Raw genomic sequence first — 55,516 nt, 5'->3', positions numbered from 1 at the left:
CGGCATCGCCCGCGGCCTGGCCCTCAACCCCGAGGTGATCGTCGCCGACGAGCCGGTCTCCGCCCTGGACGTCTCCGTCCAGGCACAGGTCATCAACCTGATGGACCGGCTCCAGAAGGACCTCGACCTCTCGTACATCTTCATCGCCCACGACCTGTCCATCGTGCGGCACATCTCCGACCGGGTCGGCGTCATGTACCTGGGCCGCATCGTCGAGACCGGCACCGACCGGGAGATCTACGACCACCCGACGCACCCCTACACCCAGGCGCTGCTGTCGGCGGTCCCGGTGCCCGACCCGGAGGCCCGCGAGTACCGCGAGCGCATCCTGCTCGCGGGCGACGTGCCGTCCCCGACGAACATCCCCTCCGGCTGCCGCTTCCGCACCCGCTGCTGGAAGGCGCGCGAGCGGTGCGCCGTGGAGGTGCCGCTGCTCGCGGTCCCGGAGGCCTTCCAGGGCGCGTCCGGGCCCGCGGCGCACGACTCGGCGTGCCACTTCGCCGAGGAGAAGCGGGTGGTCCCGCCCGAGGCGCAGACGAACACCCCGGAGGACGACGGGAACGAGCCGGGGTGACATGGCGCACCCCGGCTCGCTTACGGCACCCGCACGGCCGTACGCTGCTCAGCGTCGCGCGTCCGTATATCGGTACCGCTTCCGCCAAGTTGCCTCCGTGTTAACGCACTTCGTGCGCATTTGTGCCGTCTGTCACGTCCGCGGCAGACCCAGCGCCCGCTTGAGGAAGTCCACCTGGAGCAGCAGCAGGTTCTCGGCGACCTGCTCCTGCGGGGTCATGTGCGTGACGCCGGACAGCGGCAGCACCTCGTGCGGCCGGCCCGCCGCCAGCAGCGCCGAGGACAGCCTGAGGGCGTGCGCGACCACCACGTTGTCGTCGGCCAGGCCGTGCACGATCATCAGCGGCCGGTGCGGCTCGGCCGGCTCGGACAGCCCCTCGTCGGTCACCAGCGAGCTCTTCGCGTACGCCGCCGCCTGCTCGACCGGGTCGCCCAGGTACCGCTCGGTGTAGTGGGTGTCGTACAGCCGCCAGTCGGTGACCGGCGCGCCCGCGATGCCCGCGCGGAAGACGTCCGGGCGGCGCAGCACGGCCAGCCCCGCCAGCCAGCCGCCGTACGACCAGCCCCGGATCGCCACCCGGGACAGGTCCAGCGGGTAGCGCTCGGCCAGCGCGTGCAGCGCCTCGACCTGGTCGTCCAGGGAGACGGTGAAGTCGTGGTGGACGCCCTTCTCCCAGGCCGGGGAGCGGCCGGGGGTGCCGCGCCCGTCGGCGACCAGCACCGCGAAGCCCTGGTCGGCGAACCACTGCGAGGTCAGATGGGCGTTGTGGGCGGCCAGCACGCGCGGGCCGTGCGGACCGCCGTAGGGGTCCAGCAGGACCGGCAGGGGGGTGTCACCCCGGGAGGTGTCACGGGGGTAGTCCGCAGGCATAAGCAGGGCGCACGGGATGCGGCGTGCGCCCCCCTCGGTGAGCGTGACCCGCGGGGTGAGGCCGGGATTCGACGCATGGGACGCCACGGTCGCCACCGGTTTCCCGTCCCGCAGCACCCGCACCCGGCTGCCCGGCCGGTCGAGCGTCGCCGACACCAGCACCGTCACCGCGCCCGAGCGCACCGCCGAGTGGACGCCGGGCTCCTCGGAGACGCGTTCGACCCCCAGCTCGTTGACCCGGTACACGTGCACTTCGCCGATCTCCGGCCGCGCCGCGTCCTGCCCCGCCGAGGCGGACACGAGGACGTCGTCGGCGGAGACGTCAAGCACCGCACGAATGTGCAACTGCGCACCCGTGAGGGGACGTTCACCCACCACCAGGACCCGCGCACCCCCTTCGTCGGCGACCCGCACCAGCTGCCCCGACGGGCTCCAGCACGGCACTCCGGCGAAAAGATCCAGCCAAATCGGATCTTCTTCGGCATGCACCATCCGGGTCGTCCCGGAGGTCGTGTCCACGGCCAGAAACAGCTGGCTCCGCTGGTCGCGCGCCTGTACGAGCAGCAGCGGCGCACCCGCCGCTGACCAGTGCACTCGCGCCAGATACGGGTACCGCTCCCGGTCCCACACGACCTCCGTGCGCTCCCCGTCGAGGCCGAAGAGGAACAGCCGGACCGCCGCGTTGGGTGTGCCGGCCGCCGGGTAGGGAACGTGTTGTGGGTCACGTTCGGGATGGGCCGGATCCGAGATCCACCAGCGCCGCACCGGCGTGTCGTCCACGCGCGCCACCAGCAGCCGGTCGGACGCCGGGGACCACCAGAAGCCCCTGGACCGCCCCATCTCCTCGGCCGCGATGAACTCGGCGATTCCATAGGAAACCGACTCACTGTCAGGTGCGGCGAGCACCCGGTCGCCCTCCCCGTCGGCCCCAACCACCCGCAGGGCACCCCCGGCGACATAGGCGACACACCCGCCGTCGGGTGACGGCCGCGGGTCGATCACCGGCCCCGGAACCCGCAGTTCCCGCACCTCCCCGGACGCCGGCCGGGCCGTGAACAGCCGCCCCGACAAGGTGAAGGAGACCAGCTCCACGGCGTCGTCGGCGGCGTACCCGACGATCCCCGCGCCGCCCTCCCGGCTGCGCTCGCGGCGCGCCCGCTCCTGCGGCGACAGGTTCTCCGTCGCTCCGCCCAGCAGGGCGTACGGGTCCGCGGCGAGGCGCTCGGAGCCGTCCGCCGGATCCAGGACCCACAGCGCGCCCGCGCGGTCCGTGCCGGAGCCGGAGCGCAGGAACACGACACGGGAGCCGTCGGGGGCGACGGTGAACGAACGCGGCGCGCCGAGGGTGAACCGCTGGGTGCGGGCGTGCAGTCGGGGGAACGAGTAGGTCTCCGACGGGGACTCTGACTCTGGCTCGGTCGTCATGCCCCGACCCTATTGGCCATGATTGGCCATGCGCCCCCTTGCGCGTCCGTGCGCCGACCGATGCGCGCGCACTCATAGTTATGATCACTAGCGCTGTGTGGGTATGAACCTGCTGGCTGCTGTATGGATTTACAACTTCACCCGCTCTGTCATCCCCCATGTACCCGGGTTCTTGGAGGTGAGCCGCCGTGGCACTCTCGATTTCGGCGGTGGTGCTGCTGGCGATCATCGTCTTCTTGTTGATCAAGAAGTCAGGCCTGAAGGGCGGGCATGCGGTCGTCTGCATGCTGCTCGGCTTCTATCTGGCCTCGTCGACGATGGCTCCGACGATCAGTGATCTGACGACGAGTGTGGCGAGCATGATCAGCAGCATCAAGTTCTGAGCAGGTCCGGCGCCGCGCCTGCCCTGACCGGGCCGGGCAGCCGGGGTCCCGCTCGGAACGCCACCGTCAAGGGCCCTGAGGGCCCCGTCGGCCGTCGCAACGCCGGGCTTCCTCCGGGGGCGGCCGACGGCGATCCGGAGGGCCTCCACGGCCCGCACGGGGCTTGCCGCGCCCGCACCCGTCACCGGCGCCCGCCGGAGCCGTTCCGCAGATGCGCGTCGAGGCTCTGGAGCGCCGTCCAGGCCCCGGGGTCGGTGCCGTCGCCGAGAGGGTAGTGGAGTGCGGGTTCGGCGGCCGGGCCGAGCCGACGCGGTGGCACCCGGACGGGCGGCCGACTGGCGTGGGCGAGGCCGGCCTTGCGCACGTCTCGCGGGCCGAGCGTCAACGAGACCGGCACCGGCGGCACTTCGAGGTGCGCGGGGACGGTGAGGTCGGCGCGGGCCGCGCGGACGGTGGCCAGCATGGTGGTCAGTCCGTGCTCCGCGACGAGGCTCGCGGCGAGGGGCTCCAGGGCGTCCAGGGGGACGTCGTCGGGCCGCTCGTAACCGATCGTGAGGCTGACCTCCTCGGCGACGCCCGCCGTGGTGCGGGTGATGCGCTGGGTGGCGACGGCCGGGCGGTCGGGGGAGCCGACGGCGACGAGGTGGGTGGCCGCGGGGGCCCGGTCGCGCGCCAGGTCGGTCAACTGACCGGTCGACCAGGGCAGGTTGACCGGCTCCGCCGTACCCCAACCGGTGGGCGGCGCGCCGGTCAGGTGACGCCAGGCGGCCTCCAGGGCCCGCCCGAGCACGAGCCGGGCGTCCGGCGCGTGCACCGTACGGAACGAGACGTTGAGCTGCCGTTCGCTCGTCGGCCCGGCCCCGGTCCCGGCCGCGAAGGCGTCGGCGACCACCCCGGCCTCCGGCACGAACGTGCCGCCCCGCCAGCTCAGCCGGACCCCGGACGAGCCGTCGTAGTAGCCGCCGTTCGGGTCCTGCACCACCCAGCGGTTGGGGACCCGGCCCAGTGCGGCGCGCAGGGGAAGAGTGAGACGGGTCTGCGGCGGGGTGACGAGGTGCAGGGCGCGGTCCGACCCGGCCGCGTCGCGCAGGAGGCCGGAGAGCCAGGTGGTGAGGGGGAGGAGCGGGCGGTCGGAGACGACGACGGCGGTCGACTCGGTCAGGACGTCGACGCGGGGAGTCCCGTCCACGTGCTCTTGAGAGCTCTGCGGGCTCTCTTGAGGCGTGTCCGGCGGGACCTTCACCGTGCGCGTGGTGGCCGCCGCTCGTGGCCACACGGTGCCGCCGAGGAAGGTCACCAGACGCCCGCACACGGATTCCGCGAGGGAGCGCGCCTCGGGCACCGCGGTGTCGGCCCGCACCTCGGTCCACCAGAACGGCAGCTCCGGAACGGCCACCCGGTCCCCCAGCAGCCGCCGGGCCTCACCGGGCACCTGAACGAGCACCGGCGCCTCCACGGACACCAGCGGACGCCCCGCAGCGGTGCACAGGTGAACGACGGCGCCCTCTTCGGCGGCGGTCAGTTGCAGCTCCGGACCGCCGGCGTGCAGGGCTGCCAGCAGCGCTTTGCTGTCGGGCATCTTCGGGGTGAGTGCGATGAACTCGCTTGTCATGCGTGGCTTTCCGTCGCTACAGAAGTGGGTTCTATCTGTTCGTTCATTCGGGTCCAGCCCACACGGTCTGCTGGTCGGGTCAGGGCTCAGGGGTCGATCTTCCCCGGCTCGATTCAGCGGTACCTTCACAGGATCGGATACCGATCGGTCTTCCTGATCGCAGAACGTCCAGAGTGCCGTAAGGGCCTAGCCCCACGGCATGGACTTCGCCTGCGTCTCAGCCTCGGTTGCCCACATGTCAGCGTATTCGGGGTTGATCGACATGACTTGGGAGCCCATCCGGTCGACCAGTACCAGCGCCACCGTGACGAAGCCCTTCAGCAATGCCTTGAGTGCCTCGTTGTTGGAGTCCTGATATGTCTTGACCAGGGCATCCACGAACTCGGGAAATGCTGCCGGGTCGATTTCGCATTCATCTTCGATGATTTCGCCCAGTCCCGGGTCCCTGCCGATGATCTGAGACAGTGCGTCGGCCTGTCCCAGGAACGCTCTGGCTAGGGAATTGGAGGGGTTCCATACGTCATCATCGCCCACCTGAAAGAAACAGCTCACTCCGCCCACCTCACCTTTACCTTGACGTCAGGGTGCTTTGCCTGCCACTCAGCTATGCCGGACTCTACTGCAGCTCTGAACTGCGGTGTGGCTCCTCGTTCTATGAAGCTTAGCCCGATCGGTGCGTCTTCGAATCCTGGCATGTACGGGCGGGCTCTGACGTAGGCATCGAGCTTCTTGAAGACGTGCTTGGCAATCCACTTCTGCACATTGAGGCGCGGATCATTCCCCGTCGCGGTCTTCTCTTCCCACAAGGTTCCGTCTTCGATTCGATCAATATCAGTGATGGTGTCCGCCCGGTTGTTTGGGTTGTCCACCACGTAGTTGGTGTCGCCTTCTCGGGGAGCACGCTCTCGATTCGAGGAGCCGTCCCCTCCTGGGACTTCGTGGACAGCCTTCGGCGGGACATCTCCATGTGCGCCTTCGAGGCCGCCATGCCCGGACGTCGCGTCGGCATGTCCAGACGCCGGGTGCTCGGATCCGGTGTCATGAATTACACCGTTGGCCGACCCTGTATGGGGACCGTCGAGGTCGCCAGACCTGTCGCTGCGGCCTCCCGAAACGTCGTGGCTCGCCTGAGGAGACCGGCCTTCCCCGGCATGGTCAGTGGCTTCGGTCCAGCGGCCTCCTCCCACCAATTCTGGTTGGCGAGTGGATGTCTCCGTAGACGCGGCGCGTTCGTCGGCCGACTTCTCGACCGGGGCTTGCTCCTTGGCCTGGTGGATGGTGCCGTCGGCGTTGAGGAGGTCGCCTTCCTTGACGAGGTAGATGGTCTTCCCGGTGGCGGCGTCGATGCCCGGGATGGCGTCGGCGGGGACCCTGGGGGAGCGCATCGCGTCGGCCTGGTCGACCAGGTGGGGGATGGCGCCGGTGTGGAGGTCCTTCAGGACGCGGAAGGTGTCGCCGATCTTGACGAAGGCGTAGCCGCCGGCCTTGCCGACGTAGGTCATGGGGTCGATGGCCCGGCCGACCTTGCCGGCCACGGACAGGGCGCGGGCCCCGGCGGAGGTCTTGCCGGCCGCGGAGGCGGCCGCGCCCGCGCCCTCGGCGCCGCCGATCGTGGTCAGGATGTTGAAGCCGACCGTGCCGGCCGCGCGGGAGGGGTTGGTCTTCCAGGTGTCCCAGGCGACGAAGCCCTTGACCGTCTGCTTGTAGGCGGTACGCGACTCCCGCAGCCAGGAGGGCAGTTTGTCCTCGGGGACCAGCCACCAGGTGCCGGCGGTCGCGGAGGTCAGGGCAGAGGCGGTGCTGACCTGGGCCAGGCTCTTCCACGCCTGCCCGGCCGCCGCCCAGCCGTCGTGCCCGAACAGGGTCGCCACCCCGTGGACCGTGGCCAGTACACCGTCCTCCCAGACACCGTTCCACGATTCCGAGACGTGGTGCTTCAGCCAGTCCCAGCCCTCGTACTCCCGCTCGGCCGGCGCACCCCACGGCGTCTCGCCCGCCAGGTCGAGATCCTCCGCCCGGTAGCCGTACATGGCCGGGCCGTGCGAGCCGTCGTCCACGGTGAACACCGTGCCGCCGACCAGCGCGGTGATCCGGTTGTGACAGGCCAGCTCGGCGGCCTGGAACGCGGCCACCGTGTGGTTGACCTCCCGCCACAACTCGTTGTTGCGGTCGACCTTGTCCTGGTCCTTGTGCCAGTCGTCGTCCCCCGCGAGCGAGGCCACGAACGCGCTCGCCTGCCCCCGCAGTGTCTCCAGCCTCCCGGCCAGCGGCCGCACCTCGCCACCGTAGTCCGCCAGCGCCTGCGCGACCTGCTCCAGATCCCCCGCGAACTCGTCCGTCTTCGCCTTCACCGGCACCGTCGTGGCGAACAGATCGGAGGCTTCCGGGGCGTGGTAGAACGCGGCCAATCCCTGGAAGAGGGTATGGATGTTCCCGCCGGAGGCACGGAACTGGGCCGCGTTCGCGCTCAGCAGCATCACCTCCGTCTCCAGCGTGGACAGATCCCCGATGAAGTGCGGTATCCCCGACGGATCGATCAGGTCCTTGCCCCCACCGCTCACTCCCGCGCCCCCGCCCGCACACCCGCAGTGCCGCCCGCGCCCGGCAGGTCCAGCCTCGGCTCCTTCGCCGCCTCCCGCTGCGCCGTCGCCGCCATCGCCACGTCACCCTGCACGTAATAACCGGTGGCCTCCGCCGCCCCGTTCAGCGACTTCGACGTCCGCTCCGCCACATACCGCAGATCCAGACTCCACCGCTGCAGGAACTCACCCAGCGCCGCCCCCACCAGTCCGGCCGTACTTGTGTACGGCCCCATCTCACTGGTGATCGTCCCCGCCGCCGAAGCCGCCTCCGCCAGGTTCCCCTGCATCGCCATCCCCGTGTCCGACAGGTTCCGCGCCTCCGTACCCGACTGCGACAGAACCCCGTACACCCCGACGACGTCTATGTCCCACCCCGTCATACCGCTTCCCCCAAGTCCCGCATGTGTCAGTGCGGCGAGGCGGTATGCGGCCTTCTCGTTCCTTCCGGCAGCCGCACGGGCCTCGCCTGTTCCTCCCGTGAGTCGTCGAACATTCTCTCGTGCACCACTGACAACTCGCAGGCGTGGCTTGGCCGACTGGCTGGATTGGCGTGGTGGAACGGAGGGAGCGGACGGCTCGGGTGACCGGCCAGGAGACCGGGCCGGCGAGGTGCCGGAAGGGCTCAGGTCAGTTGGGAGGCTGCCCGTCGGAGGGGTCGGCGTGTGGCAGAGAATCGACGACGTAGGAGCCCTTGTGCGGCAGCGTCTCGATGAGCCCGCGCTCGCGGAGATCTCGCAGAGCGCGCCGGACGGTCCGGTCGGCGACGCCGTAGGTCTCAGCCAGCCGCGTGATGCTGGAGAGCGCCCCACCCGGCGGGATGCGTCCGGATCGGATCTCTTCTTCGATGGCGCGTGCAATGCGCTGCCACTCGTACTCGGCCATGACCTCAGCTTGGCGTGGCATACCAGTAGCCGCCTTGACGGGCCGTGGTGCACCAAGGGCGCCCATGGCGTACCGTGGTACATTGCGAAGGTGCCCCCGCGACCGTTGCAGCGGTCCGGGGGCGTGGCCAGCAACTCCGTGGAGGTTGATGACGGTGAGAATTATCCACGCGCTCTTGCGCCGACTCGCGGGAACAGTTGCGTCTGTGTCCGGCAGTCGGCGAGGAACGGCACCTCCTGCCCCTGATCGGGAGGTAACCCGGACCGCCGTTCCGCCGCTCCCCGTTCAGCGTCCGACCCACCGGCACGACATGCCTCTCGCCGAGTACGACCTGGCCCCGGTCCGTCTCTACGTCCTTCAGGCCGACCACGAGCGCGAGCAGGCATGGCTGCGCCGCCGACGGCTCGCCGCCGGGCTCGGGGCTGACCTCGCGGCGGTGGCCGGGTGAGCGAGCGGAGCGAAGGGGCGGGGACCGCTCCGCGGGAGCGGCGAGCGCCCGTCCGGATGTGTGTGCGCTGCGGTGTGGTCACCGATGCGCCGGTCGTCGTGTCCGAGGTGCACCAGAACTCCGGGCCCGGGTTCACGGTGTACGCCTGCCGGGAGTGCGCCCCGGGGTTCCCGCAGGTGCCGGACGTGCTCGCCTTCCTGCCGTCCGTCGTCGACGGCGGGGGTGAGGGGCGGTGAACGCGGGAGGCGCTGTGGACGCGTCCCGGTTGTCGGCCGAGTGCGTGGTCGCCCGGGAGGACGACGGCCTGCGGGAACTGCACGCCCGGTGCCGTCGGGCCGAGGACGTTCCCGTGCCGCACGGCCGGGGCCTGATCCTGGTCCACCGCTGCCCGTGCTCCTGCCATACGCAGGCCCCAGGAGGAGGTGCGATGAACCCGTCCTGATTGACCGGCGACGGACCGGCGACGGGCCAGCAGGACGGTAGCGGTCCCGTGGTGACCGCCCGCCCCTCCGTACCCCCGGGCCCGGGAGGGGCGGGCGGCCCCGGGAGTGTGAGTCCACCCCGGCCAGGCCGCCCGCGGGGCACGCCTCCTCGTAGGGTGGAGCCATGACGGAAACCCCCGCCCGGCGTCTGCTGCTCGTGCACGCGCACCCGGACGACGAGTCGATCAACAACGGCGCGACCATGGCCCGGTACGCCGCCGAGGGCGCCCAGGTGACCCTGGTCACCTGCACGCTCGGCGAACGCGGCGAGGTCATCCCGCCGGAGCTGCGCCACCTCACCGGCGCCGCCCTCGGACAGTTCCGCCGGGGCGAACTCGCCTCGGCGATGCGGGAACTGGGCGTCACCGACGTACGGCTGCTCGGCGGCGCGGGCCGGTACGGCGACTCGGGCATGATGGGCCTTCCGGACAACGAGGACCCGGCCTGCTTCTGGCAGGCCGACCTCGACGAGGCGGCCGGACACGTCGTCCAGGTGATCCTGGAGACCCGGCCCCAGGTCCTGATCACCTACGACGACAACGGCGGCTACGGCCACCCCGACCACATCCAGGCCCACCGCGTCGCCATGCGGGCCGTGGAACTGGCCGCCGAGGCGGGCTGGAGCGTCCCCAAGGTCTACTGGAACCGCGTCCCGCGCTCGGTCGCCGAGGACGCCTTCCGGCGGCTGGGGGAGGAACTGCCCGGGCTGCCCTTCGACAAGAGCGCCGCCGTCGCCGACGTACCCGGCGTCGTCGACGACGACCGGATCACCGCCGTGATCGACGGCTCCGCGCACGCCGCCGCCAAGGCCGCCGCCATGCGCGCGCACGCCACGCAGATCGAGGTCGCCCCCGACGCCCCGTACTTCGCGCTCTCCAACGAGCTCGCCCAGCCCCTCTTCACCACCGAGTACTACGAGCTGGTGCGCGGCGAGCGGCCGGAGCGACCGGAGTCCGACCTGTTCCAGGGGGTCGCGTGATGTCAGAGCGCGGATCGCTGCTCGCTCAGCCGCTGCGCGCCCCCTCCGCCGGGCGGTTCGCCGCCGGCGTGGGCCTCTTCCTGCTCGGTGCCGTCACCGGCGCGGCCGGCGCCCTCGTCCAGGCCGGCTGGTTCCCCGGGGGGCTGCTGCTCGCCCTCGCCGGCTCGGCCGGACTGTTCCTCGGCGGGGCCCGCGCGCTCGCCGGCCGGGCCGGGGCCGTCGCGCCCGCCGCCGGCTGGATGATCGCCGTCCTGCTGCTCACCGCGTCCCGCCCCGAGGGCGACTTCCTCTTCGGCGCCGGCGCCGGCTCCTATCTGTTCCTGCTCGGCGGCATGGCCCTCGCTGTGATCTGCGCCACCCTTGCCCCGGTGCGGCAACCACCGGGCGACGACGTCCGACTTGGCAAGTGACGTACCACTTCGCCAGGACGTGGGCGTGCGTATCCCGTGTGGGTTTCCCCGGCGGTCGTGGGATACGGGCGAGAAGTGGCCAGTATGGTGGACCGCGCCGCCGAGCATCCCCGTGCCGACGACTCCGGTCGAGGCTGGGTCACCCCCCCATGTGAGGTCGTGGCGGGCGGCGGAGCCAACATGGAGAACCTGCCTTGAGTCGTGAAACTGACAGTCCGTCCTCCGGGCCCAACGGGCGCGGCGGAGCCGCGTACCCGTCGGGCACGCCGCCGTACGGCACCCCCGTGGTGTCCGACGGCGACGCGGACGCGGGCCGTTCGGCCGCCCGGCCGGAGGAACGCAAGACCGAGACCACGCTGACGACCCGGATCCGTATCAACATCCCCGGTTCCCGGCCCATTCCGCCGGTCGTCGTGCGCAAGCCCGTCGGGGACGCCGAGGGGTCCGGCGACGACACCGGTACCCACACGCGTCCGGCAGGCGCGGCCGGGACGGCCGCCGGAGCCGCGACGGCCGGGACCGCCGGGACGACGGGCACGCCCGCCGCGGCTCCGGCGCCGGCCGAGAGCGCGCCCGCGGCCGAGGAGCGGACCAGCGACTGGTTCGCGCCCCGCAAGTCCGCGGCGAACAAGGGCGGTCAGGCCGGTGGCTCCACCAATGGCGCCGGGGTGCCGGGTGCTTCGGGCGGGTCCGCTTCCTCCGCCCCCTCCGCGCCCTCGACTTCGACCGGCCCGGGTGCGGCCGGAGCGCCGCGTCCCGCGTCCGGCGCCGGGCGGCCCGGTGGGGTCGTCGGCTCCATGTCCGTGCCGGGCGGCCCCGGTTCGGGCGGCCCCGGCGGCAAGGGCGGCTCCGGCCTGCCCGGCGGCGCCACCGGCGGCCCGGTGGCTCCCGGGCACGGCGGCGGCACCGGGTCCTTCGACGTCACCGAGGCGCTGAACGCCAGTTCCCGCCCCGGCACCGGCGGCGACCCGGCCCGCGACGACCTGCCGTACTTCTCCGAACCCGGCACGCGGCAGAACCCGGGCGGGCCCTCCGGCTACGGCCCCGACGGCCGCACCCCCGCCGGGTCGACCACCCCCGCCGGCCCGGCCGCCCCGACCGGTCCCGAGGGCTACGAGGACTTCGGCGGGTTCGACGGCCCCCGGAACTACGACGGCTCCCGGAACTACGACGACACCCGCGGCTTCGACGAGGCCCGGAACTTCGCCGGACCCCAGGACCCCCTCGGCGCCGGCCCCGGCGCGACGGGCGGCCCGGCCGGTCCCGGTGCCGCCGGTGGCCGCGACCCCCTCCACGACACCCTCGGCGGCCATGCCCCCCTCGGTGGCCCGGCCGGCCCCGCCGGACCCACCACCGGCCCGGTCACCGGCAAGGGCCCGATGGTGCCGCCGGTCCCGCCCGAGGCGCGGACCGGACACCCGGGCGGCCCCACCGCCCCGGCCGGCCCCGGCTCCCAGGGGCACGCTCCCGGAGGCCCGGGGAACGCCCCCGGAGGCCCAGGGCACGCCCCCGGAGGCCCCGGGAACACCCCGGGCGCCCCCGGAGCCGTTTCCGGCGGCCCCCGCCCCGGCGGCGGTCTGAGTGACGACACCGCGATCCTCACCCCGCAGCAGCCGGCCCCCGAACCCGGCCCGAACGGCGGCTTCCCCCGCCCGGACAACGTCTCCGGGCACACCGTGACCAGCGGCATCCCGGTCGTCCCCCCGAACGCCGCCCAGGGCGGCCCCTTCGGCGCCCCCGGCGCGCGCTCCGACGCCCCCGGCCCGCAGGCCGCGCCGAAGCCGTCCCAGCCCGGCGCCCAGAGCGCGGCCCCGGCGCAGGGCAAGAAGAAAAAGAAGGGCCGCAGCAAGCTGGTCCTGCTGGGCGGTGTCCTCGTCGTCGCCGGCGTCGGTGTCTACGGCGCCGGGCTGCTGATGAACCACTCCGACGTCCCCAAGGGCACCACGGTGCTCGGCGTCGACATCGGCGGCGGCACCCGCGACGACGCGGTGAAGAAGCTCGACCAGGCCTTCGAGGAGCGGGCCGGCCAGCCGCTGAAGCTGACCGTCGACGGCCGGACCGTCACGCTCCGGCCGGACCAGGCCGGCCTGCAGTTCGACATGCAGGCCACGGTCGACGCGGCCGCCAAGAGCGACTACAACCCCCTCTCGGTCGTCGGCTCGCTGTTCGGCCAGAAGCGCGTCGTCGAGCCCGCGATGCCGGTCGACGAGGAGAAGCTGCACGCGGCCCTGGAGGCCGCGGCCGGCGGTGCCGGATCGGCCGTGGACGGCACCATCAGGTTCGAGTCCGGCAAGGCCGTCGCCGTCTACGGCAAGGCGGGCAAGGGCATCGACGCCGCCCGGGCCGCCGACGCGGTCGAGGACGCCTACCGCAGCCAGGTGGCGAACGGCCCCGGCGCCGCGGTGCCGGTCCCCACCGCCGCCAAGCAGCCGACCGTCAGCAACGCCGAGGTCGACCGCATGATGAAGGAGTTCGCCGAGCCGGCGATGTCCGCCAAGGTCGTGGTCAAGACCGACGACGGCGTCCAGCGGATCGCCTTCAGCCCGGAGAAGTCCCTGTGGAAGTTCCTCCGGGTCAAGGCCGTCGACGGCAAGCTCGTGGAGAGCTACGACCAGGCCGCGCTCAAGGAGCTCTACGGCGGCGCCTTCGACGGCGTCCTGATCACCCGGGGCACCGGTCAGAAGACCCCCGTCACCGTGCAGGACGTCATCAGCGCCCTGCGCCCGGCCCTCAAGAGCACCACCGACCGGGTCGCGGTCGTCGACACCACCCCGAACTGACGCGGCTCCGACACCGACAGGGGACGCCCGGCCATCGCCGGGCGTCCCCCGCGTCGTGCGGCCGTCCCCCCGACGCCCACGGACGGGCACGGCGCCACGTCACGGCCACCGGATGACATCTGTCATACGGCAGTCAGGACCGCCGACACTGCCGGGCGGCCGCCCCCGGCGGCCAGGATCGTGCCATGACGACGACACCTGCGGTGGTCGCCTTCGACCAGGTGACCAAGAACTACGGGGAGGTACGGGCCGTCGACGGCCTGAGCCTCGCCCTCGACGCCGGGGAGACCGTGGCGCTGCTCGGCCCCAACGGCGCCGGCAAGTCCACCACCCTCGACCTGCTGCTCGGGCTGAAGACCCCCGACAGCGGCACGGCCCGGGTCTTCGGCGCCACCCCGCGGGAGGCCATCGCCGCCGGACGGGTCGGCGCCATGCTGCAGAGCGGCGGGCTGATGGACGAGGTCACCGTCGGTGAACTGGTCCGGCTCGCCTGCGACCTGCACCCGCGGCCCCACCGGCCGTCCGAGGTGCTCTCCCGGGCAGGCGTCGACCGGATAGCCGACCGCAAGGTCGACAAGCTCTCCGGCGGCCAGGTCCAGCGGGTGCGGTTCGCGCTCGCCACCGCCGGAGACAGCGACCTGATCGTCCTCGACGAGCCGACCACCGGCATGGACGTCACCACCCGGCAGGCCTTCTGGGCCACCATGCGGGAGCAGGCCGGCCAGGGCCGCACGGTCCTGTTCGCCACCCACTACCTGGAGGAGGCCGACGCCGTCGCCGACCGGGTGCTGGTGCTGCACCGCGGACGGCTGCTGGCCGACGGCACGGCCGCCGAGATCAAGGCGAGGGCCGGGTCGCGCCGCGTCTCCTTCGACCTGGAACCGGCCGCGATCGACCGGACCGCCCTGGGCGCGCTGCCGTTCCTGACGGGCCTCGACGTCAGCGGCCCCACCGTCCGCATCCGGTCGACGGACGCGGACGCCACCGTCCACGCCCTCTACGGCCTCGGCCTGTACCCCCGCAACCTGGAGGTCGCCGGACTCGGCCTGGAACAGGCCTTCGTGGCCATCACCGCGGCCGAGGAGGCCCGCACCCGATGACGAGTGTCCTCGCCTCCAGCGGCCTGATCCGGCTCGAACTCACCCGCGCCCTGCGCAACCGCAAGTTCCTGTTCTTCTCCGTGCTCTACCCGTCCGTGCTCTTCCTGCTGATCGCGAGCAGCGCCGACGGCGACGAGAAGATCGACGGCACGGGGCTCACCCTCCCCACCTACATGATGGTCTCCATGGCCTCCTTCGGGGCGCTCACCGCCGTCCTGATGGGCAACAGCGAGCGCATCGCGAAGGAGAGGGAGAGCGGCTGGGTACGCCAGCTGCGGCTGACCCCCCTGCCCGGCCACGGCTACGTGCTCGCCAAGACCGCCAGTGCCGCCGTGGTGAGCCTGCCGTCCATCGTGGTGGTCTTCGCCGTCGCCGCCGCGATGAAGGAGGTACGCCTGGACGCCTGGCAGTGGCTCGCGCTGACCGGCACGATCTGGGCGGGCAGCCTGGTGTTCGCCGCGCTCGGCGTGGCCATCGGGTACCTGGCGAGCGGCGACTCGGTCCGCCCCCTCACCATGATCATCTACTTCGGGCTGTCCATCCTGGGCGGCCTGTGGATGCCCACCACCAACTTCCCGGACTGGCTGCGGGAGACCGCCCGCTGGGTGCCCACCCACGCGTACGCTGCCCTGGGGCAGGCCGTCGAACAGGGCCGCGCCCCGCACCTCAGGGACATCGTCATCCTCGCCGTGTCCTTCGCCCTGTTCACGGGCGGCGCGGCCTGGCTGTACCGGAAGGACACGCTGAAGGCGTGAGCGGCATCGGCCTCGGGCAGCGCCCGCAGAACCGCAGGCAACAGGCCATGAAACTGCTGTGGACCGGCATCTGGCTGGCCTACATGCAGGCACCCGTCGACGACCTGCTGCACGGCGGCCACGCCACGGGCGTCCGGATCCTCGGCTGGATCGGCCTGGTGGCCTTCGTCACCTGGTACTTCCTCCTCATCTTCCGAGCCGGGCGCCGCGACGCCGTCGCCGCGGTCGGCGCCGCGCTCGGCGTCCTCGCCGCCCAGTCCACGATCCTCTCCCTCACCCTGGGCCGGGAGTGGATGGTGCTCTACGTGTACGTGGCGGTCGCCTCCGGGGCGGCCCTGCCGATGCGGTACGCCCGCTGGGTGCTCCCCGGGGTCTCCGCCCTGCTGACGGTGGTCTCGTTCGGCGTCCCCGGTGGCACCGAGTTCCTCGCCGGGCTGCTGCTGCCGGCCCTGCTGGGCGGCTTCTCCATGGCCGGCGTGCGGGAACTGATCCGCACCACGATCGAGTTGCGCGAGGCCCGCGCCACCGTCGCCCAGCTGGCCGCCAACGAGGAGCGGCTGCGCCTCGCCCGCGACCTGCACGACCTGCTCGGCCACTCCCTGTCCCTGATCACCCTCAAGAGCGAGCTGGCGGGCCGGATGCTGCCCGCCCACCCCGACAAGGCGGCCCAGCAGGTCGCCGACATCGAACAGGTCAGCCGGCAGGCCATGGTCGACGTCCGGGAGGCCGTCACCGGCTACCGGCGCCCCCGCATCGCCGCCGAACTGGCCGGCGCCAAGGTGGCCCTGACGGCCGCCGGCGTCACCGCCGAGATACCCGCCGAGCCCGACCTCGACGGCGTCCCCGAGGTCAGCGAGAGCGCCCTCGCCTGGGCGCTGCGCGAGGCCGTCACCAACGTCGTACGGCACAGCGGCGCCCGGCGCTGCACCGTCGACCTGGTGCGCCGCCAGAGCCTGGACGGTCCGCTCCTGGAACTCTGCGTCGAGGACGACGGCTCCGGCGGCTCCGGCGGCGGCCCCGGCAACGGCCTCACCGGGCTGACCGAGCGTCTGGAGAAGGCGGGCGGCACCCTGGAGGCGGGCTCCGCCCGGCCGGGCTTCCGCCTGGTCGCGCGGGTCCCCGCCGCCCCGGCGGCCCAGGCGGCGCACGTAGGATCCGGGGCATGACCCGCATGATCAAGGTCCTGCTGGCCGAGGACCAGTCGATGGTCCGCGAGGCGCTCGCCGCCCTGCTCGGCCTGGAGGACGACATCGAGGTGGTCGCCCAGGTCGCGCGCGGTGACGAGGTGTCCGCCGCCGCCCGGGAGAACGCCGTGGACGTCGCCCTGCTGGACATCGAGATGCCGGGCGCGACGGGCATCGAGGCGGCCGCCCGCCTGCACGCGGAACTCCCGGCGGTCAAGCTGGTCGTCCTCACCACCTTCGGCCGCCCCGGCTACCTGCGCAGCGCCATGGAGGCCGGTGCGGACGCCTTCCTCGTCAAGGACGCCCCGGCGGCCCGACTCGCCGACGCCATCCGCAAGGTGCTCGCCGGCGAGCGGGTCATCGACCCCACCCTCGCTGCGGCGGCCCTCGCGGAGGGCGCCAACCCCCTCACCGACCGCGAACGGGAGATCCTGCGCGCCGCGGCCGACGGCTCCACCAACGCCGACCTCGCCGCGACCCTGCACCTCTCCCAGGGCACGGTGCGCAACTACCTGTCCACGGCCATCCAGAAGCTGGCGGCGCGCAACCGCACGGAGGCGGTGCGGATAGCCAGGGAGAAGGGCTGGCTGTAGCCGCCGGTACGACCGCGGCCCCTCAGTTCAGCAGCGCGCGGGCGGCCTGCGCCTGGGCCCGGACCTTGTCCGCCAGGGCCTCGTCGACGACCTCCACCAGGTCCGCGTACTCCTCCATCTCCTCGGCGCCCTCGACGAAGTCGCCCCGCTGCACGAGCACCTGCCCCAGCTCGTAGCGCAGCCGGGCCGGATGCGACGGCACCAGCAGCGCCAGTTCCACCGCCCACAGCGCCACGTCGGCCCGCTCGGGGCGCGCCGAGGCCCAGGCGCGGACGTTGTTGAGAATCCGCAGCACGACCTCCAGCGGATCCGCCGGCGCCAGCATCGACCGGTCCAGCGGCACCCCGGTGGCCCCGACCACGAGGGTCTGCGCGTCCGAGTCGGTCAGCACCCGCCCCCCGTCGAACGGGTCGGCGAGCACCTGCTCGTCCGGGGGCCCGAACCCGACCACGAAGTGACCCGGCAGCGCGACGCCGTGCACCGGCGCCCCGGCCCGCCGCGCGACCTCCAGCCACACCACCGACAGCAGGATCGGCAGTCCGCGCCGCCGCCGCAGCACCTCGTGCAGCAGTGACGACTCCAGCCGCTCGTAGTCGCCGGTCGAGCCGTGGAAGCGGTACCGCTCCCCGAGCAGGTCCCGCAGCGCCACCGCCCAGGCGCGGGGCCCGCCCGGCCGGAACGGCAGCTCGCCGGCCAGCCGGTCCAGCTCCATCTGGGCGGCGTCCAGCCCGGCCTCGTCCAGCGCCCCGTCCGCCGTGGCGCCCACCAGCAGGCACAGCTCGGCCAGATCGGGCCGCTCGGACCGCGCCTCCTCGGCGAACCGCCGCCGCAGATCGGCCGAGCGCTCGGGCGAAGGGGGATAGGGAGGACGCCGCATGACAGGCCCGCGCCCTCTCACGCCGACCGGTCCGGGCCGGAACCGGATGCGGAAGCGGAAGCGGAAGCGGAAGCGAAACCCGAATCGAAAGCGGAGCCCGAACCGGATGCGGAGCCCGAACCGGAAGGAAATCCGGCCCCGGACTCGGACCCCGACCCGGACCTGGACCCGGAGCCAGGACCGGAACCCGAATCCTCCGGCGCCCGGTAGTAGTGGTACGCGTGATGCGCGGCGAAACCCATGCCGGCGTACAGCGCCCGCGCCCCCGCGTTCTCCGCCTCCACCTGCAGCCAGGCCGCCGACGCGCCCTCGTCGAGCGCCCGCCGGGCCAGCGCGGCCATGACGGCCGTGGCCAGGCCCTGCCGCCGCCGCGCGGGGTCCACCTCCACCGCGGCGAACCCGGCCCACCGGCCGTCCACCACGCACCGCCCGATCGCGGACGGCGCCCCGCCCCCGCCACCCGGCACGGACGCGAACCACACCGAAGGGCCGCCGGACAGTACCTGCAACGCCACCTCGCTCATCCCCTTGCGTCGGTACCGTGCGAGCCACATCTCGTCGGCCTCCCGCGCCGACACCACACCACCAGGCTCACCCCGGTCGGCCAGCGGCGCCAGTGCCCCGACCCACACTTCGGCGGTCACCTCCCGTATCCAGCCCCGCCGCTCCAGCTCCGCGCACAGCAGCTCCTGGGTGCCCTCGGCCCCGGTGGCCGCCTGTATGTAGGCGGGCAGCCCGCGCTCGTCGTACCACCGCCGTACGGCCGCCAGGGCGTCGTCGAGAGGCATGCCGGGGTCGCCCAGCGACAGCACGGAGTTGGCGCGCCGGGTGAAGCCCTCCCGCCGCCCGACGGCCACCCCCGCCGCACGCTCCACCGGCTGGACCGCGGCCCGCAGCCGCCAGTCGCCGAGCCGCTCGTTCTCCACCGGCGGCCACGCGCGCGTGGTGACCCGCGCCAGCTCCTCGTACGAGGCCGCGGGCCCCCGGCGCCGCGCCGGGGCGGCCGGCACCACCTTGCCCGCGACCAGCGCGGCCTCGTCGATCCGGACCGTCTCCCCGTCCCGGCGTGTGATCAGCAGCACACCGTTGTCCCATGATGTGAGAACACCCACCGTGTCGGTGAATTTCCCGCCTGTCGCGCCAGGCCCGCCGAACCGCCGGACGGAGACGCGTTTGCCCACGTCAGCAGCGGTGATACGGACCTCCAGGCGCCCGGCGGCCGAGATTTCCACTGGTCGGTTCACCCCTCCTGTTCGGATCATGCCCAGGAACGGAGATACTAGGGGCGGGCATCGACGACGCCGCGCTCCCGCGCGCCAGGCGGCGGGGCCTGTGGGAGGCCCGCCAGCGCCCTATCGAGGAGGAACGACAGCGTGACCTACGTCATCGCGCAGCCTTGTGTCGACGTCAAGGACAAGGCGTGCATCGAGGAGTGTCCGGTCGACTGCATCTACGAGGGCCAGCGGTCCTTGTACATCCACCCGGACGAATGCGTCGACTGCGGTGCCTGTGAGCCGGTCTGCCCGGTCGAGGCGATCTTCTACGAGGACGACACCCCGGAGGAGTGGAAGGACTACTACAAGGCGAACGTCGAGTTCTTCGACGAGCTCGGCTCCCCGGGCGGCGCCAGCAAGCTGGGGCTGATCGAGCGTGATCACCCGTTCGTGGCCGCTCTGCCGCCGCAGGGCGAGTAACCGCGCAAGCGGCCCGCACCACTGAGCCGCGCCGCCTCGGTCCCGTACGGCCGCGATCGCCCCGATCGTGAGCGCCGCACGGGACCGAGGCGTTTCGCCGTACCCGGGCGTACAAGAAAGTGAGCGAGATTCCCGTGTCCGCAGTCTCCGACCGTCTGCCCGCCTTCCCCTGGGACAAGCTGGAGCCCTACAAGAAGACCGCCGCCGCGCACCCGGACGGCATCGTCGACCTCTCCGTCGGCACACCGGTCGACCCGGTTCCGGAACTGGTCCAGAAGGCGCTGATCGACGCCGCCGACTCCCCGGGCTACCCCACGGTCTGGGGCACCCCGGCGCTGCGGGACGCGATCACGGGCTGGCTGGAGCGCCGTCTGGGCGCTCGCGGGGTCACCCACCGGCACGTCCTGCCGATCGTCGGCTCCAAGGAACTGGTGGCCTGGCTGCCCACCCAGCTGGGCCTCGGCCCCGGCGACCGGGTCGCCTACCCGCGGCTGGCCTACCCGACGTACGAGGTCGGGGCGCGGCTCGCCCGCGCGGACCACGAGGCGTACGACGACCCGACGCGGCTGGACCCGGCGGGCCTGAAGCTGCTCTGGCTGAACTCGCCCTCCAACCCGACCGGCCGGGTGCTGACCGCGGACGAGCTGCGCCGCACGGTCGCCTGGGCCCGCGAGCACGGGGTGCTGCTGTTCTCCGACGAGTGCTACATCGAGCTGGGCTGGGAGGCCGACCCGCTGTCGGTGCTGCACCCGGACATCAACGGCGGCTCCCACGAGGGCATCGTCTCGGTCCACTCGCTGTCGAAGCGGTCCAACCTGGCCGGCTATCGGGCGGCCTTCCTGGCCGGCGACCCGGCGGTGCTGGGTCCGCTGCTGGAGATCCGCAAGCACGGCGGCATGATGACCTCCGCCCCGACCCAGGCGGCCGTGGTCGCCGCGCTCGGCGACGACAGCCACGTCCACGAGCAGCGCGAACGCTACGCCGCCCGCCGCACGGTCCTGCGCGAGGCCCTGCTCGGCCACGGCTTCCGCATCGAGCACAGCGAGGCCAGCCTGTACCTGTGGGCCACCCGGGACGAGTCCTGCTGGGACACCGTGGCCCACCTCGCGGCACGGGGCGTCCTCGTGGCCCCCGGCGACTTCTACGGCGCGGCGGGCGAGAACTTCGTCCGCGTGGCCCTCACGGCGACGGACGAGCGCGTGGCGGCGGCGGCCCGGCGCCTGGCATAGCGCACGAACTCAGCGCGCCGCCGGGCACGGTGCGGGTAAGACGCGGTGCGGGTGCGCCGCCGGGCACAGCGCGGGCACGCCGCGGCGCGGGGCACGGTGCGGGTACGACGCGCCGCCGGGCGCGGTGCGGGTACGACGCGGCGACGGGGCCCGGGGGAAGGATCCCGGGCCCCGTCGCCGTACGTGTCGCGGACTAGCCGAGCGGCAGGCTCTTCACCGGCAGGGTCTGGGCGCCCGGCAGCCCGCCACCCTGGGTGAGCGAGTCCGTCGGCAGGCCGCCCTTGGTCGCGGTGCCGGTGGCGTCCCCGAGGAGGTCGCCCGCGGACCCGGCCGCCTCACCGGCCGCCTTCTGCGCCGCCGGCGCGGCCTTCTTCACGGCCTTGCCGCCGGTCTTGCCCGACTGCTGCACGGCCTTGCCGCCGGCGTCGGTCGCGAGCCCCGTGGTGCTCTGGGTGGCCCCGTCGAGGGTGGTGCCGACGCTCGCCGCGTCCAGCGAGGTCAGCCCGCCGACGTTCGGGGCGGCGGGCAGTTCGGGGGCCGCGCTGGCGGAGCCGGCCGCACCGACCCCGGCAGCCGCTCCGGCAGCGACGAGCAGCGCGGCACGGGCGATCCGGCGGGTCAGGGGGAGGGACATGTTGCTCCTTGACGGGAGAGGTTGTGGAACACGTGCGCCGTGACTACCGCTCGACTCCCCGTGAAGTTGCGCATGCCCAACGTAAAGAGTTGGTAATGCGTCGCATTATCAGCTACGGATAAAAACGGACAAAGGTCGTTCCTCGGAAACCGCCGGGAAAGCCGTGCAGCCCTTTGTTCCCAAGGGCTTCGCGGGAAAGGCGGCAACCGTCGGAAAACCCGGGAGCACGGCGGTGCGGGCACCCTCCGCACAACCCCTGCGGGGGAAGGGCCGCACTACTGCGCGGTGACCACTCGAACGTCGCTCGCCGCGCCGGCCTCGCTGGACCGGTCCGGCCCGGTGGACCGCCACCGGCTGTCCGTGTTCCCGGCGACCCACTCCCGCCCGGCGTACGACACCCGCTCGATGCGAAGCTTCGAGGCGTTGGCCACCGCCCAGTGCGCCAGCTGCCAGCCGCGTTCCCGGGTACCGCGCCCGTCGGTCCCGGTACCGGCCGGAACCGGCAGGGTCACGGTCCGCCCGCCGCTGCTCGCGGCCGGACCGCGTGCGGTCCCCTCGGCCGGGTTCTCCCGCGCCGCCCCGACCTGCGCGCCCGCCTCCTGCAGCACCGCGCGCCCGAAGTCCCGCACCAGCGCGTCCCGCACCGCCTGCGGCCCGGTGGCCACCGTGCCCACCGAGGGCCGGCCACCGCAGGTCAGCGTGGCCGCCGACCGCCCGGTGAGCGCGGCCGCGAGCAGTGTGGCGTCCGGTTCGTGCTTGGCGTACGCGTCCGGGAACCCGCTGCGCTGCACCCGCTGCGCGGCCACCGTGAGCGGCAGCCCGGTGTAGTCGGGGACCTTCGCCAGGTGTTCGTAGAAGACGTTCGCCGCGTACGACGGGTCCATCACCTGCCGTTCGGTGCCCCAGCCCTGCGAGGGCCGCTGCTGGAACAGACCGAGGGAGTCGCGGTCGCCGTAGGAGATGTTGCGCAGCCCGGACTCCTGCAGCGCGGTCGCGAGCGCGATGGTCACGGCCCGCTCGGGCATGCCCCGGTTGGTGCCGACGGCGGCGATCGTCGCCGCGTTCACCGCCTGCTCCGGCGAGAACTCGTACGACGCCCCCTTCCCGTCGGCCGAGAAGACCCTGCACCCCGGGTCGCCGGCGCCCGCGGTGACGTACTGCACCACGAGATAGCCCGCGACGGCGAGCAGGACCACGAGACCCGCCCCGAAACGCAGGGGGCGGCGACGACGCTTGGCGGAGGGGGACGGCGCTGGCACGGGTACAAGGTACTGGAGAGTACGGAGCCGCAGGAGGCCCGTGTGAAAGCCTGTTTGAAAACGGGCGCTCGCGCTCGGCCGTCACCCACCGGGTTAGGGTCGACGCCATGGCCGACACCTCGCTTGACCTCACGCTGGACGCCGCCGCCCTCACCGCGCGGCTCGTCGACTTCCCCTCGGAGAGCGGCAGCGAGAAGCCGCTCGCGGACGCCGTCGAGGCCGCCCTGCGCGCCCTGCCGCACCTCACGGTCGACCGGTACGGCAACAACGTGGTGGCACGCACCGGCCTCGGACGGGCGGAACGCGTGATCCTGGCCGGCCACATCGACACCGTCCCCATCGCGGACAACGTCCCCTCCCGGCTGGACGCGGACGGCGTGCTGTGGGGCTGCGGCACCTGTGACATGAAGTCCGGCGTCGCCGTGCAACTGCGCATCGCCGCCACCGTCCCCGCCCCCAACCGCGACCTCACCTTCGTCTTCTACGACAACGAGGAGGTCGCCGCCGAGCTGAACGGCCTGCGGCACGTCGCCGAGGCCCACCCCGACTGGCTGACCGGCGACTTCGCGGTCCTGCTGGAACCCTCCGACGGCCAGGTGGAGGGCGGCTGCCAGGGCACGCTGCGGGTGCTGCTGCGGACGAAGGGCGAGCGCGCCCACTCCGCCCGGAGCTGGATGGGCTCCAACGCCATCCACGCCGCCGCCCCCATCCTCGCCCGCCTCGCCGCCTACGAGCCCCGCAACCCGGTCATCGACGGCCTGCAGTACCGGGAAGGCCTCAACGCCGTGCGCGTCTCGGGCGGCGTGGCCGGCAACGTCATCCCGGACGACTGCGTCGTCACCGTCAACTTCCGCTACGCGCCCGACCGCACCGAGCAGGAGGCCGTCGACCACGTCCGCGAGGTGTTCGCGGACTGCGGGGTCGACGAGTTCGTGGTCGACGACCACAGCGGCGGCGCCCTGCCCGGCCTCTCCCACCCGGCCGCGGCCGCGTTCATCGAGGCGGTCGGCGGCACCCCCCAGCCCAAGTACGGCTGGACCGACGTCTCCCGCTTCGCCGCCCTCGGCATCCCCGCCGTCAACTACGGCCCCGGCAACCCGCACCTGGCGCACCGCCGCGACGAACGGGTCGAGACCGCCAAGATCCTGGCCGCCGAGGAGCGCCTGCGCGACTGGCTCACCGCCTGAGCCGCTCCCGGCGATCTTCGCGCCCGGTGCCGCTGAACGGCGGACACGCCGAAGTCCCCCGCCCGTAACCAGCGGCGATCTACGCTGATGCGGAAAACAGGCAAGCGGAGGGAGCGCACATGGCGACCGGCAACCCCGAGGGGACGCAGGAGCGGCAGCCGGAGGAACAGCGCCTGGGACCGGTGCTCCGACGCCGCGGTCAGATCCAGACGAGCACCACCGACCAGCGCCTCCTCGACGTGGGAGGACCCTCCGACTGGGTGCACACCGACCCGTGGCGGGTCCTGCGCATCCAGTCGGAATTCATCGAGGGCTTCGGCACCCTCGCCGAACTCCCGCCCGCGATCAGCGTGTTCGGCTCGGCCCGCACCCCGGTGGACTCCCCGGACTACGACGCCGGCGTGCGCCTCGGCCGGGGCCTGGTCGAGGCAGGGTGGGCCGTGATCACGGGCGGCGGGCCCGGCGCGATGGAGGCGGCCAACAAGGGCGCCTGCGAGGCGGGCGGCACCTCCGTCGGCCTCGGCATCGAGCTGCCCTTCGAGCAGGGGCTGAACCCCTATGTCGACATCGGGCTCAACTTCCGCTACTTCTTCGTCAGAAAAATGATGTTCGTGAAGTACGCCCAGGGGTTCGTCGTCCTGCCCGGCGGCCTCGGCACCCTCGACGAACTCTTCGAGGCGCTCACCCTCGTCCAGACCCGCAAGGTCACCCGGTTCCCCATCGTCCTGTTCGGCACCGCCTACTGGGGCGGCCTGGTGGACTGGCTGCGGAACACACTGGTGGCCCAGGGCAAGGCGACGGAGAAGGACCTGCTGCTGTTCCACGTGACCGACGACGTGCAGGAGGCGGTGGCCCTGGTGTCGAAGGAGGCCGCGCGCTGAGGCGACCGATCGGGGGGCTCCGCGTCGCGGCGGAGCCCCGCGCCGGGCGGCACGGACCTACGCCAGCCCCCGGCGCGCGACCGCCGGCTCCCGCCGGCCCGCGATCGTCGCCACCATGTCCAGCACCTGCCGGGTCTCCGCCACCTCGTGCACCCGGTACACCTGCGCCCCGAGCCACGCCGAGACCGCCGTCGTCGCCAGCGTCCCGATCAGCCGCTCCTTGACCGGCCGGTCCAGGGTCTCCCCGACGAAGTCCTTGTTGGACAGCGAGACCAGCACCGGCCAGCCCGTCTCCACCATCTTCCCGAGCCGTCGCGTCGCCTCCAGGCTGTGCCGGGTGTTCTTCCCGAAGTCGTGCCCCGGGTCGATGAGCACCGACTCGCGGGGCACCCCGAGCGCCACCGCCCGCTCCGCCAGGCCCACGGTCACCCGCAGGATGTCGGCCATCACGTCGTCGTAGGTCACGCGGTGCGGGCGGGTACGGGGCTGCGAACCCCCCGCGTGCGTGCACACCAGCCCCACCCCGTACCGCGCCGCGACCTCCGCCAGCCCCGGGTCCACCCCGCCCCAGGCGTCGTTGAGCAGATCCGCCCCGGCCTCGCACACCGCCGCCCCGACCTCCGCGCGCCAGGTGTCCACGCTGATCACCACCTCGGGGAACCGCCGCCGCACCTCCGCCACGAACCCGACCGTGCGCCGCGCCTCCTCCTCGGCGGTGACCTCCTCACCCGGTCCCGCCTTCACCCCGCCGACGTCGATGATCGCCGCGCCCTCGGCCACCGCCTGCTCCACGCGCGCGAGAGCCGGTTCGTCACGGAAGGTGGCGCCCTGGTCGTAGAAGGAGTCCGGGGTCCGGTTGACGATCGCCATGATCACCGGCTCGTGCTCGCCGAATTCCCGCCTGCCCAGCCTGAGCATCCCCTGTGACCTCTCCCTGTGCCGTCCCGACAACCACCGCCTGCGACCCTAACGGTCACACCCGCATGGCACGATCGGAGCCTGACACATCCGACTTCGCGCACACCGAGCCTGGGGACCCGCCGATGGTTATGTTCTTCTTCCTGGTCGTGGCGCTCGCCGTCGTCGTCGCCGCGGTCACGCTCGCCGTGGTCGGCGGCGGCGAGGGCACCGGCCCGCTGCCGGAGGCCGAACCCCAGCGGCTGCACGACCCGCTGCCCGACGACCGTCCGGTCACCGGCGCAGACATCGACTCCCTGCGCTTCCCGCTCGCCGCCCGCGGCTACCGCATGGCGGACGTCGACGACGCCCTCGACCGCCTCTCCGCCGAACTGGCCGAGCGGGACGCGCGCATCGCCGACCTGGAGGCCGCGCTGTCCGGCGCCCGGACCCAGGGACCGCACCCCCCGCACCTCTCCATGGAGAAGCCCGACCAGGAGGACTCCCGGTGACGACCGACGGCACCGCCCTGACCGGCCCGGACGGCGCCCCGCGCTGCCCCTGGGCCCTGTCCACGCCGGACTACGTGGCGTACCACGACCAGGAATGGGGCCGGCCGGTCCACGGCGACGACGCCCTCTTCGAACGCCTCAGCCTGGAGGCCTTCCAGTCCGGCCTGTCCTGGATCACCATCCTGCGCCGCCGCCCCGGCTTCCGCGCCGCCTTCGCCGGCTTCCGGATCGCCTCCGTGGCCGGCTTCACGGACGAGGACCGCGCGCGTCTCCTCACCGACGAGCGCATCATCCGCAACCGCGCCAAGATCGACGCCACCCTCGCCAACGCGCGCGTGCTGGCGGACTGGGCCCCGGGCGACCTCGACGAGCTGATCTGGTCCCACGCCCCGGACCCAGCCCTCCGCCCGGTCCCCAAGTCCCTGGCCGACGTCCCCGCGATCACCCCGGAGTCGACGGCCCTGTCCAAGGCGCTGAAGCAGCGGGGGCTGCGCTTCGTCGGCCCGACGACGGCGTACGCCCTGATGCAGGCGTGCGGACTGGTCGACGACCACCTGGCGACCTGCGTGGCCCGGGGCGCCGCCGTCTAGCGACGCGCGGTGCGGGAAGAACGCCCGCACCGGACCCGGGGACCCCGTCGCCTACCGGCCCAGGTACTTCGGGCGTTCCTTGTTCACGAAGGCCTGCACCGCGATCTGGTGATCCTCGGACTGCCCGGCGCGGGTCTGCAGCTCGTCCTCCTTCTCCAGCGTCTCGGCGAGGGAGTGCGTCAGCCCGAAGGCCACCGCCTCCTTCAGCGCCGCGTACGCCACGGTCGGACCCGCGGCGAGCCCCCGGGCCACCTTCTCCGCCTCGGCCCGCAGCTCCGCCGAGGCGACGACCCGGTTGGCGATGCCGAGCTCGTACGCCTCCTGCGCCTTGACCGTGCGCGGGAAGAGCAGCAGGTCGGTCGCCCGGGACGGCCCGATCACCCGCGGCAGGGTCCAGGAGACCCCGGAGTCGGCGGTGAGCGCCACGCCCGCGAACGACGTGTTGAAGCTCGCCGTGTCGGCCACGATCCGGTAGTCCGCGGCGAGGGCGAAGCCGAACCCGGCGCCGGCCGCCACCCCGTTCACGGCCGCGACCACCGGCTTCGGCGCTTCAACCAGCGCCCGCACGATCGGGTTGTAGTGCTCGCGCACCGTGCTCATCGTCTGCCCCGACCCCGTCTCCCGGTCGGCCGCGAGCAGCCCGATGTGCTCCTTCAGGTCCTGGCCCACGCAGAACGCCCGGTCCCCGGCCGCCGTCAGCAGCACGGCCCGTACGGCGTCGTCGTCCGCGGCGGCACGCGCGGCGTCACGCAGAGCGACCTTGGTCGCGACGTCCAGCGCGTTCATCGCCTCGGGGCGGTTCAGGGTGATCGTGGCGAGTCCGTCGCTCACCTCGTAGAGCACGGTGTCGGCCATGGGTGTCCCCTCCAGGTCGCGGCACTGACGTACCGCTCAGTACGTCGTTGTCTGCAGGACAGCATGACGGAGATCGCGGCCCGGGCGCCGGACCGGCCGTGTGAGCTGCGTCAAAGAATCCGGGCCGATTCCCGGACGGCGTCCCTCCGTGAGGGCGCGCAGTATCGCAGCCACATCGCCGAATTGAGTGGTTTTGCTCGCGTGCGTTGCCCAAGCGATGCGGACTGATGTTGGTCATCGGGTCCTGAGATGCGGGATAATGGCTGGGAAGCAATGTGTTCGATGCCGGTGTCGCGTGTCCCCAGCCCTCCGGGCGCCAGGACCGCGCATGCCCTTCAGGGGCCGTCGGCTTTGACGATGAGCTGGTTTCAGGAAGGGGAACGAGCATGGCGGCCATGAAGCCGCGGACGGGCGACGGCCCGCTCGAGGTGACCAAGGAGGGGCGGGGCATCGTCATGCGCGTTCCGCTCGAAGGCGGCGGTCGGCTCGTCGTCGAGCTGACTCCGGACGAGGCCGACGCCCTCGGCGACGCCCTCAAGAAAGTCGTCGGCTGACGCGCCAGCGACCATACCCTTTCAACCGCCCCGGCATCACATCAGGTGCCGGGGCGGTTGTTTTGCCCGGCGGACCCGTGTGATCGGCAGTGTCGCCCCGTCGCCCCGCAACCCCGTCGCCCCGCAACCTCGTCGCCCCGTGCTTCGCCGCCCGGGTCCGTGCGCCTCGGTGCGGTACGTGGGGGGGCGTGGGACCGGTGCGTCCCGTCAGCGCTTGACCGCGCACAGCAGCCCGTCGCCGACCGGCAGCAGGGACGGCACCAGCTCCTGGCTCTCGCGCACCGCGCGCAGCAGCTCCCGGATGCGTATGACCTCCGTGGGCTGGGGGCCGGAGTCCACCGTGCGACCGCTCGCGAAGACGCCCTCGAACACCACCAGCCCGCCCGGGCGCAGCAGGCGCAACGATTCAGCGAGGTAGTCCAGCAGCTCCAGGCGGTCACCGTCGCAGAAGACGAGGTCGTAGCCGGAGTCGGCGAGCCGAGGCAGCACGTCGAGGGCGCGTCCCGGGATGAAGCGGGACCGGTTGCTGGCGAAGCCGCTCGCCCGGAACGCCTGCCGGGCGGACTGCTGGTGCTCCGGCTCCGGGTCCACGGTGGTCAGCACGCCGTCCGGGCGCATGCCGTGCAGCAGATGGATACCGGAGACGCCGGTGCCCGTGCCGATCTCGGCGACCGCCTTCGCGTCCACGGTGGCGGCGAGCAGTCGCAGAGCGGCGCCCGTGCTGGGCGACACCGAGCGCAGCCCTGCCTCACGGGCCCGGTCGCGGGCCCAGCGCAGCGCGTCGTCCTCGGCGACATAGGCGTCGGCGAACGCCCAGCTCGTCTGCCGGTTGCCGGTAATGACCCTCTCCTGTCCCCATGGTTGCCTCGGCGTGACTGTATCCGTTGCCGCCGGGAACCCGCAGATGGGACCAGGCGTTTGAGAGGGTGGGAACGACGACTGGGGGCACGGTTGGATCACGACAGCGAGCGGGCCGGTCGGCAACTGCTGACGCAGCCGTATGAGCCGTATCAGCCCAGATCAAATTCTCGTAAAACCGCTTATCCGGTCCTAACGGGCGAGGTGGCTATGGTAGGGGCTCCACTGGACACCACCAGAGCTGACAGGGGAGGTGCGGCTGCGCCTGGAGATCGGGGAAGAGTGCTGCGGCGCCTTCTCGGATCGGCGGGCAAGCCGAAATCCGTGACCGACACCGCTGCTGACCACCCCGCCGCCGGCCCCACGGCCGGCCGAGCCCAGACCGCGACCTTCGCCACCGACGCGGACGGGCAGGCGTGGACTCCGCCCACCTGGGAGGAGATCGTCAGCACGCACAGCGGACGCGTCTACCGCCTCGCCTACCGCCTCACCGGCAACCAGCACGACGCCGAGGACCTCACTCAGGAGGTCTTCGTCCGTGTCTTCCGCTCGCTGTCGACCTACACCCCGGGCACCTTCGAAGGCTGGCTGCACCGCATCACGACCAACCTCTTCCTGGACATGGTCCGCCGCAAGCAGCGCATCCGCTTCGACACCCTCGGCGACGACGCCGCCGAGCGTCTCGCCAGCAAGGAACCCACCCCGCAGCAGATCCTCAACGACGCCCACTTCGACGCGGACGTCCAGCAGGCCCTGGACACCCTCGCGCCGGAGTTCCGCGCCGCGGTCGTGCTGTGCGACATCGAAGGGCTCTCCTACGAGGAGATCGCCGCGACCCTCGGCGTCAAGCTCGGCACCGTCCGCTCCCGGATCCACCGCGGCCGCTCCCAGCTGCGCAAGGCCCTCGCACACCGGTCGCCGGAGGCACGCGCCGAGCGCCGCTCGCTCGTGCCCCGCGTTCCCGTGCTGAGGGGAGGGGGCGCGACCGCGTGAGTGGATCACGGCCGAACCCTGTCGAGGGACACCTCGCAGAGCAGCATCTCGGAGACCGACTCTCCGCCCTGGTGGACGGAGAGCTCGGTCATGACACGCGTGAGCGCGTCCTCGCCCATGTCGCCACCTGCCCGAAGTGCAAGGCGGAGGTGGACGCCCAGCGCCGGCTGAAGGACGTGTTCGCCGCCGTGGCTCCACCGGCGCCCTCCGAAAGTTTCCTGGCCCGTCTCCAGGGGCTCCCCGGAGGGGGTGACCCGGAGGACGGCGGTGGCACGCCGCTCGGCGGGGGCGGACTCGCCGCCTTCCGGATGAGGAGACCCGAGCCCTTCGCCCTCTCCTACGACCCCACCCGCGGCCCCGCCACCGCCCTCGCCACCGGCCCGGCCGTACGCAACCCCGCCCTCGCGCCGGGTGCCGACGACCGCGGCTTCCGTATCCACCCGGTGGGCCGCGGCGACGCCGAGCGCTCCCGGGGGCTGCGGTTCGCCTTCGCCGCCGCCGGCGCTGTCTCGCTGGCCGCGATCGCGCTGGGCGGCATGACCGGCAGCGTCCCCGTCGACCCCACCGCGGACGCCCGCGGCGGCTCCGGCAACGGCAGTAACGTCACCCCGGCGCGCACATCCGGCACCGGATCGGCGACCACACCCGAGACCTCGCGGCGGCGGGGCTCCGCTCCGCTGTTCACGCAGAGCGGCCGACAGGGCGGGCTCGGCGACCACCCCGCGGCGCCCACCGAGGTGTCCGCGCCGCTGCTGCCCGGTCTGCCGACCCCGGCCGCCGGGCGCCAGGGCATGACCCCCGTGGTCGCGGGAGCGGCGGCGAGGTCACCGCTGATACGTCCGCTCGACGTCCCACCCATCTCCCTGACGTCCCTGACCACCGCCCCGGAGTTCAGCCCACCCGGCCTGCTCGCCCTGGGGACCGGCGCCCCCGAGCCGACCCCCTCTTCCGCCGTCACCCCAGGTCACTCCGGCCAGCGGGAGCGCTGACCCAGCCGCCGCGCGGTGCGCCCGCGGCCCGGAACCTGATTGAATCCAGACCGGACCGCGCCCCTATGCCATCCGGCCGGGCGCTCAGGCGTGCGGGGAGAGCATGGACGAGGGCAAGCCCACGAAGGGGAAGTGGTGGAGCCGGCCGCGGGCGCAGGAGGCGCCGGGCGCGCCGGCCGAGGACGCCGACGGTGACTTCCGGCTGGCCCACCCCACCCGGCCGACGCCCGACGGCGACTACGAACTGAGCCGCCCGTCGGCCCCGCCCGCCGTCGACGAGCCGGAAGCCGCCGCCGGTTGTGACGAGCCCGGGCCCGCCACCGACCGCGTCGCGCCCGCCGGCGACTTCGACGGTCCCTCAACCGGTCCCTCAATCGAGCCCTCACCAGCCGGACCCTCCGGAGGCGGCGCCTCCGTCGACCGTTCCGCGACTCTGGCCGAGTACTCCGAGTACTCCGAGTACTCCGAGTACTCCGAGCAGTCCGGGCCCTCGGGCGCCCCTCCGGACAGCGCCGCCGGATCCTCCGGGGTGGTCGGCATCCCCGGGAGCGTCGGCGCCCCGGAACCCTCCGGCCGGTCTGTGACGGCGGACGACGCTTCTCCGGGCAGCCCGGCCGGGCCCTCCGGGGCGACCGGCGGCTTCTCCGGGGACGTGGGGCACCCCGGGGAGCACTCCGCGAGTGCGCCGGAGCGGCCGCAGCCGCTGCACGACCCCGACCCCTACAGCACGCCCCCGTACGGGGAGCCCGGGCCCTGGGCGCCCGCCCCGCCGGTACAGCATCCGGCGGTGTCGGGCCGGGTCGGCCACCTCACCGGCGCCGGAACCGAGCCCGGCGCCGATCAGGCCGGGTGTTCCACGGCCGCCCCCTTCGGCGACGTACCGGTACCGGCGCAGGCACCCGGACCGGCCCCGGCGTCAGCTCCCGCCTCGGCATCACACCCGGCCTCCGCCTCGGCGTCCCACCCGGCCCCGGCATTCCCGCCGGCCCCGGCGTCGCCACCGGCCTCGGACTCGGCCCCCGGCCCCTCTCCTGCCGCCGACCCGCCCCCAGCCCCCGTACCATCCCCCGGACGGGCCCCCGCTCCCGGTGGACCGGACCCCGCTCCCGGACCGGACCCCGGCCCGGCACCCGCCCCGGCGCCGACATCGGCCGCCGGCGCGCCGTCCCCCGGGCCAGCCGGGTCGGCCGGATCGCCACCCGATCCCTGGCAGGGCTACGACCCCTGGGCCGCCGCCCCCGCCCCGACCGCACCGCTGCAGCAGACCGGCGCCGGGGTGCTCACCGAGGCTCAGCAGCGCAAGCGGGCGCGCAAGAGGCTGCTCGGGGCGGCGCTGGCCCTCGCGCTCCTGTCGGGAGGCGTGGGCGGCATCGCGGGGACCTACCTGGAGCGCAACGGCGGTCTCGGGTCCGTCGAGCTGCCGCAGTCCGGGGTGGAGGCCCCGGAGCGGCCGGCGGACAGCGTGGCCGGGATCGCCGCCCGGGCCCTGCCCGGCGTGGTGACCCTGCACGTCGTCGGCGGCGACGAGTCCGGTACCGGCACCGGCTTCGTGCTGGACAGCCGCGGCCACATCCTGACCAACAACCACGTCGTCGAAGCGGCCGGCGGCGGCGGCCGGATAACCGTCGTGTTCTACGGCGGTGAGACCGCCGAGGCGGAGATCGTCGGCCGCGACGCCGGCTACGACCTGGCCGTCGTCAAGGTGAAGGGCGTGACCGGCCTCAAGCCGCTGCCCCTCGGCAACTCGGACAGCGTCCAGGTCGGCGACCCGGTCGTCGCCATCGGCGCCCCCTTCGACCTCGCGGGCACGGTCACCTCCGGCATCATCAGCGCCAAGGAGCGTCCCATCACCGCCGGCGGCGAGAGCGGCGACGCCAGTGACGTGTCGTACGTGGACGCGCTGCAGACCGACGCGCCGATCAACCCGGGCAACTCCGGCGGCCCGCTGCTCGACATCCGGGGCCGGGTCATCGGCATCAACTCCGCGATCCGGTCCGCCGGCGGCGGCTCCGAGCCCGGCGGCGGCCAGGCCGGCTCCATCGGCCTGGGCTTCGCCATCCCCGTCAACCAGGGCAAGCGCGTCGCCGAGGAACTGATCAACACCGGCCGGGCGACCCACCCGGTCATCGGCATCACCCTCGACATGGACTACGGCGGCGACGGCGCCCGCGTCGGCACGAAGAACGGCGACGGCAGCGCCCCGGTCGTCGTGGGAGGGCCGGGCGACCGGGCCGGGATCGAGGCGGGTGACGTCATCGTCGAGGTCGACGGCCAGCCCGTCCACTCGGGCGAGGAGCTGATCATCAAGACCCGTGCCCACCGCCCCGGCGACCGCCTGGAGCTCACCGTCGAACGCGACGGAGCGCGCCGCACGCTCTCCCTCGTCCTCGGCTCCTCCTCGGACTGAGCGGCCCGGACCCGGCCGGACGGGGCAAAGTGACAGCAACCTCACAGAAGACACCGCGCAACACCGTGGCACTAGGCAAACAACGCGGAAAACAGGCCGTGACGCCGCACTCCGACCGCGCGGGACGGTACCGGTCGCCCAGCCCCGACAGGTACCGTGGACCCGGCCCGGACATCGCAAGGAGCTTCAGGTGTTCAATGACATAGGTGCGCTTGAGCTGGTGACGATCATCGTCCTGGCCGTGCTCGTCTTCGGTCCGGACAAGCTCCCGAAGGTCATCCAGGACGTGGCGCGCACGATCCGGAAGATCCGTGAGTTCTCCGACAGCGCCAAACACGACATCCGCAGCGAACTCGGCCCGGACTTCAAGGACTTCGAGTTCGAGGACCTCAACCCCAAGACGTTCATCCGCAAGCAGCTGGAGAACGAGGACATGGGGCTGAAGGAGATCCGCAACGGCTTCGACCTGAAGAAGGAGATGGCCGAGGTCACCGAGGCCGTCCACAGCCGCGGGTCGGACGCCTCGACGCCGTCCGCCGCGTCCTCGTCGTCCTCGTCGCCCTCCGGGCGGGTCGACATGACCAAGAAGCCCGAGGAGCCGGGCGCGGACACCCGGCCGCCCTTCGACGCGGACGCCACCTGACGGCCTGAACACGGCGCCCGCGCGCCCCGCGCGCCGGGCGCGTTCCCGGCTGCCCGGAGATGGGTGGCTATGCTGCCAAGTTGTTGTGCGGATCGAACGCCGTGAGGCGTGGCCGCCCGAAGGGGGGCGGGCCGGACCGGTCCGGCGAGAGCGAGGAGGCGTCCGGGTACATGGAGACGACGAGTCAGGCAGTCGCGCAGACGCCGGCCGCGGAGGACGAACAGCAGGTTCCCTCCGCCCGGCGCACCGCCGACGGCTACCTGGAGGCGCCGTTCCCCTGGTACGGCCTCGACGAGGCCTTCACGGGGCCGCGCTGGCTGATGCAGGTCGGGACGGCGGCCGACGGGTCCGTCGAGCACGGGTCGGTGGGACACGGCGACGAGCCGTCCGTACGGCATGAGACGGCCGGCGAGGAGCGCGGGAAGTTCGCGGTCGTGGTGACCGTCGCCGCGAACCCCTCCCGGCGCAGCGCCGACGGCACGGGGCTGCTGGAGGCCACGTCGGTCTCCTCGGCGGCCTGGCTGGCGGGTGTCGGGCTGCTGTCCTTCACCTGGCCGGGGCAGATGGACCACAGCCTGCGGGACGACTGGCTGGAGCAGCAGACGGAGACCGCGTGGGCGCTGGCCGACGACCTCTCCGGCTCCGAGTGGTCCACGCTCTCCCTGCCGGTGGACGGCGTGCCGACACCCTTCCACTACCGCGAGTCCGAGTTCGGGTGGGTCCTCGCCGGCTCCACCGAGCAGGGCGTGCACCTGGGCGCCTACGGCCGGGGCATGAGCGCCTACGGGCTCGGCTTCGCCATGATCAAGGACATCGGCGCGTACGCGTGAGCAGGAGCGCGCAGCCAGGAGGACCCGCGCGGGGCAGAGACGGAGACGCGCGGGCAGCGGAAAAGGGGCGCCACCCGGCGCCCCTCGCCCCCTGACCGCGGCTCAGAACTTGTTCTTCGGGGTGATCCCCAGGGAGAGCCCCGACAGCCCCCGCTGCCGGCCGCCGAGCTTGCCCGCGATGGCGCGCAGCGCCGCGCCGGCCGGGCTGTCCGGGTCGGTCAGGACGACCGGCCGGCCGTCGTCGCCGCCCTCGCGCAGACGGACGTCGATCGGGATGCTGCCGAGGACCGGGACGTTGGTGCCCGTCGTCCGGGTGAGGCCGTCGGCGACCACCTGGCCGCCGCCCGTGCCGAAGACGTCGACCATCTCGTCGCAGTGCGGACAGGGCAGGCCCGACATGTTCTCCACCACGCCGACGATCTTCTGATGGGTCTGGACCGCGATGGAACCCGCGCGCTCGGCGACCTCGGCCGCCGCCTGCTGCGGCGTGGTGACGACCAGGATCTCGGCGTTCGGAACCAGCTGGGCCACCGAGATGGCGATGTCACCGGTGCCCGGCGGCAGGTCCAGGAGCAGGACGTCCAGGTCGCCCCAGTAGACGTCCGCCAGGAACTGCTGGAGCGCCCGGTGCAGCATCGGGCCGCGCCAGACCACCGGCGCGTTGCCCGGGGTGAACATGCCGATGGAGATGACCTTCACCCCGTTGGCGGACGGCGGCATGATCATGTTCTCGACCTGGGTGGGCCGGCCGTCCGCGCCCAGCATGCGCGGCACGCTGTGGCCGTAGATGTCGGCGTCGACGACGCCCACCTTCAGACCGTCGGCCGCCATCGCCGCCGCCAGGTTCACCGTGACCGAGGACTTGCCGACGCCGCCCTTGCCGGAGGCGACCGCGTACACGCGGGTGAGCGAGCCCGGCTTGGCGAAGGGGACTTCGCGCTCGGCCTGGCCGCCGCGCAGGGCCGCCGCCAGCTCACGGCGCTGCTCGTCGCTCATGACGTCCAGCGTCACGTCGACCCGGGTGACGCCCTCGACCCGGGAGACCGCCTCCGTGACGCGCTGCGTGATGGTGTCGCGCATCGGGCAGCCGGACACCGTGAGGTAGACGGTGACCGCGACCGCTCCGTCCGCGCCGATCTCCACGGACTTGACCATCCCCAGCTCCGTGATGGGGCGGTTGATCTCGGGGTCGTTCACCGTCGCCAGTGCTTCGCGCACCGCGTCTTCCGTAGCCATAAGGACGATGGTACGGCGCGCCCGGGGGCTGTCGGCCAGCCCGTCAGCGGTCGTCTGCGTCACGTGCCGCCGACCGTTCTGCCGGGAATACGGCGTGTCCGTCGTGGCGGGCCAGCTCTTTCGTCAGGTCCTGCAGCTCCGAGCGGATCCAGTCGCGGGTCGCCACCTCACCCAGGCCCACCCGCAGGGAGGCGATCTCCCGGGTCAGGTACTCGGTGTCGGCGATGGACCGCTCGTTCTGCTTCCGGTCCTGTTCCAGGTTGACCCGGTCCCGGTCGTCCTGCCGGTTCTGCGCGAGCAGGATCAGCGGGGCGGCGTAGGACGCCTGCAGGGAAAGGGCCAGCGTCAGGAAGATGAACGGGTACTCGTCGAAGCGCAGGTCGTGCGGCGCGGCGATGTTCCACAGCACCCACACGATGATCACGACCGTCATCCAGACCAGGAACCGCCCGGTCCCGATGAAGCGCGCGATGCGCTCCGAGAGCCGCCCGAAGGCCTCGGGGTCGTACTCCGGCAGGAACCGCCGCCGGGGCGGCATGGGCTGGTCCAGGCGGGCGCGCGGGCGCGTGGCGGCGGTGGCGCCGACGGGCGCGCGGTCACGGGCCGGGCCCGCGTGCGCGCGGCCCTCGCGGATGCCGTCGCGTTCAGGTGCCATGGGCCGCGCCCCCCGCCTCGTCGACCTCCAGGTGGAACTCCGTCTCCCGCCAGTCGTCCGGCAGCATGTGGTCCAGGACGTCGTCCACGGTGACCACGCCCAGCAGCGACCCCGCCTCGTCCACGACGGGCACCGCGACCATGTCGTACGTCGCGAAGAGCCCGGCGACCACCGACAGCGGCGCCTCCGGGTCGAGGGGCTGCAGGTCGTCGTCGATGATCGAGCCGACCAGCGTGTACGGCGGGTCGCGCAGCAGCCGCTGGAAGTGCACCGTGCCGAGGTACTTGCCGGTCGGCGTCTCGTCGGGCGGGCGGCAGACGTACACCTGCGCGGCGAGCGCGGGGGACAGGTCGGGGTTGCGGACCCGGGCCAGCGCGTCGGCGACGGTCGCGTCCGGCCGCAGCACGACCGGCTCGGTGGTCATCAGACCGCCCGCCGTGTGCTCCTCGTACGACATCAGCCGGCGCATGTCGGCCGCGTCGGAGGGCTGCATCAGGCTCAGCAGCCGCTCCTGGTCCTGCTCGGGGAGTTCGCCGAGCAGGTCGGCGGCGTCGTCGGGGTCCATCGCCTCCAGGACGTCCGCCGCGCGCTCCTCCTTCAGCTTGCCGAGGATCTCGATCTGGTCGTCCTCGGGGAGCTCCTCCAGCACGTCCGCGAGGCGGTCGTCGTCGAGGGCGGCGGCGACCTCCGCGCGGCGTTTGGCCGACAGGTGGTGCAGCACGTTGGCGAGGTCGGCGGGGCGCAGTTGCTCGAAGGTGGCGAGCAGGCTCTCGGCGCCCTGCCCGTGCTCCTCCAGGGAGAACCCGGTCACGGCCGTCCACTCGACGGTCAGCGCCTCGCCCTTGGCGCGCCGGAACGCGCCGGCCTTCTTGCCCTTGCGGACGAAGACCCGGTCGATCTCCCAGTCCCGGCGGGCCGGCAGCTGCTGCACCGACAAGTCGAGGACGGTGACCTCCTCGCCGGTCTCGACCAGGGTGACCCGGCGGTCCAGCAGCTCGCCGAAGACGAGGCGCTCGGTGGGCCGCTGCTCGAAGCGGCGCACGTTGAGCACCCCGGTGGTGAGCACCTGGCCGGACTGCACGCCGGTCACCCGGGTCATCGGCAGGAAGATGCGGCGGCGGGTGGCGAGCTCCACCACCAGACCGAGCAGACGGGGCGGTCGGCGGCCGACGCGCAGCATGACGACCAGATCGCGGACCCGGCCCACCTGGTCGCCGTTGGGGTCGAAGACGGCGACACCGGAGAGGTGCGAGACGAAGATCCGGGGGGCGCCGGCTGCCATGGCGAAGTGTCCCTTTCGGTGTCCTTCTCGGGTTCGTTTCGGTGTCCGACGGGTTCGGCGGTGCTGCGTTCCTGTTCCGGAATGCCCGTTGCCGCGGGCTTCAGGCTAGCCCGTCCGTATCGGCTCCGCCCTGGTGAGCGGTCCGGACGGACTGACTCCGTTCCGGATCTCCGATCCCGGTACGCTGCCGTACGCCGTTCAGGACACCCCCGCAGAAAGGCAGCCCTCTTCGTGACTGCGATGCCCCAGGGTCGTACGCGTCGGACCGCACTGCTGGGCGCCGTGTGCGCGCTGGTCGTGACGGGACTCGGGCTGACGGGGTGCAGCGAGGATCCGGACGCGGGCACCAACGGGGTCGGCAAGCTGCCCCCCGAGCAGATCCAGCAGCGCACCAGGGCGGCGGCCTCCTCGGTGAACGCGGTGCGCCTCGCGGGAACGGTGGCCGCCGGCGGGCGCACCTACGAGCTGGACATGCGCCTGAAGGCGGACGGCGGCAGCGGCTCGGTCACCGCGGAGGGCGCCACCTTCCATCTGCTGCGGATCGGCGAGCAGCTCTACCTGAAGGCCGACGCGGACTTCTGGAGCCACGGCGACGACGGCGACGACGCCAAGGACGGTGAGGGCGGCTCGGACGCGGCGGCGGCCGACAAGCTCGGCGGCAAGTACGTGAAGGTGCCGTCCGGCGATCCGGCGTACAAGAAGTTCAGCGGTCTCACCGACAAGAACGTCCTGCTGGACGGCCTTCTCACGCTGCACGGCAAGCTGTCGACGGACGGCCACCACGAGCAGGCCGGCGTCCGCACCATCCGCATCACCGGCGGCGACGGCTCGGGTGGCACCCTGGACGTCTCCCTTGAGGGCCGGCCGTACCCGCTGCGCCTGGTCCGCGCGGGCGGCGCCGGCACGCTCACCTTCTCCGCCTGGGGCCAGGACTTCGCCCTGGAGGAACCGCCGGAGAAGGAGACCGTGGACTACGGCAAGCGGCTCCCGACGTCCTGACGGCCGCTACCGGCGGCGGCGCTTCCTCAGCAGGAGCCGGGGCAGGCCCGCGGGGGCCGGTTCCCGCGTCGTCGCCGCGGACGGCACCGGACGGGCCGCGAGGTCCCCGTCCGGCAGCGGCAGCGTCGTACCCGTCGGCTCCAGCCGCAGCACCCGGCACTCACGCGCCCAGCGCTCGGTCATCGCCTCACCGTCGGGCGCGTTCAGACGCTTGCCCTTGAGCTCGGCGACCGCCGCCTCCCACGCCTCCCCGCCCGGGGCGAGCTGGACGGCGCGCGCGGTCCAGGAGACCAGCCGGCCGCCCTTGTCCTTGCTGCGGACGGTGACCTCGACCGCCGCCCCGTCGACCAGCCCGGGCAGCGGCTGCTCGCCCGGCCCGTCGCCCACCACGCAGGCCGCTCCCTCGTGCCACACGTGCCACAGCGCACGCGCGGCCGGGGCGCCGTCCGCCGAGACCCAGATGAGCCCGGACTTCTTGCTGGCCTCCTCGACGAGGGCCTGGTCGAGCAGCTCGCTAGTCATGGCATCACCCTAGTGCCGCGCCACCAGCGGGGCTCTCACAGCCAGCCGTTGCGCTTCAGGGTGCGGTGGATGCCCACACAGATGACGACCGTCACCCCGAGGACCAGCGGATACCCGAACTTCCACCGCAGCTCCGGCATGTACTCGAAGTTCATCCCGTACACCCCGCACACCATGGTCGGCACGGCGATGATGGCCGCCCACGACGTGATCTTGCGCATGTCCTCGTTCTGGGCGACGGAGGCCTGCGCGAGGTTGGCCTGCAGGATGGAGTTCAGCAGCTCGTCGAAACCCATGACCTGCTCGTGCACGCGCGCGACGTGGTCGGCGACGTCCCGGAAGTACTTCTGGATGTCGGGGTCGATCAGCCGCATCGGCCGCTCGCTCAGCAGCTGCATGGGCCGCAGCAGCGGCGACACCGCCCGCTTGAACTCCAGGATCTCCCGCTTGAGCTGGTAGATCCGGCCCGCGTCGGTACCCCGCGGGGTGCCCTTGCGGCCCGGCGAGAAGACCTCGGTCTCCACGTCGTCGATGTCGTCCTGCAGTGCGTCGGCGACCGCGATGTACCCGTCCACGACGTGGTCGGCGATGGCGTGCAGCACCGCCGACGGGCCCTTGGCGAGCAGCTCGGGGTCGTCCTGGAGGCGGTGGCGCAGGGCGCGCAGCGAGCCCTGGCCGCCGTGCCGCACGGTGATGAAGAAGTCCCGCCCGGTGAAGCACATGACCTCGCCGGTCTCCAGGACCTCGCTGCTGGCGGTCAGCTCGTCGTGCTCGACGTAGTGCACGGTCTTGAACACGGTGAACAGGGAGTCGTCGTAGCGCTCCAGCTTCGGCCGCTGGTGGGCCTGTACGGCGTCCTCCACGGCGAGCGGGTGCAGCCCGAACTCCCCGGCGATGCCGGCGAACTCGGCCTCGGTGGGCTCGTGCAGCCCGATCCAGACGAACCCGCCGTCGCGGCGCACCCGGCGCATCGCCTCGTGCGGGGTGAGCGGGGTGTCGGTCTGCACCCGGGCGCCGTCCTGGTACACGGCGCAGTCGACCACGGCCGAGGACGCCGTGCCGTCGCGGACCGGCTCGTACGGAGCGTCGTAGCCGCCCGCCCCGTGGTGCTTGCGCAGGACGGGGCGGGACGGGCGGACGACGGCACGCAGGTCGCGGATCATCGACATGGCAGGGCTCCTTCGCGACGAGCAAAGAAAGTCCGCCACGACGGCTGGAACTGCCCGGAATGGGGACGTCCTGACACCGGAGGTTTGGCACGTCCACAAAGCGGGGAGCACCGCACCGTCGCGGTGGCGAGCTTCGCTACTGACTGAGATCAGGCAAGACGAAACGAAGTGCTCTTCCGGATGAAGGTGAACGCGAGAGGCAGAACGCCAGAGCAAGAGCAGCTGAACAGCTGATTCAGCGGCCGGAAGAGCGAGTGGTACTGCACGGTCGACTTCGATCCATGGCAGCCCCACCTCCTCCGGCCGGTCCCTCGTAAGGGAGTTCCTTCGGCGTCGGGGCTGATACGCGACGCAGATGCGTGCTGCCCCGAACCACCGGGCAACAGTATCAGCCGACTGAACTGTCAAGGCGCCGCTTTGCCGCGTGCTGACGAGTTCTATGCTCGCCGCATGGCTGATGTTCTTCCTCTGGTCGAGGCCCGGTTGCGCTCGGCGCTCGGCGAGCCGGACGCGCGTGCCGCGGTCACCTTCCTCGGCGCCGACCGTGTCGAGGTGCTCCGTTTCCACGAGGGCGACATCGTGCGCTACGCCACCCTCGGCATGTCCGCGCAGCCGATGAACGACCCCACGGCGATGGTCGCCGACCCGTTCAAGGGCCCGCGCGCCGAGCTGGTGCTGTCCGTGCGCACCGGCCCCGCCGACACCGACAAGGTCCTCCGGCCGCTCGCCGTCCTCGCCGCGTCCCCGCAGGTCGAGGGTGTGGTGGTGGCCCCCGGCGCCTCGCTCGACGTGGGGGAGCCGCTGTGGCCGGGGGCCGCGTTCACCTCCGTGCTGGTCGCCGAGCCCGGCGGTCTGGTCGAGGACCTGGAACTCGACGAGCCGATGGATCCGGTGCGCTTCCTGCCGCTGCTGCCGATGACCGCCAACGAGGCCGCGTGGAAGCGGGTGCACGGCGCCGAGGCTCTCCAGGAGCGGTGGCTCACCCAGGGCACCGACCTGCGCGACCCGGTCCGCGCGTCCGTCCCGCTGGCCTGAGCCGACGAGGGCCGACGTGAGCAAGCTCACCGGAGACTGCCTCAACAGGTGGCTCACAGGGGGCAGTTGGCGAGCCGCCCGCGCGGGCGGCTCGCCGGTCGCGCCCGCGGACGCGACGCCTTCACCACCGCGCTTCCGGCCGGACGGGTGATCGTCCTTGACGTGGCGGGGCAGGGGTAGGACCGTGGGGCTCTATGAGGGGCGAACCCAGTTGCCCGAAGTGCGGTGGCCGGGTCAGGGCGCCCGGTCTCTTCTCCGACTCCTGGCAGTGCGCCGTGCACGGGACGGTGTATCCGCTGCAGCCCGTGATCCCGCCCAGTGTCGAGGCGCTCAGCGTCGTCGTCGCCAAGACCCAGGTGCCGGTGTGGATGCCGTGGCCCCTGCCGGTCGGCTGGCTCTTCACGGGTGCGGCCTGCGCCGGTGACGACCGCAGCGGCGGCCGGGCGAGCGCCGTCGCCTGCACCGGACCCGGGCCGCTCGGCGGGATGGGCGAGCTGATCCTGGTCGCGGAGGAGCTCGGCGTCGGACTCGGCGCGCGGTACGCCGGCATCGACGGACCGGATCCCGGGCCGTACATGAACGTCGAGAAGCCACCCCAGGTCAAGGTGCTGGCCGCCGGCCGGCCCACCCCGCTGTGGCACGTCGCCGGCTCGCCGGACGACCGCGCGGTGTTCGCGGGGGAGGCGCTGGGGCTGTGGCTCTGGGCGGTCGTGTGGCCCGAACAGTCGGGACTGCTGATGTACGACGAACTGGTGCTGGCGGACCTGCGGGAGGCGGGGGCCGAGGTGGAACTGGTGCCCTGCGGAGCCTTGTCGCCGCGGCTGTTGGAGCCGTGACCTCGGGGGGAGCGGCACCGCTCGGCGAGAAGGGCTCTGTGAGTCCGTGAGGTGGGCGGGGCTCGGTGAGCACCGCCCGGTGAGCAGGGCCGGGTAAGCCGGTAAGCACGGCTCGGTGAGCACGCGGCTGTGAGAAGGGCTGCGGGGGCGGGGCGCCGGGGCGGCGGGTCTTTGGGGGCCGGGTGCTTGAGGGGCCGCTGCTTGAAGGCCGGGTGCCCGAGGGCTGGGAGCCTGGAACGGGGGGCATGCCGGGTGCCGAGGGTCGAGGGACGAGTGCCGAGCGCTGTCCCGGCCCCAGGAGGGCGTCGGCGCTGCCGTTATGCTGGAGCGTCCCCTTCCGTCCGGAACCGCCTGGAGTTGCGTCGTGCGTATCGATCTGCACACCCACTCCACCGCCTCCGACGGTACGGATTCCCCCGCCGAGCTGGTGCGCAACGCCGCCGCTGCCGGGCTGGACGTCGTCGCGCTGACCGACCACGACACCACGCGCGGGCACGCCGAGGCCGTCGCCGCGCTGCCGGCCGGGCTGACGCTGGTGACCGGGGCCGAGCTGTCCTGCCGGATCGACGGCATCAGCATGCACATGCTGGCGTACCTCTTCGACCCCGAGGAGCCCGCGCTGCTCGCGGAGCGGGAGCTGGTGCGCGACGACCGGGTGCCCCGGGCCAAGGGCATGATCGCGAAGCTGCGGGCGCTGGGTGTGCCCGTGACCTGGGAGCAGGTCGCGCGGATCGCGGGGGACGGATCGGTCGGCCGCCCGCATGTCGCGACCGCGCTGGTCGAGCTCGGCGTCGTGGCGACGGTGAGCGACGCGTTCACCGCGGACTGGCTGGCGGACGGCGGCCGGGCCTACGTGGAGAAGCACGAGACGGATCCGTTCGAGGCGATCCGGCTGGTGAAGGCCGCGGGTGGGGTGACCGTGTTCGCGCACCCGGGCGCCGACAAGCGCGGCCGTACGGTGCCGGAGACCGCGATCGCCGAGATGGCCGCCGCCGGACTGGACGGCATCGAGGTCGACCACATGGACCACGAACCCGACACCCGGGCCCGGCTGCGTGGTCTCGCCAAGGAACTGGGACTGCTGACGACCGGGTCCAGCGACTACCACGGCAGCCGCAAGACGTGCCGGCTCGGCGACTACACCACCGATCCCGAGGTGTACGGCGAGATCACGCGGCGGGCGACCGGGGCCTTCCCGGTGCCGGGGGCCGGCGGGGCCTGAGGGCTCCACCCCGCGCTCACCCCACCTCCGTACGTTTCATATCTCCGCAAGGCACTCATGTTCGACGTCGCCGTTTTCGGCTCTCTGTTTCTGACCCTTTTTGTCATCATGGATCCCCCCGGGATCACCCCGATCTTCCTCGCGCTGACCGCCGGGCGGCCCGGCAAGACGCAGCGGCGGATGGCCCTGCAGGCCGTGTGCGTGGCCGGCGGTGTGATCACCGTGTTCGGGCTGCTCGGCCACCAGATCCTCGACTACCTGCACGTGTCCGTGCCGGCGCTGATGATCGCCGGTGGGCTGCTCCTCCTGCTCATCGCGCTGGATCTGCTCACCGGCAAGACCGACGAGCCGCAGCAGACCAAGGACGTGAACGTGGCCCTCGTGCCGCTGGGCATGCCGCTGCTGGCCGGCCCCGGTGCCATCGTCTCGGTCATCCTGGCCGTCCAGAAGGCCGACTCGGTCTCCACACAGGTGTCGGTGTGGGCGGCGATCCTCGCGATCCACGTCGTGCTGTGGCTGGTCATGCGGTACTCGCTGCTGATCATCCGGGTCATCAAGGACGGTGGTGTGGTGCTGGTGACGCGGCTCGCGGGCATGATGCTCTCGGCGATCGCCGTTCAGCAGATCATCAACGGGGTGACCCAGGTGATCCAGGGGGCGTGACCGGCACCCGTGCGGCACGGAGCCCCCGTACGGTCATCCATGCCGTACGGGGGCTCCGTGCTGCTGCGGGGCGTGTTCGCGTCTGCTGCGGGGTGTGTTCGCGTCTGTTACGAGGCCGGGCCGGCGGCCGGGCGGATCCAGAGGCGCTGCCCGGTGGCGGCGGCCTGCTGCACGATCCCGTTGACGGAGGCGGCGTCCACGACGGTGCTGTCCACGGGCGTGCCGTCGACATCGTCGAGTCGCATGATCTCGAAGCGCACAGCTTCTCCCTTCGTCTCGATGGCGTTGTACAACCGAGTTAACAGACTCCGTGTTACAAACATTCCCTACGCTAAAGAAATTTTTCGAACGGCTAAATACTGACCGGTAAGAGGCTCGTCGGGGCGCCTCGCCGGGACGGATCGGGATCGGTTGTGTTCGCAGCGTGACCGCCGGGACAATGGAGACGATGAACGACGACCTCGCGGCCCTCGCCGCCCGCATCGACCACACCAACGAACTGCTGACCCGCATGCTCGCCGAGGTGGCCAAGACCCCCTCGACCCATGCGATCTTCGTCGACGCGGGATACCTCTACGCGGCCGCCGGACGGCTGGTCGCCGGCACCGAGGACCGGCGCGCCTTCGACCTGGACGCCGAGGGCCTGATCGAGGCGCTCATCGACCGGGCCCGCTCGATCTTCGCCGACAGCCGGCTGCTGCGGGTCTACTGGTACGACGGCGCCCGCCGCCGCATCCACACCGCCGAGCAGCAGTCCATCGCCGAGCTGCCCGACGTCAAGGTGCGCCTCGGCAACCTCAACGCCAACAACCAGCAGAAGGGCGTCGACTCCCTGATCCGCACCGACCTGGAGTCCCTCGCCCGCCACCGCGCCATCAGCGACGCGGCCCTCCTCGGCGGCGACGAGGACCTGGTCTCGGCGGTCGAGGCGGCCCAGGGCTACGGAGCCCGGGTGCACCTCTGGGGCATCGAGGCCCCCGAGGGCCGCAACCAGGCCGAGCCGCTGCTCTGGGAGGTCGACAGCCAGCGCACCCTCGACCTCGACTTCTTCAAGCCCTACGTCACCCGCCGCACCCCGGCCGCCTACGAGGCCTCGGGGGCCCGGCCGACCCGGGACGACGTACGGTTCGCGGGCGCGCAGATCGCCGCCAAGTGGCTGGCGGCGCGGGGCCGCGACTCCGTCGGGGAACTGCTGCCCGGCCACCCCTATCTGCCGGGGTCCGTCGACCAGGATCTGCTGGTGGAGGCGGAGGCCATCCTGCAGTACTCGCTGCGCGGCCAGGCCGAGCTGCGGCGCGCCCTGCGGGACGGGTTCTGGGAGCACCTGCGCACGCAGTACTAGCGGACCCGGCCGGTGGGCCCGCCGCGGAAGTACCCCGGCCCGACACCTGTCAGGCGCCGTGCCCGCGGGGATCCCGGTGCCCGTCCCAGAAGCCGGCGAGGGCGGCGGCGGTCGGCAGGGGGCGGTCCAGGTTGGGGGAGTGCTCTGCGCCCGGTACGACCGTACGGTGGGCTCCGAGCCGCGCCGCCATCTCGTCCAGGAGCGGCACCGGCCAGGTGTCGTCCCGGGAACCCGACAGCACGTGGAAGGGCAGCGGAAGCGCTGCCAGCGCGCCGACCCGGTCCGGCTCGTGGCACAACTGACGGCCCGTGGCCAGGAGTTGTGCCGGGCTGTGGGCCAGCCAGCGGCGGCGCAGCAGCCCCGGCCCGCCGAAACCCCGGGCCGGGCCGCCGACTTCCTCCGGTGGGCCCATCGCCGTGATCGCTTCCCACACCTCCGCCATCGTCAGCACCGCCAGCGCGTCGTGCAGCAGCTTCACCCGGTGCTGCTGGGCATCGGAAATCGCAGCCGGGCCCGACGACATGAGGGTCAGCGAACGGAACGGGGTGTGGTCGAGGAGGACGGCCGCCCGGGCGATGTGACCGCCGAGGGAGTGCCCGACCAGGTGCACCGGCATGCCCAGCGCGGCAGCCTGCGCCAGCACGTCCCGCGCCAACTCGTCCTGTGCGTAAGGCGTCTCGTCGTCCACCGGCCCGGGTGACTCGTTCTGCCCGCGCCCGTCCACGGCGATCGTGCGGTAGCCGCGCGCCGCGAGGGGCTCGTGCAGCAGGTGGAAGTCCTCCTTGCTGCCCGTGAACCCGGGCAGCAGCATCACCACGCCCCGCTGCGCCGTACCCGCGTCCACGACGGCGAAGGCACCGCGCGTGGTGCGCAGGGGGTAGGCGCGGGCGCCCTGGGGCGGAGGGAAGGCGGGGGGTTCTGTCACGGGGGGAGGGTACCGGCTCGGCCGCGGGCCGCCCGGGCCGGGCGCCGGGCCGGGCGCCGGGCCGGGAGCCGGGTTCGGGAAGACGCCGACGGCCCGGCCCCGTGGTGTACGGGTCCGGGCCGTCGGCCGGTGCCGGTCGGTCAGCCTTCGGCGGGCGCCTCGACCGTCGCCACGGCCTTGCGCGTACGCCGGGCCTTCGGCTTCGCCTCGGTCGCGTCGGCGCCCTGGGCGCCCTCGGCGGGAGCCTCCGCGGCAGCCGCGGTCTTCCGTGTGCGACGCGGCTTGGGAACCACGCCCTCGGCCGTTTCCGTGGCGGTTTCGGCGGCCTTGGTGGCGGCGGTTTTGCGGGTGCGGCGGGGTTTGGCCTCGGTGGGCTCGGCGGGGGTGTCCGCTGCGGTTTCGGTGGTTTCGGCCGTCTTGGTGGCGGTGGTCTTGCGGGTGCGGCGGGGTTTGGTTTCCGTGCCTTCCGCTGTGTCGACGGCGGTTTCGGCGGCCTTGGTGGCCGCGGCCTTCCGGGTCCGGCGCGGCTTGGCCTCCTCGGCCGGGACTTCCGCCTCGGGGGCCGTCACCGTCTCCGCCGCAGGGGCGGTCGCCGTCGGCTCCGCGCTCCGGCGGGTGCGGCGGCGCGACTTCGCCGGGGTCTCCGCCGGGGCCACGACCGCCTCGGCGGACTCCGTGGGCTGCGCGGCCACGGCCGGGGTGTCCAGCGCCGGACCCTCGGCGGTCGCCACCGCGGCCTCCGCGGACGCCTGGACACCGGTGCCCTCGGGCGCCGTGGCCGCCGTCGCGGCGGAGGCGGCGAGCGGGGCGCCGTTGCGGGTGCGGCGACGGCGGCGCGGGGTACGCGGGGCGGCCGCGTCCTCGGTCACCGCGGCCGGCTCGGCCGCGGGGCCGGCGGCAGCCGGCTGGGCCGAGCCCGACGTCGCGTCGAGGGGGGCGCCGCCGCGTGTACGACGGCGGCGGCGTGGCGTACGGGCGGCCGGGCGCTCGCGCTCGGCGGTGCGGGACTCGTCCCGCCCGCCGCGGCCACGCCGGTCACCGCGGCTCCGGCCGCCCGGCTCGCCCAGGTCCTCCAGCTCCTCCGCGTCCAGCCCGGCGCGAGTGCGCTCGGCGCGCGGCAGGACACCCTTGGTGCCGGCCGGGATACCGAGTTCCTCGAAGAGGTGCGGGGAGGTCGAGTACGTCTCCACCGGGTCGTTGAAGCCCAGTTCCAGCGCCTTGTTGATCAGCTGCCAGCGCGGGATGTCGTCCCAGTCGACGAACGTGATCGCCGTACCCTTCGCGCCCGCGCGGCCCGTACGGCCGACGCGGTGCAGGTAGGTCTTCTCGTCCTCGGGGGACTGGTAGTTGATGACGTGGGTCACGCCTTCGACGTCGATGCCGCGGGCGGCGACGTCGGTGCAGACGAGGACGTCCACCTTGCCGTTGCGGAAGGCCCGCAGCGCCTGCTCGCGGGCGCCCTGGCCGAGGTCGCCGTGGACCGCGCCGGAGGCGAAGCCGCGGCGCTCCAGCTGCTCGGCGATGTCGGCGGCCGTGCGCTTGGTGCGGCAGAAGATCATCGCCAGTCCGCGGCCCTCGGCCTGCAGGATGCGGGCGACCATCTCCGGCTTGTCCATGGAGTGCGCGCGGTACACGAACTGCTTGATGTTCGCGACGGTCGCGCCCTCGTCGTCCGGTGCCGTGGCGCGGATGTGGGTGGGCTGGGACATGTACCGGCGCGCGAGGCCGATGACCGCGCCCGGCATGGTGGCCGAGAACAGCATGGTCTGCCGCCGGGCCGGGAGCATGTCGATGATCTTCTCGACGTCGGGCAGGAAGCCGAGGTCCAGCATCTCGTCGGCCTCGTCGAGGACGAGGCACTTGACGTGCTTCAGGTCGAGCTTCTTCTGGCCTGCCAGGTCGAGGAGCCGGCCCGGGGTGCCGACGACCACGTCGACGCCCTTCTTCAGGGCCTCGACCTGCGGCTCGTAGGCCCGGCCGCCGTAGATCGCGGTGACGCGTACATTGCGCGCCTTGCCCGCGGTGAGCAGGTCGTTGGTGACCTGCGTGCACAGCTCGCGGGTGGGGACGACGACGAGCGCCTGCGGGGCCTCGGTGAGCTGCTCGGGCTCGGCGCGGCCGGCCTCCACGTCGGCGGGGACGGTCACGCGCTCCAGGAGCGGCAGACCGAAGCCGAGGGTCTTGCCGGTGCCGGTCTTGGCCTGGCCGATGACGTCCGTGCCCGAGAGGGCGACGGGGAGGGTCATCTCCTGGATGGGGAAGGGGGTGATGATGCCGACGGCTTCGAGGGCCTCGGCGGTCTCGGGGAGGATTCCGAGATCTCTGAACGTGGTAGTCAGGGTGCTGCCTCTTCTGTGTGGCGCGGTGCGAGGCGAGCGCGGGGGTCGTTGACGGACCGTGCCGGGGACGTCGGCTGCCTTACGGACGACCCACTGGGGCAAGCCGTATGACACGGGACCTCTGCCGACGCTCTAGCGCTCTCACCGCTGAGGGTTCCCTCTGGCCCCCGCACGCGATGTGCCGTACGGACCAGGAGGGCTGTCGGGTCGGAGCCGATCGGGCCACCGACCGGGCATCCTCATACGTGCGGCCTGTCGAGGTACGGCGCGTACATGAAGTGCCGTCGTACCAGCAGGCGCATTACCACCATACCCCGGAATCGCGCACACGCGATGACCGATTCGGTCACGTAGTGGTTGTCACATCGCCGCACGGCTTCCCGTCCCGCTCCGCGCCCGGTCGCGCGGCGGGTCTGCCGGCCGGTCCTGTGCGTCGTCGTGGTCACACTGATTGACCAGGGACTTCCACCGTCCGGTGAGCGGGCTATTGTGCGCTGCATGACCACCTCTGACAAGCCCGAGAACGCCGAGTCCCCCGCCGACCCCGCCACCGGTATCGCCGCCCAGGACTGGACCGCGGCCTCCGCCGACCCGCAGTACCGTGCCGCCGTGGTGGACCTGCTCGGGGCTCTCGCGTACGGCGAGCTGGCCGCCTTCGAGCGGCTCGCGGAGGACGCCAAGCTGGCGCCGACCCTGGCGGACAAGGCGGAGCTGGCCAAGATGGCGTCCGCCGAGTTCCACCACTTCGAGCGGCTGCGGGACCGGCTCACGGAGATCGGGTCGGAGCCGACGGAGGCCATGGAGCCGTTCGTCGCGGCGCTGGACGGGTTCCACCGGCAGACGGCGCCCTCGGACTGGCTGGAGGGCCTGGTCAAGGCGTATGTCGGCGACTCGATCGCCAGCGACTTCTACCGAGAGGTCGCGGTCCGGCTGGACTCCGACACCCGGGCGCTGGTGCTCGCCGTGCTCGACGACACCGGGCACGCCGGTTTCGCCGTCGAGCGGGTGCGGGCGGCCATCGAAGCGGACCCGCGCGTGGGCGGACGGCTCGCGCTGTGGGCGCGTCGGCTGATGGGCGAGGCGCTGTCGCAGTCGCAGCGGGTGGTCGCGGACCGGGACGCGCTGTCGACGATGCTGGTCGGCGGAGTGGCCGACGGGTTCGATCTCGCCGAGGTCGGCAAGATGTTCTCCCGGATCACGGAAGCGCACACCAAGCGGATGGCCGCGCTGGGCCTGGCGGCCTAGGGCCTTTCGCGACAGGCCGCGGCGCCCCCACGGGCGGGCCGGCTGCCGCACAGCGGCGGAGCTGCTGTCTTCCGGACGAGGGTGCGGTCTACGCCGTCGCTGATCGGCGCAGACGGCGCCCCGCCGGGCGCAGCAGCAGCGAGAGCGAGGCGGCCGAGACCACCGTCGCACCCACCAGGACGAGGACGATGCTGCCCGACTCCAGCGCGCTGTCCATGAGGAAGGCGCCGAACAGGGCTCCGGCGACACCGGTCGCCAGGACCAGGGTGCGGGCGGGCAACCGGTGGGACAGGCGGTGGATCGCCGCCCAGGCGAGGACGATGCCGAGCACAGCGGAGCCTAGCGCTTCCAAGATCATGCGGGTCCCTCCCAGACGGCCGGGCTGTGCGTCGAGTCGTAGCCCGTCATACCCGTGACCTGCGAAATGCAATCCTCCCGAGGAGGCCCGATGTGCTCCGTCCGTGGTGAGGGTGCGGCGGTGACGTGGTGACACCGTGTCGATCGTGTGACGGGCGTGGGACGGGCGTGGGACGGGCGTGGGACGGGAGGCGCGGACGGATCGGAAGGGCCGCACGGACTGGACGGGCCGGGAAGGGCCGAAGGAGCCGAAAGGCCGGAGGGGTCAGGTGACGCGACGTCACCTGACCCCTCCGGTCGTGCTGATCGTGCTGTCGGCTACAGCGCGCCGAAGCCCACCTTGCGCGGGGCCGGCTCGCCCAGCTCCACGTACGCGAGGCGGTCCGCCGGGACCAGGACCTTGCGGCCGTGCTCGTCCACGAGGGTGAGCAGCTGCGACTTGCCGGCCAGTGCCTCGGCCACCACGCGCTCGACCTCCTCGGCAGTCTGACCGCTCTCCAGAACGATCTCGCGGGGCGCGTGCTGCACGCCGATCTTGACCTCCACGGCTATGTCCCTCCGACGGTCACTGCGGTGCGCGGGCGTCCGCGCCGTACGCTGCACACATTAGCCCGGTGAGGGGACGTACACGGCGCGGCCGTCCACGCCAGGAGCGAACACCGGCCGGGAACAAACCCGGGAGCAAACACGCGTGCGGGGCGAACCCCCGTGTGCCGGAACACCGGCCGGGAACGGACCCGGGTGGGGACGAACCCGCCCGATCGTCCGGACGCCCAGGCCGGCTCCTCGGATCGCGTACCGCTCGACGCCGCTCGAGAGCGCCCGACCGCTCAGTGCTGCTCGGCCCCGTGCAGCGGGAAGCCGGCGATACCGCGCCAGGCGAGCGAGGCCAGCAGTTGCACCGCCTCGTCGCGCGGGACGCTGCGGTCGCTGTGCAGCCAGGAGCGGGCCACCACCTGGGCCAGGCCGCCCAGGCCGGAGGCGAGCAGCATGGACTCCGCGCGGGACAGGCCGGTGTCCTCGGCGATGACGTCGCAGATCGCCTCGGCGCACTCGTTCGTCACCTTGTCGACGCGTTCGCGCACGGCGGGCTCGTTCGTCAGGTCCGACTCGAAGACCAGGCGGAACGCGCCGCCGTCGTCCTCCACGTACGCGAAATAGGCGTCCATGGTCGCCCGGACGCGCTGCTTGTTGTCGGTCGTCGACGCGAGCGCGTTGCGCACGGACTGGATCAGCGACTCGCAGTGCTGGTCCAGCAGGGCGAGATACAGGTCGAGCTTGCCGGGGAAGTGCTGGTAGAGCACCGGCTTGCTGACACCGGCGCGCTCGGCGATGTCATCCATCGCGGCGGCGTGGTAGCCCTGCGCCACGAAGACCTCCTGGGCCGCGCCCAGGAGCTGGTTCCGTCGGGCACGGCGCGGCAGGCGCGTACCCCTCGGGCGTGCCGCCTCTGTCTGCTCGATGGCTGTCACGCCGCCTCCCAAAGTCGTCCACAGTCGTCCACATGCGGTGTGCCGCTGCGCCCGCCATCGTACTTTTCGGTAACCGCTGTGTGCGCAGTGCGAGCGCAGAATTTCACGGACCGGACAGGCGGAACAGTCGTGCAAAACGTTTCAAACGGGGGCGGCCCGGGCATGATGAGCCGATTTCCGGTCTCCTGCGGGTCAGCGCCGTCGGCTCGGGCAACCGTCTTCAGCGGTAGTCGTCCTCGTCCAGGGAGACGATCCGCGCCTGTTCGACGAGATCGGCCTCGTTGGCGGTGGCCGGGTCGACGCCCTCCAGCGGGTCGTCCCGGTCGGGTGTCACATCGGCGTGCTGCTCGGCAGCGTCGTTCTCCGGGGCCTCCACGTCGTACTCGTCCGGCGTCTCCGTGTCGAGCTGCTCGAAGGTCTCGGGATCGGTGGGGTCGACGGCCATCATGGGCTCCCTTCCTACGGACGTCCCTGTGAACAAGCAGGGGCCACACGCGGGTGCCCTGTGACACGAGCCTAGGAGAACCGGGTTCCGTATGCCACGTCGTGCGGGTACGTTCTGTGACACCGAACACGTGAACCCCGACGTGATCGTCTCGTAACATTGCCGCATGTCTTCGACCGAGCTGCCGTCCGTGCCGCCCACCAGTGTGCTCCCGAAGGCGGTGCCCGTCCGGGTCGCGGAGGGTGAGCGGCTCAGGTCCGTGGGGCTTCCGGGGGCCACCCTGACGGTCAGGTCGAGACCGGCGACGCGCGAGGGCCTGGAGCCCGCGCTGTACGTGCACGGGCTCGGCGGCTCCTCGCAGAACTGGTCCGCGCTGATGGCGTTGCTCGACGGCGTCGTCGAGAGCGAGGCGGTCGACCTGCCCGGCTTCGGCGACTCCCCGCCACCGGACGACGGCGACTACTCCGTCACCGCGCACGCGCGCGCTGTGATCCGCTATCTCGACTCCTCCGGCCGCGGCCCCGTCCACCTGCTCGGCAACTCGCTCGGCGGGGCCGTCTCGACGCGCGTGGCCGCCGTACGGCCCGACCTCGTGCGGACCCTGACCCTCGTCTCGCCGGCCCTGCCGGAGTTGCGGGTCCAGCGCAGCGCCGTGCCGACGGGACTGCTCAGCCTCCCGGGTGCGGCCACCCTGTTCAGCCGGCTGACCCGGGAGTGGACGGCCGAGCAGCGGGTGCGCGGCGTCCTCGGGCTCTGCTACGGCGAGCCCGGGCGGGTGTCCGAGGAGGCGTTCCGCCACGCGGTGGAGGAGATGGAGCGGCGGCTGCGGCTGCCGTACTTCTGGGACGCGATGACCCGTTCCGCGCGCGGGCTCGTCAACGCGTACACGCTCGGCGGTCAGCACGGGCTGTGGCGCCAGGCCGAGCGCGTCCTCGCGCCGACCCTGCTGGTCTACGGCGGCCGCGACCAGCTGGTCGGCTTCCGCATGGCCCAGCGCGCCGCCCGCGCCTTCCGCGACTCCCGGCTGCTGACACTGCCGTCCGCCGGGCACGTGGCGATGATGGAGTACCCGGACACGGTCGCGACCGCGGTCCGCGAACTCCTCGCGACGACGACCGTCCAGGGGAGCTGAGGCGACAGGTGGGACGCCACAGCCGACGGGGACCCGCACCGAAGCGCGGTGCGGAGGGCGACAACAGGAGGGGAACGGGGGCCGCCGACAGTGGGGGCAGCACCGCCCACGGCGGTGTCGGCCGCGGGGATGGTGGCCCCGCGCAGGCCCAGGGCGACGTCTGGTACGGGCAGGGCCCGCCGGCTCAGGGCGAGGCCTGGTACGGGCAGGGCGGCTCGCTTGCCCCGGGTGAGGGCTGGTACGGGGACGGCACCCCGGCTCAGGGAGTGCCGCGCTTTCCGGAGGGCACACCCGCGCACGGCGTCCCCCGGGTCCGGGGAGGGCACCCCGAGCAGCGGGAGGCCGGCGGGGGCTGGGGTGAGGTGAACGGTGCCGCGCCGGCCGGTGACGGTACCCGGGCGGCGGTACCGCGGCAGCGGCCGGGCCACGGGTCCGGGCCGCGCCCGGAGTACCTCGACGCCTTCGACGAGTACGACGACGTGTTCCGCGCCCGGCATCCGGCCGCCGTCGGCGTCGGCACGGGGGCCGGACCCGGCACGGGGGCCGGACCCGCGACCGGAAGGATCCCGCGCCCCTCCGTCACCGACCGGCACGCACCCCCCGTTTCGCCCGGTGACGCGGACGACGAGGACGACGCGCCGCCCACCGGCGATCCGGCCTCCGCGCGCGGCGGCAGGGGCCGTACCTTCACCGGCATCGCGGCTGCTGCCGTCACCACCGTGCTCGCCGTGGTCGTGGCCGGACAGGTCACGGACGGCGCGGAGGCGGGCGACGAGCCGGCGCAGGCCGCGTCCGGGCAGGCCCGGGACGCCCGGGACCCGGCCTCGCGCGCCGACGACCGGCCCAGTGCCTCGGCACCGGCTTCCCCGACCCCCTTGACGTACGAGCAGAAACTCGGCACCAAGTTCGCGCTGAACCCCGCACTCCAGGGCTCGGGGAAGTTCGCCGCGGTCCCGGGGATCGCCAAGGGGCCGGAGAAGGGCCGGAAGTACACGTACCGGGTGGACGTCGAGCAAGGGCTCGGCCTCGACGCGGAGCTGTTCGCGCAGGCCGTCCAGAAGACGCTCAACGACGACCGAAGCTGGGCGCACAACGGCGCCCGCACCTTCGAGCGCGTCCACAGTGGCCGGCCGGACTTCATCATCACGCTCGCCAGCCCCGGCACCACTGCGGACTGGTGCGAGAAGTCGGGGCTGGACACGACCGAGGACAACGTCTCCTGCGACTCGGCCGCCACCGACCGCGTGATGATCAACGCCTACCGGTGGGCCCAGGGATCCGAGACGTACGGGGACGACATCCGCGGCTACCGCGAGATGCTCATCAACCACGAGATCGGCCACCGGCTCGGCTACGGCCATGTGAACTGCGACAAGAACGGCGAGTTGGCTCCGGTCATGCAGCAGCAGACCAAGTTCCTCGACCACGACGGCATCCACTGCCTGCCCAACCCGTGGCCCTACCCCGGTGGCGGATGATCGCCGGCTGAGCGGCTGCGGCTTAGCGGTGGCGGCTGAGCGGGGGCCGACCGGGCGCCCGCCCAACGTGTGAGAGCCGTCACGTTTCGTGTACGGACCATGTCCTAGCGCGACAGAACGCGACCCGCACCCGAAAGTTACGGCCGTTCACCCCTTCCGGTGGGGGGGGGGGGGGGGGGGGGGGGGGGGGGGGGGGGGGGGGGGGGGGGGGGGG

General features: G+C 72.8%; 56 protein-coding genes and 1 pseudogene (1 of these 57 cut by a window edge). 32 read left to right on the top strand and 25 right to left on the bottom strand.

Features of this window, described 5'->3' with window-relative positions; all coding sequences use genetic code 11:
• A protein-coding gene (locus tag ACSLTV_RS26875) for an ABC transporter ATP-binding protein (protein ID WP_432138701.1) crosses the window boundary here: on the top strand, positions 1-574 show its 3' portion. The gene continues 497 nt to the left of window position 1, outside the view; only the last 574 of its 1,071 coding nucleotides appear in the window; the start codon falls outside the window, past its left edge; it ends in the stop codon at positions 572-574.
• A 132-nt stretch (positions 575-706) separates the two neighbouring features.
• Here ACSLTV_RS26875 and ACSLTV_RS26870 read toward each other — a convergent pair whose 3' ends face one another.
• Positions 707-2,869 carry a prolyl oligopeptidase family serine peptidase gene (locus ACSLTV_RS26870; protein WP_435613027.1) on the bottom strand — a complete coding sequence of 721 codons (2,163 nt, stop codon included), beginning with the start codon at positions 2,867-2,869 and terminating at the stop codon, positions 707-709.
• A gap of 188 nt (positions 2,870-3,057) precedes the next feature.
• Here ACSLTV_RS26870 and ACSLTV_RS26865 point away from each other — a divergent pair, with 188 nt between their 5' ends.
• On the top strand, positions 3,058-3,252 hold the full coding sequence (locus tag ACSLTV_RS26865) for a hypothetical protein (RefSeq protein ID WP_432138703.1): 195 nt from the start codon (positions 3,058-3,060) through the stop codon (positions 3,250-3,252).
• Positions 3,253-3,433: 181 nt separating this feature from the next.
• On the opposite strand, the gene ACSLTV_RS26860 is transcribed toward ACSLTV_RS26865, so the two are convergent.
• From ACSLTV_RS26860 to ACSLTV_RS26840, 5 genes are all read right to left on the bottom strand, one after another.
• Entirely contained in the window at positions 3,434-4,864 is a 1,431-nt protein-coding gene (locus ACSLTV_RS26860) for a DUF6177 family protein (protein WP_435613026.1), read from the bottom strand.
• 186 nt (positions 4,865-5,050) lie between these two features.
• Positions 5,051-5,416, bottom strand: a complete 366-nt coding sequence (locus tag ACSLTV_RS26855; RefSeq protein ID WP_432157687.1) for a DUF6086 family protein — start codon at positions 5,414-5,416, stop codon at positions 5,051-5,053.
• On the bottom strand, positions 5,413-7,425 hold the full coding sequence (locus ACSLTV_RS26850) for a hypothetical protein (RefSeq protein WP_435613025.1): 2,013 nt from the start codon (positions 7,423-7,425) through the stop codon (positions 5,413-5,415). Before ACSLTV_RS26850 ends, ACSLTV_RS26855 begins: the two co-directional genes overlap by 4 nt.
• Entirely contained in the window at positions 7,422-7,826 is a 405-nt protein-coding gene (locus ACSLTV_RS26845) for a DUF6507 family protein (RefSeq protein ID WP_435613024.1), read from the bottom strand. The genes ACSLTV_RS26850 and ACSLTV_RS26845 overlap by 4 nt, the downstream gene beginning before the upstream one ends.
• 247 nt (positions 7,827-8,073) lie before the next feature.
• Positions 8,074-8,328, bottom strand: coding sequence for a winged helix-turn-helix domain-containing protein (locus ACSLTV_RS26840; RefSeq protein ID WP_432138708.1), 255 nt, complete (start codon positions 8,326-8,328; stop codon positions 8,074-8,076).
• A gap of 310 nt (positions 8,329-8,638) precedes the next feature.
• Here ACSLTV_RS26840 and ACSLTV_RS26835 point away from each other — a divergent pair, with 310 nt between their 5' ends.
• From ACSLTV_RS26835 to ACSLTV_RS26795, 9 genes are all read left to right on the top strand, one after another.
• Positions 8,639-8,776: a hypothetical protein gene (locus tag ACSLTV_RS26835; protein WP_435613023.1), complete on the top strand. Its 138-nt coding sequence runs from the start codon at positions 8,639-8,641 to the stop codon at positions 8,774-8,776.
• 74 nt (positions 8,777-8,850) lie between these two features.
• On the top strand, positions 8,851-9,012 hold the full coding sequence (locus ACSLTV_RS26830) for a hypothetical protein (RefSeq protein WP_432138710.1): 162 nt from the start codon (positions 8,851-8,853) through the stop codon (positions 9,010-9,012).
• 370 nt (positions 9,013-9,382) lie between these two features.
• Positions 9,383-10,237, top strand: coding sequence for an N-acetyl-1-D-myo-inositol-2-amino-2-deoxy-alpha-D-glucopyranoside deacetylase (gene mshB / locus ACSLTV_RS26825; RefSeq protein ID WP_435613022.1), 855 nt, complete (start codon positions 9,383-9,385; stop codon positions 10,235-10,237).
• Entirely contained in the window at positions 10,237-10,647 is a 411-nt protein-coding gene (locus tag ACSLTV_RS26820) for a DUF6113 family protein (protein ID WP_432138712.1), read from the top strand. The genes mshB and ACSLTV_RS26820 overlap by 1 nt, the downstream gene beginning before the upstream one ends.
• Before the next feature lie 194 nt (positions 10,648-10,841).
• Complete coding sequence (locus tag ACSLTV_RS26815; RefSeq protein ID WP_435613021.1) at positions 10,842-13,427, top strand: hypothetical protein; 2,586 nt, start codon at positions 10,842-10,844, stop codon at positions 13,425-13,427.
• Between the two features lie 185 nt (positions 13,428-13,612).
• Positions 13,613-14,527 (top strand): ABC transporter ATP-binding protein, encoded by a 915-nt coding sequence (locus ACSLTV_RS26810; protein WP_432138714.1) that lies wholly within the window; start codon positions 13,613-13,615, stop codon positions 14,525-14,527.
• Positions 14,524-15,282 (top strand): ABC transporter permease, encoded by a 759-nt coding sequence (locus ACSLTV_RS26805; protein ID WP_432138715.1) that lies wholly within the window; start codon positions 14,524-14,526, stop codon positions 15,280-15,282. The genes ACSLTV_RS26810 and ACSLTV_RS26805 overlap by 4 nt, the downstream gene beginning before the upstream one ends.
• A complete protein-coding gene (locus ACSLTV_RS26800) occupies positions 15,279-16,448 on the top strand; it encodes a sensor histidine kinase (RefSeq protein WP_432138716.1) in 1,170 nt (389 codons plus the stop codon). Before ACSLTV_RS26805 ends, ACSLTV_RS26800 begins: the two co-directional genes overlap by 4 nt.
• On the top strand, positions 16,445-17,059 hold the full coding sequence (locus tag ACSLTV_RS26795; RefSeq protein WP_432138717.1) for a response regulator transcription factor: 615 nt from the start codon (positions 16,445-16,447) through the stop codon (positions 17,057-17,059). Before ACSLTV_RS26800 ends, ACSLTV_RS26795 begins: the two co-directional genes overlap by 4 nt.
• 22 nt (positions 17,060-17,081) lie before the next feature.
• Here the strand turns inward: ACSLTV_RS26795 and ACSLTV_RS26790 are convergent, their stop codons facing one another.
• Entirely contained in the window at positions 17,082-17,936 is an 855-nt protein-coding gene (locus ACSLTV_RS26790; protein WP_432138718.1) for a transglutaminase family protein, read from the bottom strand.
• Positions 17,937-18,118: 182 nt separating this feature from the next.
• Positions 18,119-19,168: pseudogene (locus tag ACSLTV_RS26785) on the bottom strand (GNAT family N-acetyltransferase); the annotation flags it as partial.
• Between the two features lie 141 nt (positions 19,169-19,309).
• Here ACSLTV_RS26785 and fdxA point away from each other — a divergent pair.
• Positions 19,310-19,630: a ferredoxin gene (gene fdxA / locus ACSLTV_RS26780; RefSeq protein ID WP_030746389.1), complete on the top strand. Its 321-nt coding sequence runs from the start codon at positions 19,310-19,312 to the stop codon at positions 19,628-19,630.
• Positions 19,631-19,764: 134 nt separating this feature from the next.
• Positions 19,765-20,859: a bifunctional succinyldiaminopimelate transaminase/glutamate-prephenate aminotransferase gene (locus ACSLTV_RS26775; protein WP_435613020.1), complete on the top strand. Its 1,095-nt coding sequence runs from the start codon at positions 19,765-19,767 to the stop codon at positions 20,857-20,859.
• Positions 20,860-21,052: 193 nt separating this feature from the next.
• On the opposite strand, the gene ACSLTV_RS26770 is transcribed toward ACSLTV_RS26775, so the two are convergent.
• A complete protein-coding gene (locus ACSLTV_RS26770) occupies positions 21,053-21,493 on the bottom strand; it encodes an ATP-binding protein (protein WP_432138720.1) in 441 nt (146 codons plus the stop codon).
• A gap of 275 nt (positions 21,494-21,768) precedes the next feature.
• Complete coding sequence (locus ACSLTV_RS26765) at positions 21,769-22,752, bottom strand: heavy metal transporter (RefSeq protein WP_432138721.1); 984 nt, start codon at positions 22,750-22,752, stop codon at positions 21,769-21,771.
• Positions 22,753-22,859: 107 nt separating this feature from the next.
• Here ACSLTV_RS26765 and dapE point away from each other — a divergent pair, with 107 nt between their 5' ends.
• Positions 22,860-23,939, top strand: coding sequence for a succinyl-diaminopimelate desuccinylase (dapE, locus tag ACSLTV_RS26760; protein WP_432138722.1), 1,080 nt, complete (start codon positions 22,860-22,862; stop codon positions 23,937-23,939).
• Positions 23,940-24,058: 119 nt separating this feature from the next.
• On the top strand, positions 24,059-24,820 hold the full coding sequence (locus ACSLTV_RS26755; RefSeq protein ID WP_432138723.1) for a TIGR00730 family Rossman fold protein: 762 nt from the start codon (positions 24,059-24,061) through the stop codon (positions 24,818-24,820).
• A 57-nt stretch (positions 24,821-24,877) separates the two neighbouring features.
• On the opposite strand, the gene folP is transcribed toward ACSLTV_RS26755, so the two are convergent.
• Entirely contained in the window at positions 24,878-25,738 is an 861-nt protein-coding gene (gene folP, locus ACSLTV_RS26750) for a dihydropteroate synthase (RefSeq protein ID WP_435613019.1), read from the bottom strand.
• 131 nt (positions 25,739-25,869) lie between these two features.
• On the opposite strand from folP, the gene ACSLTV_RS26745 reads away from it, so the two are divergent.
• Complete coding sequence (locus ACSLTV_RS26745; protein ID WP_432138745.1) at positions 25,870-26,229, top strand: DivIVA domain-containing protein; 360 nt, start codon at positions 25,870-25,872, stop codon at positions 26,227-26,229.
• Complete coding sequence (locus tag ACSLTV_RS26740) at positions 26,226-26,819, top strand: DNA-3-methyladenine glycosylase I (RefSeq protein WP_432138725.1); 594 nt, start codon at positions 26,226-26,228, stop codon at positions 26,817-26,819. Before ACSLTV_RS26745 ends, ACSLTV_RS26740 begins: the two co-directional genes overlap by 4 nt.
• A 51-nt stretch (positions 26,820-26,870) precedes the next feature.
• On the opposite strand, the gene ACSLTV_RS26735 is transcribed toward ACSLTV_RS26740, so the two are convergent.
• On the bottom strand, positions 26,871-27,674 hold the full coding sequence (locus ACSLTV_RS26735) for an enoyl-CoA hydratase/isomerase family protein (RefSeq protein ID WP_432157678.1): 804 nt from the start codon (positions 27,672-27,674) through the stop codon (positions 26,871-26,873).
• A 386-nt stretch (positions 27,675-28,060) separates the two neighbouring features.
• Between ACSLTV_RS26735 and ACSLTV_RS26730 the strand changes: the two genes are divergently transcribed.
• On the top strand, positions 28,061-28,228 hold the full coding sequence (locus tag ACSLTV_RS26730) for a DUF3117 domain-containing protein (RefSeq protein ID WP_003966491.1): 168 nt from the start codon (positions 28,061-28,063) through the stop codon (positions 28,226-28,228).
• 207 nt (positions 28,229-28,435) lie between these two features.
• On the opposite strand, the gene ACSLTV_RS26725 is transcribed toward ACSLTV_RS26730, so the two are convergent.
• Complete coding sequence (locus ACSLTV_RS26725; RefSeq protein WP_432138746.1) at positions 28,436-29,134, bottom strand: O-methyltransferase; 699 nt, start codon at positions 29,132-29,134, stop codon at positions 28,436-28,438.
• A gap of 234 nt (positions 29,135-29,368) precedes the next feature.
• Here ACSLTV_RS26725 and sigE point away from each other — a divergent pair, with 234 nt between their 5' ends.
• From sigE to ACSLTV_RS26700, 5 genes are all read left to right on the top strand, one after another.
• Positions 29,369-30,079, top strand: a complete 711-nt coding sequence (gene sigE, locus ACSLTV_RS26720) for an RNA polymerase sigma factor SigE (protein ID WP_432138727.1) — start codon at positions 29,369-29,371, stop codon at positions 30,077-30,079.
• Positions 30,076-31,068 carry an anti-sigma factor family protein gene (locus ACSLTV_RS26715; RefSeq protein ID WP_432138728.1) on the top strand — a complete coding sequence of 331 codons (993 nt, stop codon included), beginning with the start codon at positions 30,076-30,078 and terminating at the stop codon, positions 31,066-31,068. The genes sigE and ACSLTV_RS26715 overlap by 4 nt, the downstream gene beginning before the upstream one ends.
• 703 nt (positions 31,069-31,771) lie before the next feature.
• Entirely contained in the window at positions 31,772-33,475 is a 1,704-nt protein-coding gene (locus ACSLTV_RS26710) for a S1C family serine protease (RefSeq protein WP_435613030.1), read from the top strand.
• A 190-nt stretch (positions 33,476-33,665) separates the two neighbouring features.
• The gene (locus ACSLTV_RS26705) at positions 33,666-34,118 is read left to right on the top strand and encodes a sec-independent translocase (RefSeq protein ID WP_432138729.1); all 453 of its coding nucleotides are present in this window, start codon (positions 33,666-33,668) and stop codon (positions 34,116-34,118) included.
• 170 nt (positions 34,119-34,288) lie between these two features.
• Positions 34,289-34,948, top strand: coding sequence for a hypothetical protein (locus ACSLTV_RS26700; protein ID WP_432157675.1), 660 nt, complete (start codon positions 34,289-34,291; stop codon positions 34,946-34,948).
• Between the two features lie 102 nt (positions 34,949-35,050).
• On the opposite strand, the gene ACSLTV_RS26695 is transcribed toward ACSLTV_RS26700, so the two are convergent.
• The 3 genes from ACSLTV_RS26695 to ACSLTV_RS26685 are packed head-to-tail and all read right to left on the bottom strand — an operon-like array spanning position 35,051 to position 38,121.
• Positions 35,051-36,184, bottom strand: a complete 1,134-nt coding sequence (locus ACSLTV_RS26695; RefSeq protein WP_432138731.1) for an Mrp/NBP35 family ATP-binding protein — start codon at positions 36,182-36,184, stop codon at positions 35,051-35,053.
• Between the two features lie 43 nt (positions 36,185-36,227).
• Positions 36,228-36,839: a DUF1003 domain-containing protein gene (locus ACSLTV_RS26690; RefSeq protein WP_432138732.1), complete on the bottom strand. Its 612-nt coding sequence runs from the start codon at positions 36,837-36,839 to the stop codon at positions 36,228-36,230.
• Positions 36,829-38,121 carry a magnesium transporter MgtE N-terminal domain-containing protein gene (locus tag ACSLTV_RS26685; protein WP_432138733.1) on the bottom strand — a complete coding sequence of 431 codons (1,293 nt, stop codon included), beginning with the start codon at positions 38,119-38,121 and terminating at the stop codon, positions 36,829-36,831. The genes ACSLTV_RS26690 and ACSLTV_RS26685 overlap by 11 nt, the downstream gene beginning before the upstream one ends.
• Before the next feature lie 231 nt (positions 38,122-38,352).
• Here ACSLTV_RS26685 and ACSLTV_RS26680 point away from each other — a divergent pair, with 231 nt between their 5' ends.
• Positions 38,353-39,120 carry a hypothetical protein gene (locus ACSLTV_RS26680; RefSeq protein ID WP_432138734.1) on the top strand — a complete coding sequence of 256 codons (768 nt, stop codon included), beginning with the start codon at positions 38,353-38,355 and terminating at the stop codon, positions 39,118-39,120.
• Positions 39,121-39,126: 6 nt separating this feature from the next.
• Here ACSLTV_RS26680 and ACSLTV_RS26675 read toward each other — a convergent pair whose 3' ends face one another.
• Both ACSLTV_RS26675 and ACSLTV_RS26670 read right to left on the bottom strand, forming a co-directional pair.
• Entirely contained in the window at positions 39,127-39,642 is a 516-nt protein-coding gene (locus ACSLTV_RS26675) for a hypothetical protein (protein WP_432138735.1), read from the bottom strand.
• 35 nt (positions 39,643-39,677) lie between these two features.
• On the bottom strand, positions 39,678-40,811 hold the full coding sequence (locus tag ACSLTV_RS26670; protein ID WP_432138736.1) for a magnesium and cobalt transport protein CorA: 1,134 nt from the start codon (positions 40,809-40,811) through the stop codon (positions 39,678-39,680).
• 450 nt (positions 40,812-41,261) lie between these two features.
• Between ACSLTV_RS26670 and ACSLTV_RS26665 the strand changes: the two genes are divergently transcribed.
• From ACSLTV_RS26665 to ACSLTV_RS26650, 4 genes are all read left to right on the top strand, one after another.
• A complete protein-coding gene (locus tag ACSLTV_RS26665; protein WP_432138737.1) occupies positions 41,262-41,846 on the top strand; it encodes a suppressor of fused domain protein in 585 nt (194 codons plus the stop codon).
• A 194-nt stretch (positions 41,847-42,040) separates the two neighbouring features.
• The gene (locus ACSLTV_RS26660) at positions 42,041-42,682 is read left to right on the top strand and encodes a DUF6758 family protein (protein ID WP_432138738.1); all 642 of its coding nucleotides are present in this window, start codon (positions 42,041-42,043) and stop codon (positions 42,680-42,682) included.
• 364 nt (positions 42,683-43,046) lie between these two features.
• On the top strand, positions 43,047-43,904 hold the full coding sequence (locus ACSLTV_RS26655; RefSeq protein WP_435613018.1) for a PHP domain-containing protein: 858 nt from the start codon (positions 43,047-43,049) through the stop codon (positions 43,902-43,904).
• 57 nt (positions 43,905-43,961) lie between these two features.
• On the top strand, positions 43,962-44,567 hold the full coding sequence (locus tag ACSLTV_RS26650; RefSeq protein ID WP_432138740.1) for a MarC family protein: 606 nt from the start codon (positions 43,962-43,964) through the stop codon (positions 44,565-44,567).
• A 107-nt stretch (positions 44,568-44,674) separates the two neighbouring features.
• Here ACSLTV_RS26650 and ACSLTV_RS26645 read toward each other — a convergent pair whose 3' ends face one another.
• The gene (locus ACSLTV_RS26645; RefSeq protein WP_432138741.1) at positions 44,675-44,827 is read right to left on the bottom strand and encodes a hypothetical protein; all 153 of its coding nucleotides are present in this window, start codon (positions 44,825-44,827) and stop codon (positions 44,675-44,677) included.
• 188 nt (positions 44,828-45,015) lie between these two features.
• Between ACSLTV_RS26645 and ACSLTV_RS26640 the strand changes: the two genes are divergently transcribed.
• The gene (locus tag ACSLTV_RS26640; RefSeq protein WP_432138742.1) at positions 45,016-45,909 is read left to right on the top strand and encodes an NYN domain-containing protein; all 894 of its coding nucleotides are present in this window, start codon (positions 45,016-45,018) and stop codon (positions 45,907-45,909) included.
• 49 nt (positions 45,910-45,958) lie between these two features.
• Here ACSLTV_RS26640 and ACSLTV_RS26635 read toward each other — a convergent pair whose 3' ends face one another.
• Both ACSLTV_RS26635 and ACSLTV_RS26630 read right to left on the bottom strand, forming a co-directional pair.
• Positions 45,959-46,834 (bottom strand): alpha/beta fold hydrolase, encoded by an 876-nt coding sequence (locus ACSLTV_RS26635; RefSeq protein WP_432138743.1) that lies wholly within the window; start codon positions 46,832-46,834, stop codon positions 45,959-45,961.
• A gap of 140 nt (positions 46,835-46,974) precedes the next feature.
• Positions 46,975-49,080: a DEAD/DEAH box helicase gene (locus tag ACSLTV_RS26630; protein WP_435613017.1), complete on the bottom strand. Its 2,106-nt coding sequence runs from the start codon at positions 49,078-49,080 to the stop codon at positions 46,975-46,977.
• 582 nt (positions 49,081-49,662) lie between these two features.
• Between ACSLTV_RS26630 and ACSLTV_RS26625 the strand changes: the two genes are divergently transcribed.
• Positions 49,663-50,418, top strand: coding sequence for a ferritin-like fold-containing protein (locus tag ACSLTV_RS26625; RefSeq protein ID WP_432140098.1), 756 nt, complete (start codon positions 49,663-49,665; stop codon positions 50,416-50,418).
• 88 nt (positions 50,419-50,506) lie between these two features.
• Here ACSLTV_RS26625 and ACSLTV_RS26620 read toward each other — a convergent pair whose 3' ends face one another.
• From ACSLTV_RS26620 to ACSLTV_RS26605, 4 genes are all read right to left on the bottom strand, one after another.
• Positions 50,507-50,776, bottom strand: a complete 270-nt coding sequence (locus tag ACSLTV_RS26620; protein ID WP_432140093.1) for a hypothetical protein — start codon at positions 50,774-50,776, stop codon at positions 50,507-50,509.
• Positions 50,777-51,093: 317 nt separating this feature from the next.
• On the bottom strand, positions 51,094-51,321 hold the full coding sequence (locus ACSLTV_RS26615) for a DUF3107 domain-containing protein (protein ID WP_432140094.1): 228 nt from the start codon (positions 51,319-51,321) through the stop codon (positions 51,094-51,096).
• Positions 51,322-51,605: 284 nt separating this feature from the next.
• Complete coding sequence (locus ACSLTV_RS26610) at positions 51,606-52,247, bottom strand: TetR/AcrR family transcriptional regulator (protein WP_432140095.1); 642 nt, start codon at positions 52,245-52,247, stop codon at positions 51,606-51,608.
• 220 nt (positions 52,248-52,467) lie between these two features.
• The gene (locus tag ACSLTV_RS26605; protein WP_432140099.1) at positions 52,468-52,692 is read right to left on the bottom strand and encodes a hypothetical protein; all 225 of its coding nucleotides are present in this window, start codon (positions 52,690-52,692) and stop codon (positions 52,468-52,470) included.
• A gap of 166 nt (positions 52,693-52,858) precedes the next feature.
• Here ACSLTV_RS26605 and ACSLTV_RS26600 point away from each other — a divergent pair, with 166 nt between their 5' ends.
• The gene (locus ACSLTV_RS26600) at positions 52,859-53,824 is read left to right on the top strand and encodes an alpha/beta fold hydrolase (RefSeq protein WP_432140096.1); all 966 of its coding nucleotides are present in this window, start codon (positions 52,859-52,861) and stop codon (positions 53,822-53,824) included.
• A gap of 8 nt (positions 53,825-53,832) precedes the next feature.
• Entirely contained in the window at positions 53,833-55,302 is a 1,470-nt protein-coding gene (locus ACSLTV_RS26595) for a DUF3152 domain-containing protein (RefSeq protein WP_435613016.1), read from the top strand.
• The last annotated feature ends 214 nt before the right edge of the window (positions 55,303-55,516 follow it).

Origin of the sequence: Streptomyces sp. bgisy159 (assembly GCF_965341775.1) — a bacterium.
Taxonomy (GTDB): domain Bacteria; phylum Actinomycetota; class Actinomycetes; order Streptomycetales; family Streptomycetaceae; genus Streptomyces.
This window is presented reverse-complemented; position numbering and strand designations above follow the sequence as displayed.

What these genes read in the sequence shown, in the direction of transcription:
- ACSLTV_RS26805 (WP_432138715.1), top strand. Translation starts at nt 14,524, where the DNA reads ATGACGAGTGTCCTCGCCTCCAGCGGCCTGATCCGGCTCGAACTCACC.
- ACSLTV_RS26735 (WP_432157678.1), bottom strand. Translation starts at nt 27,674, where the DNA reads ATGGCCGACACCGTGCTCTACGAGGTGAGCGACGGACTCGCCACGATC.
- ACSLTV_RS26620 (WP_432140093.1), bottom strand. Translation starts at nt 50,776, where the DNA reads ATGATCTTGGAAGCGCTAGGCTCCGCTGTGCTCGGCATCGTCCTCGCC.
- ACSLTV_RS26835 (WP_435613023.1), top strand. Translation starts at nt 8,639, where the DNA reads ATGCCTCTCGCCGAGTACGACCTGGCCCCGGTCCGTCTCTACGTCCTT.
- ACSLTV_RS26870 (WP_435613027.1), bottom strand. Translation starts at nt 2,869, where the DNA reads ATGACGACCGAGCCAGAGTCAGAGTCCCCGTCGGAGACCTACTCGTTC.
- ACSLTV_RS26860 (WP_435613026.1), bottom strand. Translation starts at nt 4,864, where the DNA reads ATGACAAGCGAGTTCATCGCACTCACCCCGAAGATGCCCGACAGCAAA.
- dapE (WP_432138722.1), top strand. Translation starts at nt 22,860, where the DNA reads ATGGCCGACACCTCGCTTGACCTCACGCTGGACGCCGCCGCCCTCACC.
- ACSLTV_RS26685 (WP_432138733.1), bottom strand. Translation starts at nt 38,121, where the DNA reads ATGGCAGCCGGCGCCCCCCGGATCTTCGTCTCGCACCTCTCCGGTGTC.
- ACSLTV_RS26670 (WP_432138736.1), bottom strand. Translation starts at nt 40,811, where the DNA reads ATGTCGATGATCCGCGACCTGCGTGCCGTCGTCCGCCCGTCCCGCCCC.
- ACSLTV_RS26630 (WP_435613017.1), bottom strand. Translation starts at nt 49,080, where the DNA reads ATGACCCTCCCCGTCGCCCTCTCGGGCACGGACGTCATCGGCCAGGCC.
- ACSLTV_RS26600 (WP_432140096.1), top strand. Translation starts at nt 52,859, where the DNA reads ATGTCTTCGACCGAGCTGCCGTCCGTGCCGCCCACCAGTGTGCTCCCG.
- ACSLTV_RS26795 (WP_432138717.1), top strand. Translation starts at nt 16,445, where the DNA reads ATGACCCGCATGATCAAGGTCCTGCTGGCCGAGGACCAGTCGATGGTC.
- ACSLTV_RS26605 (WP_432140099.1), bottom strand. Translation starts at nt 52,692, where the DNA reads ATGGCCGTCGACCCCACCGATCCCGAGACCTTCGAGCAGCTCGACACG.
- ACSLTV_RS26790 (WP_432138718.1), bottom strand. Translation starts at nt 17,936, where the DNA reads ATGCGGCGTCCTCCCTATCCCCCTTCGCCCGAGCGCTCGGCCGATCTG.
- ACSLTV_RS26755 (WP_432138723.1), top strand. Translation starts at nt 24,059, where the DNA reads ATGGCGACCGGCAACCCCGAGGGGACGCAGGAGCGGCAGCCGGAGGAA.
- ACSLTV_RS26810 (WP_432138714.1), top strand. Translation starts at nt 13,613, where the DNA reads ATGACGACGACACCTGCGGTGGTCGCCTTCGACCAGGTGACCAAGAAC.
- ACSLTV_RS26730 (WP_003966491.1), top strand. Translation starts at nt 28,061, where the DNA reads ATGGCGGCCATGAAGCCGCGGACGGGCGACGGCCCGCTCGAGGTGACC.
- ACSLTV_RS26840 (WP_432138708.1), bottom strand. Translation starts at nt 8,328, where the DNA reads ATGGCCGAGTACGAGTGGCAGCGCATTGCACGCGCCATCGAAGAAGAG.
- ACSLTV_RS26665 (WP_432138737.1), top strand. Translation starts at nt 41,262, where the DNA reads ATGGCTGATGTTCTTCCTCTGGTCGAGGCCCGGTTGCGCTCGGCGCTC.
- ACSLTV_RS26700 (WP_432157675.1), top strand. Translation starts at nt 34,289, where the DNA reads ATGGAGACGACGAGTCAGGCAGTCGCGCAGACGCCGGCCGCGGAGGAC.
- ACSLTV_RS26640 (WP_432138742.1), top strand. Translation starts at nt 45,016, where the DNA reads ATGAACGACGACCTCGCGGCCCTCGCCGCCCGCATCGACCACACCAAC.
- mshB (WP_435613022.1), top strand. Translation starts at nt 9,383, where the DNA reads ATGACGGAAACCCCCGCCCGGCGTCTGCTGCTCGTGCACGCGCACCCG.
- ACSLTV_RS26675 (WP_432138735.1), bottom strand. Translation starts at nt 39,642, where the DNA reads ATGACTAGCGAGCTGCTCGACCAGGCCCTCGTCGAGGAGGCCAGCAAG.
- ACSLTV_RS26650 (WP_432138740.1), top strand. Translation starts at nt 43,962, where the DNA reads ATGTTCGACGTCGCCGTTTTCGGCTCTCTGTTTCTGACCCTTTTTGTC.
- ACSLTV_RS26695 (WP_432138731.1), bottom strand. Translation starts at nt 36,184, where the DNA reads ATGGCTACGGAAGACGCGGTGCGCGAAGCACTGGCGACGGTGAACGAC.
- folP (WP_435613019.1), bottom strand. Translation starts at nt 25,738, where the DNA reads ATGCTCAGGCTGGGCAGGCGGGAATTCGGCGAGCACGAGCCGGTGATC.
- ACSLTV_RS26660 (WP_432138738.1), top strand. Translation starts at nt 42,041, where the DNA reads ATGAGGGGCGAACCCAGTTGCCCGAAGTGCGGTGGCCGGGTCAGGGCG.
- ACSLTV_RS26690 (WP_432138732.1), bottom strand. Translation starts at nt 36,839, where the DNA reads ATGGCACCTGAACGCGACGGCATCCGCGAGGGCCGCGCGCACGCGGGC.
- ACSLTV_RS26745 (WP_432138745.1), top strand. Translation starts at nt 25,870, where the DNA reads ATGTTCTTCTTCCTGGTCGTGGCGCTCGCCGTCGTCGTCGCCGCGGTC.
- ACSLTV_RS26820 (WP_432138712.1), top strand. Translation starts at nt 10,237, where the DNA reads ATGTCAGAGCGCGGATCGCTGCTCGCTCAGCCGCTGCGCGCCCCCTCC.
- ACSLTV_RS26770 (WP_432138720.1), bottom strand. Translation starts at nt 21,493, where the DNA reads ATGTCCCTCCCCCTGACCCGCCGGATCGCCCGTGCCGCGCTGCTCGTC.
- ACSLTV_RS26845 (WP_435613024.1), bottom strand. Translation starts at nt 7,826, where the DNA reads ATGACGGGGTGGGACATAGACGTCGTCGGGGTGTACGGGGTTCTGTCG.